The organism is Weissella muntiaci (assembly GCF_008107635.1).
GTDB classification, from domain to species: domain Bacteria; phylum Bacillota; class Bacilli; order Lactobacillales; family Lactobacillaceae; genus Weissella; species Weissella muntiaci.
In genome coordinates this window covers 75,128-132,798 of record NZ_SDGZ01000010.1, presented here as the reverse complement: position 1 = coordinate 132,798, position 57,671 = coordinate 75,128, and the positions used below count along the sequence as shown (strand labels likewise).

51 protein-coding genes, 1 pseudogene and 1 riboswitch (1 of these 53 cut by a window edge) are annotated in these 57,671 nt (G+C 42.7%); of the genes and pseudogenes, 51 read left to right on the top strand and 1 reads right to left on the bottom strand.

Annotated features, from left to right (window positions below):
• Window positions 1-65 carry the 3' portion of a formate--tetrahydrofolate ligase gene (locus ESZ50_RS03565; protein ID WP_148622224.1) on the top strand. 1,600 nt of this gene lie to the left of the window's left edge, so the window shows 65 of its 1,665 coding nt (coding positions 1,601-1,665); its start codon lies off the left edge, out of view; it ends in the stop codon at window positions 63-65.
• 103 nt (window positions 66-168) lie between these two features.
• Here ESZ50_RS03565 and ESZ50_RS03560 read toward each other — a convergent pair whose 3' ends face one another.
• Complete coding sequence (locus ESZ50_RS03560) at window positions 169-816, bottom strand: hypothetical protein (protein WP_148622223.1); 648 nt, start codon at window positions 814-816, stop codon at window positions 169-171.
• A gap of 198 nt (window positions 817-1,014) precedes the next feature.
• Window positions 1,015-1,192: riboswitch (Lysine riboswitch) on the top strand.
• A 94-nt stretch (window positions 1,193-1,286) separates the two neighbouring features.
• Between ESZ50_RS03560 and ESZ50_RS03555 the strand changes: the two genes are divergently transcribed.
• The 50 genes and pseudogenes from ESZ50_RS03555 to ESZ50_RS11645 all read left to right on the top strand — a co-directional run.
• The gene (locus tag ESZ50_RS03555; RefSeq protein WP_148622222.1) at window positions 1,287-2,759 is read left to right on the top strand and encodes an amino acid permease; all 1,473 of its coding nucleotides are present in this window, start codon (window positions 1,287-1,289) and stop codon (window positions 2,757-2,759) included.
• 212 nt (window positions 2,760-2,971) lie between these two features.
• Entirely contained in the window at window positions 2,972-4,399 is a 1,428-nt protein-coding gene (pyk, locus tag ESZ50_RS03550; RefSeq protein WP_148622221.1) for a pyruvate kinase, read from the top strand.
• 114 nt (window positions 4,400-4,513) lie between these two features.
• Window positions 4,514-5,473 (top strand): 50S ribosomal protein L11 methyltransferase, encoded by a 960-nt coding sequence (prmA, locus tag ESZ50_RS03545; RefSeq protein ID WP_148622220.1) that lies wholly within the window; start codon window positions 4,514-4,516, stop codon window positions 5,471-5,473.
• On the top strand, window positions 5,473-6,219 hold the full coding sequence (locus tag ESZ50_RS03540; RefSeq protein ID WP_148622219.1) for an RsmE family RNA methyltransferase: 747 nt from the start codon (window positions 5,473-5,475) through the stop codon (window positions 6,217-6,219). The genes prmA and ESZ50_RS03540 overlap by 1 nt, the downstream gene beginning before the upstream one ends.
• Before the next feature lie 17 nt (window positions 6,220-6,236).
• Window positions 6,237-6,623, top strand: a complete 387-nt coding sequence (locus ESZ50_RS03535) for a hypothetical protein (RefSeq protein ID WP_148622218.1) — start codon at window positions 6,237-6,239, stop codon at window positions 6,621-6,623.
• Window positions 6,624-7,039: 416 nt separating this feature from the next.
• Window positions 7,040-7,474 (top strand): division/cell wall cluster transcriptional repressor MraZ, encoded by a 435-nt coding sequence (gene mraZ, locus ESZ50_RS03530; RefSeq protein ID WP_148622217.1) that lies wholly within the window; start codon window positions 7,040-7,042, stop codon window positions 7,472-7,474.
• Between the two features lie 20 nt (window positions 7,475-7,494).
• Entirely contained in the window at window positions 7,495-8,439 is a 945-nt protein-coding gene (rsmH, locus tag ESZ50_RS03525) for a 16S rRNA (cytosine(1402)-N(4))-methyltransferase RsmH (RefSeq protein WP_148622216.1), read from the top strand.
• A 21-nt stretch (window positions 8,440-8,460) separates the two neighbouring features.
• Window positions 8,461-8,835, top strand: a complete 375-nt coding sequence (gene ftsL, locus ESZ50_RS03520) for a cell division protein FtsL (RefSeq protein WP_148622215.1) — start codon at window positions 8,461-8,463, stop codon at window positions 8,833-8,835.
• 3 nt (window positions 8,836-8,838) lie between these two features.
• The gene (locus ESZ50_RS03515) at window positions 8,839-11,001 is read left to right on the top strand and encodes a penicillin-binding protein (RefSeq protein WP_148622214.1); all 2,163 of its coding nucleotides are present in this window, start codon (window positions 8,839-8,841) and stop codon (window positions 10,999-11,001) included.
• A 24-nt stretch (window positions 11,002-11,025) separates the two neighbouring features.
• A complete protein-coding gene (mraY, locus tag ESZ50_RS03510) occupies window positions 11,026-12,015 on the top strand; it encodes a phospho-N-acetylmuramoyl-pentapeptide-transferase (protein ID WP_148622213.1) in 990 nt (329 codons plus the stop codon).
• Window positions 12,016-12,081: 66 nt separating this feature from the next.
• The gene (gene murD, locus ESZ50_RS03505; protein ID WP_148622212.1) at window positions 12,082-13,425 is read left to right on the top strand and encodes a UDP-N-acetylmuramoyl-L-alanine--D-glutamate ligase; all 1,344 of its coding nucleotides are present in this window, start codon (window positions 12,082-12,084) and stop codon (window positions 13,423-13,425) included.
• Window positions 13,426-13,437: 12 nt separating this feature from the next.
• Complete coding sequence (gene murG / locus ESZ50_RS03500; RefSeq protein WP_148622211.1) at window positions 13,438-14,538, top strand: undecaprenyldiphospho-muramoylpentapeptide beta-N-acetylglucosaminyltransferase; 1,101 nt, start codon at window positions 13,438-13,440, stop codon at window positions 14,536-14,538.
• A gap of 18 nt (window positions 14,539-14,556) precedes the next feature.
• The gene (locus tag ESZ50_RS03495) at window positions 14,557-15,501 is read left to right on the top strand and encodes a cell division protein FtsQ/DivIB (protein ID WP_148622210.1); all 945 of its coding nucleotides are present in this window, start codon (window positions 14,557-14,559) and stop codon (window positions 15,499-15,501) included.
• A gap of 146 nt (window positions 15,502-15,647) precedes the next feature.
• Window positions 15,648-17,003, top strand: a complete 1,356-nt coding sequence (ftsA, locus tag ESZ50_RS03490) for a cell division protein FtsA (protein ID WP_148622209.1) — start codon at window positions 15,648-15,650, stop codon at window positions 17,001-17,003.
• Window positions 17,004-17,038: 35 nt separating this feature from the next.
• Window positions 17,039-18,292: a cell division protein FtsZ gene (gene ftsZ / locus ESZ50_RS03485; protein WP_148622208.1), complete on the top strand. Its 1,254-nt coding sequence runs from the start codon at window positions 17,039-17,041 to the stop codon at window positions 18,290-18,292.
• A 14-nt stretch (window positions 18,293-18,306) separates the two neighbouring features.
• Window positions 18,307-18,762 carry a cell division protein SepF gene (locus ESZ50_RS03480; RefSeq protein WP_148622207.1) on the top strand — a complete coding sequence of 152 codons (456 nt, stop codon included), beginning with the start codon at window positions 18,307-18,309 and terminating at the stop codon, window positions 18,760-18,762.
• Window positions 18,763-18,772: 10 nt separating this feature from the next.
• The gene (locus ESZ50_RS03475) at window positions 18,773-19,033 is read left to right on the top strand and encodes a YggT family protein (RefSeq protein ID WP_148622206.1); all 261 of its coding nucleotides are present in this window, start codon (window positions 18,773-18,775) and stop codon (window positions 19,031-19,033) included.
• 2 nt (window positions 19,034-19,035) lie between these two features.
• Window positions 19,036-19,821 (top strand): YlmH family RNA-binding protein, encoded by a 786-nt coding sequence (locus ESZ50_RS03470; protein WP_148622205.1) that lies wholly within the window; start codon window positions 19,036-19,038, stop codon window positions 19,819-19,821.
• A gap of 11 nt (window positions 19,822-19,832) precedes the next feature.
• Window positions 19,833-20,441: a DivIVA domain-containing protein gene (locus ESZ50_RS03465; protein ID WP_148622204.1), complete on the top strand. Its 609-nt coding sequence runs from the start codon at window positions 19,833-19,835 to the stop codon at window positions 20,439-20,441.
• Window positions 20,442-20,728: 287 nt separating this feature from the next.
• Window positions 20,729-23,524, top strand: a complete 2,796-nt coding sequence (gene ileS, locus ESZ50_RS03460) for an isoleucine--tRNA ligase (protein WP_148622203.1) — start codon at window positions 20,729-20,731, stop codon at window positions 23,522-23,524.
• Between the two features lie 180 nt (window positions 23,525-23,704).
• The gene (locus tag ESZ50_RS03455) at window positions 23,705-24,367 is read left to right on the top strand and encodes a histidine phosphatase family protein (RefSeq protein WP_148622202.1); all 663 of its coding nucleotides are present in this window, start codon (window positions 23,705-23,707) and stop codon (window positions 24,365-24,367) included.
• Between the two features lie 12 nt (window positions 24,368-24,379).
• On the top strand, window positions 24,380-25,033 hold the full coding sequence (locus tag ESZ50_RS03450) for a tetratricopeptide repeat protein (RefSeq protein ID WP_148622201.1): 654 nt from the start codon (window positions 24,380-24,382) through the stop codon (window positions 25,031-25,033).
• Window positions 25,026-27,515: an SF1B family DNA helicase RecD2 gene (recD2, locus tag ESZ50_RS03445; RefSeq protein ID WP_148622200.1), complete on the top strand. Its 2,490-nt coding sequence runs from the start codon at window positions 25,026-25,028 to the stop codon at window positions 27,513-27,515. Before ESZ50_RS03450 ends, recD2 begins: the two co-directional genes overlap by 8 nt.
• 67 nt (window positions 27,516-27,582) lie before the next feature.
• Window positions 27,583-28,305: a YebC/PmpR family DNA-binding transcriptional regulator gene (locus ESZ50_RS03440; RefSeq protein WP_148622199.1), complete on the top strand. Its 723-nt coding sequence runs from the start codon at window positions 27,583-27,585 to the stop codon at window positions 28,303-28,305.
• A gap of 269 nt (window positions 28,306-28,574) precedes the next feature.
• On the top strand, window positions 28,575-30,035 hold the full coding sequence (locus tag ESZ50_RS03435) for an NCS2 family permease (protein WP_148622198.1): 1,461 nt from the start codon (window positions 28,575-28,577) through the stop codon (window positions 30,033-30,035).
• Between the two features lie 86 nt (window positions 30,036-30,121).
• Entirely contained in the window at window positions 30,122-31,039 is a 918-nt protein-coding gene (locus ESZ50_RS03430) for an ATPase, T2SS/T4P/T4SS family (protein WP_148622197.1), read from the top strand.
• Window positions 31,020-32,027, top strand: coding sequence for a type II secretion system F family protein (locus ESZ50_RS03425; RefSeq protein WP_148622196.1), 1,008 nt, complete (start codon window positions 31,020-31,022; stop codon window positions 32,025-32,027). The genes ESZ50_RS03430 and ESZ50_RS03425 overlap by 20 nt, the downstream gene beginning before the upstream one ends.
• The gene (locus tag ESZ50_RS03420; protein ID WP_148622195.1) at window positions 32,017-32,337 is read left to right on the top strand and encodes a competence type IV pilus major pilin ComGC; all 321 of its coding nucleotides are present in this window, start codon (window positions 32,017-32,019) and stop codon (window positions 32,335-32,337) included. The genes ESZ50_RS03425 and ESZ50_RS03420 overlap by 11 nt, the downstream gene beginning before the upstream one ends.
• Window positions 32,324-32,719 carry a prepilin-type N-terminal cleavage/methylation domain-containing protein gene (locus ESZ50_RS03415; RefSeq protein ID WP_148622194.1) on the top strand — a complete coding sequence of 132 codons (396 nt, stop codon included), beginning with the start codon at window positions 32,324-32,326 and terminating at the stop codon, window positions 32,717-32,719. The genes ESZ50_RS03420 and ESZ50_RS03415 overlap by 14 nt, the downstream gene beginning before the upstream one ends.
• A 167-nt stretch (window positions 32,720-32,886) precedes the next feature.
• The gene (locus ESZ50_RS03410; protein WP_148622193.1) at window positions 32,887-33,321 is read left to right on the top strand and encodes a type IV pilus modification PilV family protein; all 435 of its coding nucleotides are present in this window, start codon (window positions 32,887-32,889) and stop codon (window positions 33,319-33,321) included.
• Window positions 33,322-33,668: 347 nt separating this feature from the next.
• Window positions 33,669-34,658, top strand: a complete 990-nt coding sequence (locus tag ESZ50_RS03400; RefSeq protein WP_148622191.1) for a class I SAM-dependent methyltransferase — start codon at window positions 33,669-33,671, stop codon at window positions 34,656-34,658.
• 92 nt (window positions 34,659-34,750) lie between these two features.
• Complete coding sequence (locus tag ESZ50_RS03395; protein ID WP_148622190.1) at window positions 34,751-35,938, top strand: acetate/propionate family kinase; 1,188 nt, start codon at window positions 34,751-34,753, stop codon at window positions 35,936-35,938.
• 172 nt (window positions 35,939-36,110) lie between these two features.
• Window positions 36,111-38,531, top strand: coding sequence for a primosomal protein N' (priA, locus tag ESZ50_RS03390; protein WP_148622189.1), 2,421 nt, complete (start codon window positions 36,111-36,113; stop codon window positions 38,529-38,531).
• A 25-nt stretch (window positions 38,532-38,556) separates the two neighbouring features.
• Entirely contained in the window at window positions 38,557-39,510 is a 954-nt protein-coding gene (gene fmt / locus ESZ50_RS03385) for a methionyl-tRNA formyltransferase (RefSeq protein ID WP_148622188.1), read from the top strand.
• Window positions 39,503-40,876 carry a 16S rRNA (cytosine(967)-C(5))-methyltransferase RsmB gene (gene rsmB / locus ESZ50_RS03380; protein ID WP_148622187.1) on the top strand — a complete coding sequence of 458 codons (1,374 nt, stop codon included), beginning with the start codon at window positions 39,503-39,505 and terminating at the stop codon, window positions 40,874-40,876. The genes fmt and rsmB overlap by 8 nt, the downstream gene beginning before the upstream one ends.
• Window positions 40,877-40,907: 31 nt before the next feature.
• Window positions 40,908-41,651, top strand: coding sequence for a Stp1/IreP family PP2C-type Ser/Thr phosphatase (locus tag ESZ50_RS03375; protein WP_148622186.1), 744 nt, complete (start codon window positions 40,908-40,910; stop codon window positions 41,649-41,651).
• Entirely contained in the window at window positions 41,651-43,459 is a 1,809-nt protein-coding gene (pknB, locus tag ESZ50_RS03370; protein ID WP_148622185.1) for a Stk1 family PASTA domain-containing Ser/Thr kinase, read from the top strand. The genes ESZ50_RS03375 and pknB overlap by 1 nt, the downstream gene beginning before the upstream one ends.
• Before the next feature lie 26 nt (window positions 43,460-43,485).
• Window positions 43,486-44,400, top strand: coding sequence for a ribosome small subunit-dependent GTPase A (gene rsgA, locus ESZ50_RS03365; protein ID WP_148622184.1), 915 nt, complete (start codon window positions 43,486-43,488; stop codon window positions 44,398-44,400).
• A gap of 27 nt (window positions 44,401-44,427) precedes the next feature.
• Window positions 44,428-45,087 (top strand): ribulose-phosphate 3-epimerase, encoded by a 660-nt coding sequence (rpe, locus tag ESZ50_RS03360; protein WP_148622183.1) that lies wholly within the window; start codon window positions 44,428-44,430, stop codon window positions 45,085-45,087.
• The gene (locus ESZ50_RS03355; protein WP_148622182.1) at window positions 45,087-45,755 is read left to right on the top strand and encodes a thiamine diphosphokinase; all 669 of its coding nucleotides are present in this window, start codon (window positions 45,087-45,089) and stop codon (window positions 45,753-45,755) included. The genes rpe and ESZ50_RS03355 overlap by 1 nt, the downstream gene beginning before the upstream one ends.
• Before the next feature lie 125 nt (window positions 45,756-45,880).
• Window positions 45,881-46,081 carry a 50S ribosomal protein L28 gene (gene rpmB / locus ESZ50_RS03350; RefSeq protein ID WP_148622181.1) on the top strand — a complete coding sequence of 67 codons (201 nt, stop codon included), beginning with the start codon at window positions 45,881-45,883 and terminating at the stop codon, window positions 46,079-46,081.
• A gap of 184 nt (window positions 46,082-46,265) precedes the next feature.
• Window positions 46,266-46,628 carry an Asp23/Gls24 family envelope stress response protein gene (locus tag ESZ50_RS03345; RefSeq protein ID WP_148622180.1) on the top strand — a complete coding sequence of 121 codons (363 nt, stop codon included), beginning with the start codon at window positions 46,266-46,268 and terminating at the stop codon, window positions 46,626-46,628.
• Window positions 46,629-46,648: 20 nt separating this feature from the next.
• A complete protein-coding gene (locus tag ESZ50_RS03340) occupies window positions 46,649-48,331 on the top strand; it encodes a DAK2 domain-containing protein (protein ID WP_148622179.1) in 1,683 nt (560 codons plus the stop codon).
• A 189-nt stretch (window positions 48,332-48,520) separates the two neighbouring features.
• Window positions 48,521-50,557, top strand: coding sequence for an ATP-dependent DNA helicase RecG (recG, locus tag ESZ50_RS03335; protein ID WP_148622178.1), 2,037 nt, complete (start codon window positions 48,521-48,523; stop codon window positions 50,555-50,557).
• Window positions 50,558-50,621: 64 nt separating this feature from the next.
• Window positions 50,622-51,671 carry a phosphate acyltransferase PlsX gene (plsX, locus tag ESZ50_RS03330; RefSeq protein ID WP_148622177.1) on the top strand — a complete coding sequence of 350 codons (1,050 nt, stop codon included), beginning with the start codon at window positions 50,622-50,624 and terminating at the stop codon, window positions 51,669-51,671.
• A gap of 24 nt (window positions 51,672-51,695) precedes the next feature.
• Complete coding sequence (acpP, locus tag ESZ50_RS03325; RefSeq protein ID WP_148622176.1) at window positions 51,696-51,938, top strand: acyl carrier protein; 243 nt, start codon at window positions 51,696-51,698, stop codon at window positions 51,936-51,938.
• 112 nt (window positions 51,939-52,050) lie between these two features.
• Window positions 52,051-52,995: a Dyp-type peroxidase gene (locus ESZ50_RS03320; RefSeq protein WP_148622175.1), complete on the top strand. Its 945-nt coding sequence runs from the start codon at window positions 52,051-52,053 to the stop codon at window positions 52,993-52,995.
• 169 nt (window positions 52,996-53,164) lie between these two features.
• Window positions 53,165-53,866: a ribonuclease III gene (rnc, locus tag ESZ50_RS03315; protein ID WP_148622174.1), complete on the top strand. Its 702-nt coding sequence runs from the start codon at window positions 53,165-53,167 to the stop codon at window positions 53,864-53,866.
• Between the two features lie 5 nt (window positions 53,867-53,871).
• Window positions 53,872-57,426 (top strand): chromosome segregation protein SMC, encoded by a 3,555-nt coding sequence (smc, locus tag ESZ50_RS03310; protein WP_148622173.1) that lies wholly within the window; start codon window positions 53,872-53,874, stop codon window positions 57,424-57,426.
• 14 nt (window positions 57,427-57,440) lie between these two features.
• A pseudogene (locus ESZ50_RS11645) lies at window positions 57,441-57,671 on the top strand (hypothetical protein); the annotation flags it as partial.

The window sequence follows — 57,671 nt, the reverse complement described above, 5'->3', positions numbered from 1 at the left end:
CTAAGCATCCAGCGGCCCTAGATATTGATATTGACGAACATGGTGTTATTACAGGATTATCATAATTAGAAAATTAAAAGGCCCTTCAGTTTTAAACTGGAGGGTCTTTTCTATAAAAAAGGTTTGAAATGGAGAGTGCTTCATTTCAAACCTAACTAGTTTTTTGAGTTAATACCAGGAATTTCTGAAAATGACGCGTCGACGAAATTCTTTAGCATATTTAACATAGTATATTTCGGTGTAAGTCAACCAGATTAACGCTAGAATCCAGCCCCCCAATAGGTCGCTTGGAACGGCATTGTTCTTGCCAAGTTGATTGACCAAAATTAGGGCAAAGAAGATTAGGCAAACCGTCTGAAATAACAGTTGATAACGGATGCGTTTGATCTCGGGTAGGATGATGTTAAAGAGGTATGCGAGTAATAGTGTGCTGAGAAAAATTGCTTTGTTTGGGAAAACTGTCTGACCACCGGAAACCTGGTGATGTAAAAATAGACTCAAAATCGAGATTAATAGCCAGCCAGAAATATTGGTAAATAGGAGCCAGGTTGCCGGAATTTTATATTTAAACCCCCATAATAAAAAGACAAGTGCCAGGATTAATAGTGCGTTACCAAAGCCGGTTGCAAACCAGGAAAACGGTGTAGATATCAGCAACAGCCAATGTGGTAATAGCCGGCTTTGAAAACTGAAGGCCAAGTTGTCAATAATTGAGAATACTGGCATTGGAAAAATGATATTAAAGGCGACGATTAAAAAAATAATCAGCCAAAGCAGTAAAAGTGGCTTGCGCCAACGATCAGGACCGATAATCATAGTGTAATACTCTCCCAAATTTCACAAATATTGATTTTAGTTTACCATATCAACGGTTAAGTACTAGGAACGCCGGGCGAATTATAACCTTTCTTTATTAAAACCGATTTGTCCATATTTGTATTTGTTTTTGACGGTTTGCTGAAGTTTATCCTTGCCAAAACGAGTTGGACGTGTGATAATAAAACCCATAATTAAATACGACATAGAGGTCGCGATGAACATGAGTACTTATTTTGAACCGACAGGTAATGATGGTAAGGAAAGGGGCAGTCGCCGAAATCTTGATTATGGTAATAATCGAGGTTGGTCCTAACGTTAATAGCGTTAGGACTGTCGCAGCAAAATAAGTCGGCTGCGGGGAGCTATCGACACATACTAAAGACAATTTTGTCCCTAGTTTTCTCGATGGAGTGAACTAGGGATTTTTTCTTTGGTAGCTATTGACCTCTTACATTTTAGGAGAGTTTATGTCAAATGATGGAACAGAACAGACCGGTGATTTGAAAAGGACGCTGAAAACACGGCATCTTTCGATGATTGCTTTGGGTGGAACAATTGGAACTGGACTTTTCGTTGCTTCTGGAGCAACGGTTGCTGAGGCCGGTCCGATGGGTGCGCTTTTAGCCTATGCCGCGATCGGTGTAATGGTATATTTCTTGATGACTGGACTGGGTGAAATGTCAGCCTACATGCCGTTGTCGGGTTCATTTGCCGCTTTCTCGGGACACTTCGTTGATGACGCGTTCGGTTTTGCGATGGGGTGGAATTATTGGTTCAATGCCGCCATTACGGTTGCGGTTGAGGCAGCAACGGTTGGCGTCTTAATGAGCTTTTGGTTGCCCCATGTTTCGACTTGGATTTGGTCGGTGATTGTGCTGGTATTGATTCTAGCTATTAACTTAACTTCTGGAAAAGCGTACGGCGAATCAGAGTTTTGGATGGCGGCGATTAAGGTTACCGCTGTGCTTGCGTTTTTGGTCATCGGTTTGATTACAATCTTCGGGGTTCTTTCATATAAGCCGGATGTGATGCATAATCTGACAGCTGGTAATCATGGCTTTGTCGGTGGAATCACTGGCATGTTGGCTGTCTTCATGGTGGCTGGTTTCTCATTCCAAGGGACTGAAATCGTCGGAATTGCGGCGGGAGAGTCAGTTAATCCAGAAAAGGCTGTTCCAACTGCAGTAAGACAGGTCTTTTGGCGAATTTTGATTTTCTATTTCTTCTCAATCTTTGTGATTGGTGCTTTGGTTTATTATAAGGATCCAACGCTACTAAGAGCGGCCAATAATTCAGATATTACAGTTTCACCATTTACAACGGTCTTTCAAAAGGCCGGTTTGGCAGCCGCTGCTTCGATTATGAACGCTGTGATCCTAACATCGGTGATTTCGTCAGCAAACTCATGGCTCTATGCTGCCTCAAGAATGTTGTACTCACTTGCGCAAGAGAAACATGCGCCCAAGATTTTTGGACGTGCAAATATTAAAACAGGAGTACCGGTGCCGGCGGTCTTAGCAACCGTAGTAATTGGTGCGTTTGCCTTTCTAACAAGTTTTGCCGGCCCAGATATTTACTTCTACTTGGTGGCTGCTTCTGGTTTGTCAGGTTTCATTGCTTGGGTTGGAATTGCGGTCGCACATTTCCGTTTCCGTCGAGCCTTCATTGCCCAAGGTCATGATTTAAACGAGCTAAAATATCAAGCGAAGTGGTTCCCAATTGGTCCGATTATTGCCCTAGTGCTTTCGATTGTTATTATTATCGGTCAAGATTTGAGTTCGTTCTCTGGTCCAATTGCTAATTGGAATTGGTCGGGAATCGTGACGACATATTTGGCATTGCCATTGTTCTTCATTCTTTACTTCAGTTATAAAGCAGTTAAGAAAACAAAATTGATTCCGCTTAAGGAAGTCGATTTAACACCACGCAAACGTGGGTAAAATTATAAATAATAGTGCCAGATTACGTTAAATTAATCTGGCGCTATTTTTTATTAAAAAAATAGATATTTGCTATGTTTTTGATGAAAGCGTTATCAATAGCAAATGCCGGTAAAATAGTAATAATAGCTATACAATTCACAAAATGCAGTGTAGAATACTAGTCATTGATATAGATAAACTTTCTAGGAAATTAAGGAGATTTTTCAGACATGAAGAAGACCAAGATCGTTTCTACGCTTGGACCAGCGAGTTCAGACGTCGACACAATTGCTAAGTTAATCGAGGCTGGAGCGAATGTTTTCCGTTTCAACTTCTCACACGGTGATCACGAAGAGCATATGGCTCGTATGAACGCGGTTCACGAGGCGGAAAAGATTACAGGCAAGAAGGTTGGTTTCTTGTTGGATACTAAGGGTGCGGAAATCCGTACTACTAAGCAAAACACACCAACTGGTAAGATCGAATTCAACATTGGTGATGTAGTGCGTATTTCTATGGATGCTTCTCTTGAAGGTACCAAGGAAAAGATCGCTGTTACTTACCCTGGTTTGTTTGACGATGTTGTTGAGGGTGGTCACGTATTGTTCGATGATGGTAAGATCGACATGTTGATTACTGAGAAGGACGCTGCAACTAATGAACTAGTTACAGTTGTACAAAACAACAATACTTTGGGTTCACGTAAGGGTGTTAACGCACCTGGTGTGGCTATTAACTTGCCTGGTATCACTGAGAAGGATGCTGACGATATTCGTTTTGGTTTGGACCAAGACATTAACTTTATCGCCGCTTCATTCGTTCGTAAGCCTGAAGATGTTGAAGAGATTCGCGAATTGTTGGTAGAGGCTGGTAAGGAAGATGTAATGATCTTCCCAAAGATCGAATCACAAGAGGGTATCGACAACTTCCCAGCAATTTTGGAAGTTTCTGATGGTTTGATGGTTGCTCGTGGAGACATGGGTGTTGAGATTCCTGCTGAAAATGTTCCTTTGGTACAAAAGAACTTGATCCGGATGATGAATGCAGCTGGTAAGCCAGTTATCACTGCAACTGACATGTTGGACTCGATGCAAGAGAACCCACGTCCTACACGTGCCGAAGCTTCTGACGTTGCCAATGCTGTCTTTGACGGTACTGATGCAACAATGCTTTCAGGTGAGTCAGCTAATGGTGACTACCCAGTTGAAGCTGTTGCAACAATGGCACGGATCAACGAGAAGGCTGAGTCATCATTGGCACTTAACGGACGCCATGTGGATGATTTTGACGCAACTGACGTAACTGAATCAGTTGCTGCAGCTGTTGCTACAGCCGCTGAAAACTTGAACGTTAAGGCAATCGTTGCCGCAACTACTTCAGGTTACACAGCTAAGATGATCTCAAAGTATCGTCCAAACGCTGATATTTTGGCATTGACATTCGACGAGCGCGTACAACGTTCATTGATGATGTACTGGGGTGTACAACCTGTTATCGCAACAGCACCTGCAGATACAGATGCAATGATCGAAGCTGCTAAGAAGATGGCAGTTGAGCAAGGTTTGGCACAAAAGGGTGATACAATCATCGTTACTGCCGGTGTTCCTGTGACTGAGTCAGGTACAACTAACTTGATGACAATCCAAACAATCGACTAAGCTTAATTAAAATATTTGAAGAGGTGTGATCATTGCTTTGATCACACCTCTTTTTTGTTGTTGATGAGATGATTTGCTATACTTAATTTGACTATAAAAGAATGAGGGATCGATATGAGCTGGCAACAAATTATTGTTGAAACACAAAGTGAAGCTGTAGAAGCTGTGAGTAATATCTTAATGGAAGCAGGTGCACAAGGTATTCAAATTGAAGATGCAGCTGATGTTGATAATTTTGAGCCGAATGATCCGACTGTTTGGGTAGATTGGGATCAGGTCGAACACTTGGAACAAGGGGCCAAGGTTGCTGGTTTTTTTGCCAGCGATGTTAATCTAGTTGAAATAATTGCTGAGATTAAGCAACGGGTTCAACAATTGGAGACATTTGGTTTAAATGCCTTTCCAGGTCTTGTAACGGTAGCGGGGGTAGAGGATGCTGATTGGGCAACTGAGTGGCAGAAATACTATCATCCAGTTCGGATTACGCGTTATTTGACAGTTGTCCCTGATTGGGAGGAATATCAGCCCACGGATGTACGTGAACACCAGATTATCTTGGATCCGGGGATGGCTTTTGGAACTGGTACACACCCAACAACTCGACTAATGTTACAAGCGCTTGAAATGACAGTGCGAGGTTCTGAGAAGGTTTTGGACATCGGGACTGGATCGGGTGTATTAGCAATTGCTGCTAAGTTATTAGGGGCCAAGGAAGTTCTAGCGACTGATATTGATGAAGTCGCTGTGAAATCTGCCCAGAGTAATGTCGATTTGAATCCAAAGGCGGCCGAAGGGATTACGATTATTGCATCTGACCTGCTTGAGGCTGTTCCTGAGCAACCGGTGGATATCTTTGTGGCGAATATGTTATCAGAGGTTTTGGAATTATTAATTCCAAAGATGGATCAGTATATCGCACCAGCTGGAAAGATTTTGTTATCCGGAATTTATTATGATAAAGCTACTAAGATTACAGAACTTCTAGCAGAACACGGCTACTTACTTGATGAAAAAATGCAACTTGGTGATTGGTATGGTCTAATCGCGCATAAGGCAAGTGCTGAGGATAAGTAATGCAAAGATATTTTTTAACTGAGAATATCCGTATTGGTGCAACCTTTATGTTGCCAGATGATATTGCACATCATTTTATGACGGTTTTACGCTCAAAGGTTGGTAGCGAAGCTGAATTTGTTTTGGCTGATCGCGAAGAGGTCGTCTTAGCGAAGGTTCAACAGAGTGATGTAAATGGAACTGAGATGGTGGTGCTTAGCAGTAGTCGACCCCAGGTTGAATTGCCGGTTGAGACAACTTTGATTATTGCGCTGACGAAAGGGGACAAGCCCGAATTAGTTACGCAAAAGGCGACTGAATTGGGTGTGCATCGTTTGATCTTTGTTGAAACGGCGTGGTCAGTGGTTCATTGGGGGAGCAAAGCCGAGAAAAAGCTGGCACGCCTGCTGAAGATTGCCCAAGGCGCCGCGGAACAAAGCCATCGCTTGGTCGTTCCATCGGTACAATACGTGAATAATATACGTGATTTGGATCTACCTGTTGATATGGTTAAATTAGTTGCCTGGGAAGAAAGTGCTAAGAACGGTGAAACTGGTCAACTAGCACAGAGTTTTGCGGGGCTCACAGCAGGGCAGTCAATTGCTTTTATGATTGGCCCTGAAGGTGGATTAAAGGAAAGTGAGTTAGACTTTCTAAAGACTGTCGGTTTTAAAGCAGCAGGATTGGGTCCACGAATTCTAAGAGCTGAGACGGCACCGATGTATGTGCTAAGCGCCCTGAGCTTTGCTTTAGAATTGAACCGATAATTATTAGGAGAAGGAATATGTCGCGATTAAAAGAAGTTTTTGATTGGCGTTTTTGGATTTGGCAACCAATTTTGGCCTTTTTGTTGCCGTTTTTGATTGATCAAATTCACTTTCTGGGAACCAATTTCAAAATCATTGGTCTGTTGTTTATTCTTAACAGTGCTTTTAGTGTTTTTGTGGGATTGTACTTACGATCACACGGTTCTTTTTGGTACTTGTTAATTGTCTGGCCGTTGATTTTTGCGTTGGCGACTTGGCTTGGTTTTAATGAAAGTTTGTATGGGTACTTTTTCGCCATATTATACTTGGTCATCGGGATCTTTAGTTACACGCATGGTCAGACGGAAGAAATTGATTATAATGATCAAATTCCTGTTGATGGTGGCTTTAAGGGTGATCGTTAAGCAAAATCAAAGAAGTTTAAGGATAAGTCTGACGGGCGTACGTTTCCGTCGGGCTTTTTTTTTGCGTAATATTCCGATTTATTGGGCAGAGCATGTTCGTTTTGGGCGAAATTAGAGATGGACGCCCCACTAGGCCCCACAAAAATGTCACGAGGTCTAAACGGCGACCTAATAACACTTCAAGTGCTAGGTTAAGAAAATGTTAAGAGGTCTTAATAAATAGAAAAATAAAATATAAAAGGGTGAAATCCCTTTAAATCAAGTAATAGACCGAATCAATGAAAAAAAGTTCCAAATTAGGTGGTGGGATAGGGTGGTTGATGGTGGGGGATTGTGGTAAATTAGAGAAGTTGAAACTTCATAGGGATAACTCTATCGTTTTGCGTAAATAAACTAAGGAAAGGGGATTATTGCTAATGTTCATGGGTACATTTCAACATACGTTGGATACGAAGAATCGGTTAATAGTTCCCGCCAAATTCCGAAACCAACTTGGTGAAACATTTGTGGTCACTAAGTGGATGGAAAATTCCTTACACGCATTTACTTTAGAAGGATGGCAAGATTTCTCTGAAAAATTAAACCAATTACCAAATACAAATAAAGATGCCCGACGTTTCCGGCGGTTTATCTATGCTGGGGCAGTCGAGGCTGAATTTGATAAACAAGGGCGGATATCTTTACCCGCTGATTTGAAGGAATATGCTGGGATTTTGAAGGATGTAACACTGTTTGGAAATGGTGACGATAGCTTTGAAATCTGGTCTGCTGAGAAGTGGACTGAATACAATAGTGAAACAGCAGATGACTTTGACGATATCGCAAGTGGTTTGATGGATCTTGGTTTTTAAGATGGGGATAGGTAGAAGCAATGGCAGAATTTAACCACATAACAGTGCTTTTGAATGAAGCGATTGATTATCTAGCTGTTAAAGAAGATGGCATTTACGCAGACGGAACCTTGGGTGGCGGTGGACATTCAAAATTGTTGGCGAGCCATTTAACGACTGGTAAGCTCTATGCCTTTGACCAAGATATTCGAGCAATTGAATATAATCAAGAGAATTTGGCCCAGCAAATTGCTCAAGGACGTGTTGAATTAGTCCAAGCAAATTTTCGTGATTTGAATGAGGCGCTGGCGGAACGTGGCGTCACAGGATTAGATGGAATGGTCTATGATTTAGGCGTATCATCGCCACAATTTGATGATGGTCAACGTGGTTTCTCATATAATTATGATGCTGTGTTGGATATGCGAATGAATCAAGACCAGGCTTTGTCAGCGCATGAGGTGGTTAATGATTGGTCGTTTAACGATTTGATGCGAATTCTCTCGCGATACGGGGAAGAAAAATTTGCCAAGCAGATTGCACGGGCCATTGAACGAGAACGTGCAATTAAGCCGATTGATACAACCTTCGAGCTGGTTGAGGTCATTAAATCGGCAATCCCGATGGGGGCTCGACGGACTGGCGGGCATCCTGCTAAAAAGTCCTTTCAAGCAATTCGAATTGCTGTTAATGATGAACTTGGTGCAGTTGAAGATTCGTTAACGCAGGCCCTTGATATGTTGAAGGTTGGCGGACGAATTAGCGTCATCACTTTCCATTCTTTGGAAGATCGTTTAGTTAAGACGATGTTTAAGGAAAGGACTTCGTTACCGGAATTGCCGGCTGGATTGCCAATTATTCCAGAGGAAATGCAACAAGACTACCGGGCAATATCTCGTAAGCCGATTTTGCCAAGTGCTGATGAGATGGATAACAATCATCGGGCGCACTCAGCAAAGTTACGAGTAATCGAACGAATCAAGTAAAAAACAGGGAGTAATGAAACGATGGAAGTTCCAAACTATAATCGTGATGCAACGGCAAGACAAGTTGCTCAACCAAATATAAGACCACGCTTAAATCGACCAGCTCGGCGACAGGTATTATCGACGACTCCCTGGACTTTTCAAGATAAATTACCCTACTTTGTGGCGGTAATTGCCTTGATTGTTGTAGCGTTTTCAGTGATTACGGTCTCTAATCAGAAGGCAACCGCGCAAAAGACGCTTACAGCAACGAATAGTAAGATAACAGCAAATCGAAATAACAATAATAATTTAAAACAAGACATCGCCACATTGACAAGTACGGACCGCTTAACTCAAATTGCCCAAGAGTTTGGTCTGTCGATGAATGTAAGTAACGTGCGTAACGTTCGGTAGTCAATGTTTAATTTATTTAAAAAGAATGTGACGCCGAGACAATCAAGACAGCGGAGTTGGGTATCTGGATGGATTCTCCTAACAATTATGCTGGTCGTTATTGGTTGGCTCGGCTTCGTTTTTGCTAGAACGGCAATCACTAAGGAAGCTGACGGGCAATCACTTTCCAAGGATGCACAAAAATTATATCAGCAAGCAAATTATGTAGCTGCCAAGCGTGGTACTATTTATGATTCGGTTGGTAATGTAATCGCGGAGAACACCACCACCTACACTGTTGCTGTGGTGGTCAGCTCTAAAAGTGGTGCAAATGAATATGCTAAGCAGTCAGACTATAGTCGAATTGCGAAGGACTTTGCCACGGTGCTTGGCAAAACACCAGATTACTATGAGAATTATTTTAAGAAAGCAAATAAGAATACATATCAAGTTGAATTTGGTAATGTAGGCGCTAATTTATCTTCTGCAAAATATGAGAAACTAAAATCTTACAATTTGCCCGGAGTGACGTTCTCGACTGGGACAGATCGGTTCTATCCAAATGGTGTATTTGCTTCGCATTTGATTGGGCTTGCACAGACGAAGGTGGTCAATGGTCGGACAACACTTGCAGGGACTATGGGAATCGAAGCAGCCTATAACAGTAAGCTGAATGGAAAAGATGGTTCGACAATTACATCAAGTGATCCGACCATGAAAGCAGCCAATAAGGCGGTTAAGAATGGGGACGATATTTATACGACGTTGAACTCAACCTTACAAATTGCGTTAGAGACGAAGATGGATGAGTTGGTGAAGGCCGAAAATCCTAAATCGGCGATTGCGGTAGTGATGGACACTAAGACCGGTAATTTAGTCGCTGTCAGTCAGCGACCTAGTTTTAACGCAACAACCGGAAGTGATTTGGGATCATATTGGACGAATTTGTTAACCGAGGATCAGTATGAGCCGGGTTCTGTTATGAAGGGAATCACGTTAGCCTCAGCAATCGCAACTAATAATTGGAACGCTAACGCAACTTACAAGTCTGGTACGTTGGAAATTGATGATCAAAAGATTACCGACTGGAACAACGGTAAAGGTTGGGGGACGATTTCCTATGCTGATGGGCTTGCCCTGTCATCAAATGTGGCATTCTCCTTAACAGAACAGAAGATGGGCGCAACAACCTGGGGCAAGTATATTAAGGCTTTTAATTTCCTGAAGTCAACAAATTCAGGACTTTCCGGTGAACAGGCTGGGACGTATCAATTTAAGTATCCAATTGAACAAGCTAATACGGCATTTGGTCAGGGAATTTCTGTAACGCCGATTCAGATGATCCAAGCGTATTCAGCAATTGCTGGAAATGGTGATTTGTTGAAACCAAACCTGATCGAGAAAATTGTTGATCCAAATACACACAAAGTAGTTTATCAATCAAAGCGAACAAAGGTTGGTAAGCCAATCTCGAATGCCGTGGCGAAGGAAACGCGGGTGCAATTGGAAAATGTATTGTATTCGGATCGTTCGATTAACAAGTCATTCGCATTGACTGATACGGTGACTGCAGGAAAGTCTGGAACGGCCCAAATTGCTACAAGTAGTGGATATAGCCAACCAGGTGATACAGCTAATGAGATTTTCTCATGGATGGGGATGGCACCAGCCGACAATCCGCGTTATCTAATGTATATCGTAACGAAGCAGCCACAGACTAATGCAGATAAAATTAATGATTATCAATCAGACATGTTTAAGTCCATTATGGAACAGGCATTAGCCATGTCAGATAATGACAATAAGATTACAATTAGCGCAGATCAAGAGCGTAAGGTCCCAACGACCGTTGGTGAAGATCAAGCCCAAGCTCAGAAAGATGTTACAGCTGCTGGACTAAAGCCGATTTTGATGGGGAGTGGTTCAACGATTAAGTCACAATCACCGATTGGCGACACTGAGGTTCTATCAGGACAACGAGTCTTCTTGAACACTGGTAGTGGCGTTGAAGTACCAAATATGCAAGGGTGGACTAAAAACGATGCCATGGCATGGGGAAAGTTAGCCGGAGTCGATATTGTGATTCATGGTGATGGTTTTGTGGCTACACAATCGGTCAATGTTGGGACTAAGTTAAGTAGTGGCGTGAATAGTATTTCTTTGGAATTAAAGAAGCCTACTGATTAAAGTAGACGTGGAGGAAGTAAAAGAATGATCTGGCTCATAGGTTTAGCAGTTGGGTTTGGGGCAACTGTTTTAGTTACACCAGCATTAAGAAACTGGTTTAAAAAGATTAAGGTAGCACAATTAGTTATGCGCACTAATGGTCGTGGACCGGATCATGCTGCAAAGGCTGGTACACCAACAATGGGTGGTGCTGGTTTTGTGTTGGTCGTTGTGATTGCGTACATCATTCTAGCGTTTATCTTAGGATTGCATAGTGCAACTGGCTGGGCAGTTTTGATTGCGGTTGTGGTTTATGCAATTGTCGGCGGTTTTGACGACAGTATTAAAATTTGGAACCATCGTGATGAAGGATTTCGCTTTTTACCAAAACTGACAGCGCAAATTGTTGCCGCAATTTTAGCAATCATTGTGCTTGCATTGGGGCATTTCGATTTCGTATTGGCATTACCATTTGGCTGGGGTAGCTTACATGGTCTTGCAATTTATACGATCTTTACAATTTTCTGGTTAGTTGGTTGGTCGAATGCGACTAATTTGACTGATGGGTTAGACGGGCTTGCTTCGGGAACAGCTGTAATTGCTTATATTGCTTATACGTTGATTGCCTTACAACAGGCTAATCAGGCGTTGGTATTACTTAATACATTAATGGTTGGAGCCTTACTAGGCTTCCTGGTCTTTAATCGCTATCCAGCATCAATCTTCATGGGAGATACAGGGTCGCTTGCATTGGGAGCTGGATTAGCAATGAATTCATTGGTGCTGCATGTTGAGTGGTCATTAATTCTGATCGGATTTGTGTTTATGATTGAAACACTGACGGTGATGATCCAGATCACTAGCTTCCGATTGACTGGGCGACGTGTGTTCTTAATGACACCAATTCACCATAGCTTTGAAAAGGGTGGCCTCTTGGGCAATCCGAAACATCCATGGTCAGAATGGAGAGTTGATACGCTATTTTGGTCAGTTGGATTGATTGCAGCGGGGCTGTACTTCTTGATCCAAAAATAAAAGTTTGTTCTAAACTGGAGTGCAAACGCACTCCGGATACATATAAATTATTAAAGGAGTAGAAACATGACAAAGCGTGTATTGATAGTAGGATTTGCTAGATCAGGGGCGGCTGCGGCCTCGCTGCTTGTTGCAGAGGGTGCTAACGTCATTGTTTCTGATCCAAAGCTTGATTGGCAAGATGAGCGCGTTATTAATCTAAAAGATAAAGGCGTTAGCTTTACAGATCAACAGACGGAGGATTTGTTGGTGGGGGTTGACTTAATTGTTAAAAACCCGGGAATCCCTTATCAAATTCCGATTTTGCGAGCCGCATTGACTGAGCAAATTCCGATTTATACGGAAGTCGCGTTGGCACAACGATATATTCAAGGCGAATGGATCGCGTTAACTGGTTCAAACGGTAAGACAACATCGGTCGAAATGATTAACGCTGTGTTAAGCCAAGCGGCGACTGATCAGCATCGTGTTCTAGTGGCAGGTAATATTGGAACACCGGTCAGTGAAATTGCAAAACAAGTCCGTCCCTCAGATACGTTGATTACTGAATTATCGTCATTTCAGTTGATGGGAATGCCAACGGCTAGGCCACATATTGCCATTATCACAAATATTTTTGCGTCGCATCTTGATTATCACGGAACCCGCGAAAATTATATTCACGCTAAGATGGGAATTACGCGAAATCAGACGTCCGAGGATTATTTGGTGTTGAATGTAGATCGTCCTGAATGGGTTGAACTGGAAAAGCAAACAGTTGCTCAAATTGTACCGTTCTCACGACTAGGCTTAGATCAACGTGGTGCATATCAAATGAATGGTGAACTATATTTCCGTGGTGAGTATATTATGGATGCCAATCAACTGTTAGTGCCAGGTGAGCATAATATTGAGAATGCGTTAGTGGCAATTGCAGTTGGCCGATTAGAAGGTATTTCAGCAGAGCAAATTAAGCAGGCGCTTCAAGCTTTTACTGGCGTTGAACATCGACTTCAGCTAGTTGGAAATTTTGCAGGACGAATTGTCTACAATGATTCTAAGGCGACCGATATTGAAGCGACTGAAATGGCCTTGAGTGGATTTGATCAACCAGTTGTGTTGTTGGCAGGTGGTCTTGATCGTGGTGATGATCAGGGTCGATTATTGGCGGCAATTAAAAAGCATGTCAAGGCATTGATTGTCTTCGGGCAGACTGGTCCGAAATTAGCCACAGTTGGAAAAGCTGCAGGGATTCAAGTTATTGAAGTGGATAATGTCGAGGCAGCCGTCAAACCAGCCTTTGAATTGGCGCAACCTGACGAGGTGATTCTGTTATCGCCGGCGGCGGCGTCTTGGGACCAATATCCAAACTTTGAGACGCGTGGAGCATTATTTATGGAAGCGGTCCGCGACCGGCAGGCTTTGAATTAAAAGGGGATTGAAATGCGAATTATTATTTCGGGTGGCGGAACTGGTGGACATATTTATCCAGCGCTAGCAGTATTGAATAAATTAAAAGAACAAGATCCTGATGTCGAAATTTTATATGTCGGCGGTGAACGCGGGTTGGAAGGTAAAATTGTGCCGGATGCAGGGTACAAATTTGCCAGTGTTGAGGTACAAGGTTTTAAGCGCTCATTGTCAGCAGATAATTTTAAAACAATTTATCTTTTTTTGAAGGCAGTTCGAGCTGCTCAGAAAATTGTACGCGAATTTAAACCCGATGTGGTCGTCGGAACTGGTGGCTATGTAAGTGGGCCGGTTGTTTACGCTGCACAACGTTTAGGTGTTCCAACGGTAATTCATGAGCAAAATTCAGTCATTGGTGTCACTAATAAATTCTTAGCACGTAAAATCACTAAAGTCGGGGTTGCCTTTGCGGAAGCATTGAAAGCCTTTAAGCCAGGAAGTGCAGAAGTTGTTGGTAATCCACGTGCCCAAGAGGTTGTTGAAGCTCAGGGAGCTTTTGATTGGAATGGAATTGGTCTGGACGAAACGCAACCGACAGTGCTCGTTTTTGGTGGATCTCAAGGTGCATTGAAGTTGAATCGTGCAATGATTGATGCAACAGAATCATTTAGTAAAAAAGATTACCAGGTGATTTTTGTAACTGGTGGGAAACGCTACGATGATGTAGTTAATACGATGGCGACTGAGAAGATTAGTCCCGCCAAAAATATGGCAGTTGTGCCATACATTAGCAATATGCCCCAACTGATGCCTAAAGTAGATCTGATTGTTGGACGAGCTGGGGCAACCAGTATTGCAGAACAGACCGCTCTTGGAAAGCCAATGGTTTTGATTCCAAGTCCATATGTGACTAACGATCATCAAACCAAAAATGCACAGGCATTGGTTGATGCGGGTGCTGCCGCGCTTATTACAGAGCCAAACTTAACCGGTCGGTATCTCTTCGATGTTGTAAATAATTTGATGCAAGATCGTAATAAGCGGGTGACGATGGCAGCGGCCGCAAAAAAGATTGGTGTGCCTGACGCGGCTGATCGTTTTGTTGAGTTAATTAAGAGTGTTATCAAGAAGTAAGATTGGAGCTAGGTAGGCATGGTCGAAAAAGATAAACATACAAATCAAACCAAACCTAGCTCGGCAGAACTGGCGGCTAGGCTGGCGAAGTTGACTGAGAGTGAAAGTTCAAGCGCAGGAAAGTCAGTCAGCAAGGCTACCAGAAAAAAAGTTCAAGCAAAACAACAACCTAAAACAAATATAAAACCAAAAGTTGCCAAGGATGATCCAACCCCTGTCACGGCAGAGCGACAGGCAGTGAATGTGAGAACACCAAAAAAGCGCGTGCTATTCAAACATGAACGTCGTGCGTTAGTTTGGGTTTTGATATTAGGTGCTTTGGCGATTATCTTAGGTTATTTTCTATCGCCCGCTAGTAAGGTACATAGCTACACGGTTAATGGACTGGAAGATATGTCGAAAAGTGAGGTGCTCAAGGCGGCTGGGCTAGAAAAAAATCAATCAAGTTGGTTACTGCTTGTGGAACGCGGTTATCTGGAAAAGCAAGCCGAAAAAAATAACGCTCAAGTTAAGTCCTTGAAGATTGATTTTGTTAGTCCGACCAAGGCAAAGGTTACCGTGGTGGAAAATGTTAAAGTAGGCTATGTTCAAGATGGAACTAAGTATTTCGGCTTATTATCGGATGGAACTAAGTTAACAAATGGCACAACTAAATTGCCTAATACCGCTTTGCCGGTATTTGAGAATTTTAAGAGTGAGAGCGAACTAAAGCTTGTTTTAAAACAATTTGGTAAACTAAAACCTGCGATTCGTCATTCAGTATCTGAAGTCATCTGGTCACCGAATGATCAAAATTCTCAGAGATTGATGATTTTCATGCAAGATGGTAATGAAGTGCTTGCAAATGCAGATGATTTGGCTAGCAAATTAAAGTATTATCCAGCAATGGCAGCTCAATTATCAACGAACGGTACCGTTGATTTGCAACAAGGGGCGTTTGCAATTCCGTATGGATCACAGTAAATTCTGGAAAGCCTTGTTAAAACTGGAATTAATACATTAGATTATGGTATGATTTTAACAAATTGTTGATTCAATTTTGTTAAAATAGGAAAAGACTAGCCGTGCTGGCAAACTTATAAAAAATATAGTAAAAGGGAAGGGAAAATATGGCCAATCATGGTTTAATTGTTGGATTAGATGTTGGAACTAATACCATTAAAGCGCTTGCCGCCGATGTTCGTGATCAGCAGGTAAATGTCTTAGCTGTTGGGCGATCAGTGGCGCATGGCGTTAAAAAGGGTGTCGTTGTTGACATTGAATCAACTGCTAAAGATATTCAGCTTGCGATGGCGCAGGTAAACGAACAAAGTGGTCGATCGGTAGTTGATGTTATTGCAAGTATTCCAGCAAATAACATTCAAATTCAAAATGTTAGTGGTTTGGTAACGGTCCAAGATAGTCAACATATCACATACGATGATGTTGCAAAGGTCATCCATGATGCGATTGCGGTCAGCTTACCGGCAGATCGGCAAGTGGTCGATATTATTCCAAATGAATTCTCGGTTGATGATTTTGATGGAATTCAAGATCCTAATGACATGGTTGGAATGCGACTTGCAGTGAAGGCAACAATTTATACTGCACCGCGGCAGGTTTTGGGGAACTTACAAAAAGCAATTGAACATGCTGGGTTGCGCGTGCGGGACTTCGTTCTAGCACCGTTGGCCGATATGACAACAATCTTAAGTGATGCTGAACAAGAGTTTGGTACAGTTATGCTTGATATGGGCGCTGGTCACACGACGGCGACCGTCGTACAAGATCGTCAATTGCGTTTTGTAACAGTCTTTCCAGCCGGAGGAGAGCACATCTCAAAGGATATTAGCGCCGTTTTGAATATTCCTTTGCATGAAGCTGAAATGTTAAAGCTTGATGCAGGAAATGCGCAACCTAATACGGTTGGAAATAATCCGTTAGTTATTACACCATTAGGTGCGGATGCACCACAAGAGATCAGTGAACAATACTTGGCCCAAATCATTGCGGCGCGTGTTGAACAAATTATTGCCAAGTTAGGTGAGAAGTTGAACATGGTTTCAGCATTTAAGTTAACTGGTGGAGTGGTCTTGGTTGGTGGGACGGCTGCGTTGCCAGGTTTGTCAGAAACGGTTCGGGCAATGTATGGCACAAAGGTGCGTGTCTTTGTACCAGATGACCTCGGTCTTCGACATCCTGGTTTTGCGCGAAGTTGGGCTTTGATCCAGCATGCGGCGCAACAATCAACTGTGCAGTTGGCGACGAAGCAGGCTTTGTATAATTTGCCAATTCAGACATTACGTGCGAATGCAATTGTGAAGGTTCCAAATATGAATCAACCAGAGGCAAATGCAATTAAGCCAGCTCCAGCTGAGGAACAAATGTATGATGCTCGTAAAAATGACCAAACTGACAAGAATGTACAAGCTGATACCAATACAACTGGTCGAGTTGCTAATTGGTTTGGCAAGTTTTTCGACTAATAATCTAAGAAAAAAGAAATTAAGAGGAGCTCGTTATGGATTTCCAAATCGACAATAACCAACAATATGGTGCGACTATCAAAGTTATCGGTGTCGGTGGCGGTGGCGGTAATGCCGTCAATGAAATGGTCAATGAAGGTGTTGGCGGTGTTGAATTTATCGTTGCAAATACTGATGCACAGGCACTAGAACGCTCACAAGCAGAGCACAAGATTCAGATCGGGGCAAAAGCAACTCGTGGTCTTGGTGCTGGGGCACGACCTGAAGTTGGTGAGACAGCTGCAACAGAGAGTGAACAAGAAATTGCTGAAGCACTTAAAGGTGCTGATATGGTCTTTGTGACTGCTGGTATGGGTGGCGGAACTGGAACTGGTGCTGCTCCAGTAGTTGCTCGAATTGCCAAAGATTTGGGTGCATTGACAATTGGTGTTGTTACACGGCCATTCTCATTCGAGGGGCCTCGTCGTGGGACAGCCGCTGCTGAAGGTTTGGCAAAGTTAAAGGATAATGTTGATACATTGATCGTGATTGCCAATAACAACTTACTACAGGTTGTTGATAAGAAAGCTCCTATTCTAGAAGCATTTAAGATGGTTGATAATGTTTTGAAGAATGGTGTCGCTGGTATTTCAGATTTGATTACAAACCCTGGTCTAATCAATTTGGACTTTGCGGATGTTAAGACAGTCATGGAAGACCAAGGAACTGCCTTGATGGGAATTGGGGCCGCTGAAGGTGAAAACCGGGCGGCTGAAGCTACTCGTAAGGCAATTGCTTCACCATTGTTGGAAGCTAAGATTGAAGGCGCTCAGAACGTATTGCTATCAATCAAGGGTGGCATGGATATGTCTTTGTTTGAAGCACAAGAAGCAGCTGATGCTGTAACAGCTGCTGCTGGAAATGACGTAAATATTATTTTCGGTACAACGATGGATATGGACATGCAAGGATTACAGGTAACTGTAATTGCAACCGGAATTGATCGTCCTGTAACTTCACGTCCTGAACTACAAGTTGGTAACCAAAGTACTGTGAGCCCTTTTGAGCAAGCAGCGCCTCAGGTTGAACAACCTGTAGCTCAACCTAAGTCGACGGATCCATTTGCGGACTGGAATGTTGTTAACACTCCAGCAGTTGATAATATGCCACTTGCTGGTAATGAAGCATTTGGTTCAAGTCAACCTGCACCGCAGGCGATGCCACAGACTGATGTGAATGCTGATGCAGCAGTTGATGCGGAAATCGAGCGTCCTGCTTTCTTTTCATGGAAAAACCGTGGCGATAAGTAAGGAGAGGTTCTAAGATGGCATTTAGTTTTAAAAATTTGTTTGGTGTAGATGAATACTACGAAGAAGATGATAATCAAGCTGAGACTTACATTGATGAAAGCGAAGCATTGGATGAAACGGCAACTGCAGCAAATGCAAGTTCTGCCCGTCCAGCTGCTAGTCGACGACCAAATGTGTTAAATATGGACGGACAACGTGACGCTTCTTCAAAGATCTCGTTGTATGAGCCACGCATTTTCTCAGATGCCAAGGCGATTGTGCAACAAGTGCTATCTGGCGAGGCTGTAATTGTAAACTTTGGTTCGATTGATGAGACCCAAGCTCGTCGTATTATTGACTTTATGTCGGGAGCGGCTGAAGCCATCGAAGGTGATGTCACAAGAATCGGTGAGCGAATCTTCTTATTTACACCTAAGAGCTTCAAAATCTCTGGGGCGGTTTCACAAAATTTGACCCAACAGTTTAGTTAGGACAGCAACTATGATTTATATTCTATTGGCAATATCGCTAATTTTGCGAGCCTTTGAATTTATTATTTTGATTTGGGCATTGATGAGCTGGTTACCAGGCGCTAGTCAATCTAGTTTTGGTCGTTTACTCGGCCGGGTAGCTGGAATCGTCGTTGACCCGATTCGGCGGATTATGCCAAGAACGGGAATGCTTGATTTCTCGCCATTGTTGGCAATTATTTTACTTCAATTGGCGCAGATGGGCGTTCAGATGATTAGTCGAGGGTTTTAGGAATGAATGAAAATGTTTTTCAACATTTTCGCCCTAGTGAAAAGACATTTATTGAAATTGCGCAGGGACAGATTCGACAGGTGCTCGATGAATATCGACCGGTGTTGACAAAATTTTTAAATCCCCGCGAAAGATTTATATTGGAAACTTTAGTTAATTCATATGATGAACTAAAGTTATTACATAATGGCGGAAATGCAAGCGCTGAAATGGCGCGAGGATTAATCTATCCTAGTTATTATGAGCCAACCGTGGCCGATTTCGAATTGGCCGCAATTGAGATCAGTTATCCAGCAAAATTTGCAGAGTTACATCATAGTACGATTATGGGCGCCTTAATCCATAATGGATTAGAGCGTGATGCATTTGGGGATGTAATTGGCACAGATGATGGACATTGGCAATTTGTAAGCACGACTGCAATGGTTTCCTATATTGAAACGACCATGGATCATATTGGTAAAACCAAGGTGAGGTTTATCCCGATTGACTTGTCCGATTTACAGACCGCACAAGACGATTGGGAAACGCTGGAAATGACAGTTTCATCCTTGCGATTGGATAACATTGTAGCAAATGGGTATAATGTTTCTAGGGCTCATGCGAAAGAGTTAGTTGAGCGTGGGCAAGTTCGGGTAAATTGGACGACTGTTGATCGACCTGATTATAGCTTGGCGATTAATGATATGATATCAGTACGGAAGTTTGGCCGAATTAAGATTGTTGCAGAAAATGGATTAACTAAAAAAGAAAAGTGGCGGGTAACCTTATCCGTCATTAAGAAATGAGGAGTAGTATTATGGCATTAACACCACAAGAGATTCACGCTAAGGAATTTACAACCCGCTCTAGTAAATGGTATGACCGGACAGAAGTTAATGAATTTTTGGATCAGGTTGTAACAGATTATGATGCATTGATGCAAGAGAACGCAATGTTGAAGACTAAGTTGGCAGATGCCGATGCAGCTTCATCACAGGTTGAAGAGATGAAGCAATCTGTTAATTCATCAATTTTGATTGCCCAAGAGGCTGCCGATCGTTTGAAGAAGCAAACAGAAGCTGAATCAGAAGCAACCTTGCAACAAGCACAAGCTGAAGCCCAACGGATCGTAATGGAAGCCAACACTAAGGCCAATGCATTGATCAGTGATAGTCAACGTAAGAACGAAGGCTTGGTTGTACAGCATGAAGCCTTGGAGAAGGACATGACTACTTTCAAGTCAAAGCTTGAAGGTATGCTACAAGCTCAGATTGATCTATTAAAGACTGACGAATGGGCTAGTTTTACAGCACCAGCAAAGTCAATGTCACAACAAAGCACACCTGTTCAACCAGTTGCCTCTGCAGCACCAGTTGAGCCAGCAGTTGAAACTGTTGTAGTTTTCCCAGCCGACGAGCAAAAGTAATTTTTTACTTGAACTTGTGGGGGGACTTGAGTATGATTGGTATTAATCTCTTAATTAAACGGTTATTTGTATTCTTTAAAGCGAGCTGGGGATGGTGTGAGTCCGGCAAAGTTACGCAAATTACTTATCGGTAAGAGAACATTTAAATACACAATGAGGTGGCAGAAGACTGTCATGAACTCGGGTGGTACCACGTTACAAGTGACGTCCCGCGCTAGCATTGCTGGCGCGGGACTTTTTTATTTAATGGCATTTTAATCTATAAATTTGACGAAGAGGTAAAACGTATGAAACTCAAAGATACTTTGAATCTGGGTAAGACCAAATTTCCCATGCGGGGAAACTTACCTCAAACTGAAGCTCAACGAGAGAATGTTTGGTTTGAAAATAAAGTTTATGAAGCTCGCCAAAAGTTGAATGAAGGTAAGCCATCGTTCATGTTACACGATGGACCTCCATACGCGAATGGAAACATTCATTTGGGGCATGCACTAAACAAGATTTCGAAGGACATCATTGTTCGATATAAGTCGATGAATGGCTTTTATGCGCCTTATGTACCAGGTTGGGATACCCATGGTTTGCCAATCGAGCAACAATTGACAAAGGCTGGAAAAGACCGTAAAAAGGTTGGCCCCGTAATCTGGCGGAAGATGGCAGAAGAGTTTGCTCGTAAGCAAGTTAAAATTCAGATGACAGATTTTAAGCGTTTAGGTGTTTCGGCAGACTGGGATCATCCCTACATGACATTGTTACCAGAGTTCGAAGCTGAGCAACTACGTGTCTTTGGGAAAATGGCCGGTAAGGGCTTGATCTACCGAGGTAAGAAGCCGGTCTTCTGGTCATGGTCATCGGAATCAGCCTTAGCAATGGCTGAAATTGAGTATCATGATGTTACAGCCCAAACAGCCTTTTACGCAGAACAGGTCAAGGATGGTAAAGGCATTCTTGATAATGACACGTATTTTGTGGTTTGGACAACGACACCCTGGACGATTCCAGCTTCACGAGGAATTTCAGTTAATGCTGATTTCGACTATGTCGTTGTACAGCCCGAAGCTGATCAAAAGAAATATGTGATTGCTAAGGAATTGTTAGAGCAGGTAGCTGACAAATTTGAGTGGGCTAACTACGAAATTGTTAAAACACTTAAAGGGCATGAGCTTGAGTATATGACGGCGCAACACCCATTTATGGATGTTGAGTTGCTGGTTATGAACGGTGATCATGTTACATTAGAAGCTGGAACTGGATTGGTGCATACGGCGCCTGGTTTTGGTGAAGATGATTATTTGATTGGACAACGTTATAACTTGGAAATTGCTGTGCCAGTTGACGATCAAGGACGGATGACCGCGGAAGCTGGAGCTGATTTTGCTGGGTTGCTATATTCAGATGCCGATGCAGTTTCATTGCAGAAATTAGCTGATGCAGGCGTACTTTTGAAACAGGAAGAACTTTTGCATTCATATCCATTTGATTGGCGGACTAAAAAGCCTGTTATTTTCCGTGCTGTGCCACAATGGTTTGCTTCAATTGATTCGTTCCGACAAGATATCCTGGATCAACTTGATACAGTAGCTTTCCAACCCGAATGGGGGAAGAAGCGTCTGTATAACATGATCCGTGATCGTGGCGACTGGGTTATTTCACGCCAACGTGTATGGGGTGTACCGCTACCAATCTTTTATGCTGAAGACGGAACTGCAATTGTTGATGAAACAATCATCAATCACGTCGCAGAATTGGTAGCAGAGCATGGTTCAAATATTTGGTTTGAAAAAGAGGCTAGTGAACTTTTGCCGGCTGGTTATCAAAATGAGCATTCACCAAATGGGATCTTTACCAAAGAAATGGATATCATGGATGTTTGGTTTGATTCAGGTACATCACATCAAGGAGTCATGAACGCTCGTGATTATCTCAAGTTCCCTGCCGATTTGGTCTTGGAAGGATCTGATCAATATCGTGGTTGGTTTAATTCATCATTGATCACATCGGTAGCGGTAACTGGTCAAGCGCCATACCGGAAGGTTTTGTCACAAGGCTTCACCCTTGATGGAAACGGCGATAAGATGTCTAAGTCATTGGGTAACACAATCTCACCGAATGAAGTTGTGAAAACAATGGGAGCTGAGATTATCCGTTTGTGGGTAACTACGGTTGATTCATCAGCTGATATGAAGGTGTCGATGGAGATCTTAAAGACTGTTTCGGAGTCTTATCGTAAGATTCGTAACACAATGCGGTTCTTGTTGGCCAACACAGCTGACTTTACGCCGAGCGAAGACGCGGTAGCATATGCTGATTTGACGCCGGTGGACCAATATTTCTATGCCCGTTTTAATGAGTTTGTCGCTAGTTTGAAGACTGCGTACGATAATTTTGATTTCCAAGATATCTACAAGCAATTGATCAACTTTATTAATGTTGACTTATCTGCATTTTATTTGGACTTCACAAAGGATATTCTTTACGTTGAAGCAGCCGATAGCCATGTTCGTCGTTCAGTTCAGACAGTTATGTATAAGGTATTGGCTGATTTGAAACAATTAATCTTGCCGGTTTTGCCACATACGGCTGAAGAGATTCATGAGTACATGGAGTTCGAGACGAGTGATTTTGCTTACTTGGCAGAGATGCCAGTGGTGGAAAACTTGGGTGATGTGTCAAAGCTATTGGCTAACTGGAGCGAATTCATGGTTTTGCGAGATGCCGCGAATAAGGCTTTGGAGGTTGCTCGAGATGCTAAGTTGATTGGTAAGCCAGCTGAGGCCGCTTTGACACTTTATCTAACTGATGCCCAAAATGACTTATTAGAAAGTTTAGGACAGGACGTACGGGTTGTCTTGATGGTGTCACAATTGCACTACGCCAAGGCTGTTGATGCGCCAGCTGATGTCGCAGAATATGACGGTTATCAGTTAAGCGTTGCCAAGGCTGCTGGGGCGATGTCACCGCGTGATCGGATGTATCACACTGACTTGGGAATGGATCCAGATTTTCCAATGTTGTCAGCACACGAGGCAAGTATTATTCGTGAGAATTATCCATTAGCCTTAGAAGAAGGCTTTGAAGATTAATTCTTAGATAGTATCTAAAATAAAACCTAATTGAGTATAGGGTGATTGGAATGTTTGGGCCAATTACCATATTCAATTAGGTTTTTTATTTCAACGTGAATTTTGAGGAAGGATGTTGCTTTTTTTACGGGCCAATAAATTGTTATAATAGAGACTAGTTAATTAGAAATGGAGTACAGGATGACAACGTTATATTTTATTCGGCATGGTAAAACAGAGTGGAACGAAGAGGGCCGCTTTCAAGGGGCGAGTGGTGATTCGCCTTTATTAGCCGAGTCATTACAACAGATTTCCGTGCTCGGCCAATATTTAGCAGACATAAATTTTGATCATGCATTTTCTAGTCCGATTAAAAGAGCAAAAACGACAGCCGAATTAACGCTTAAAAACTTGAAGCATATTCCTGAACTTACAGAATTAACCGGTTTAAAAGAATTTACAATGGGTGTTTGGGAAGGGATGACCTTTGACGATGTTAAGGCCAAATGGCCACGGATGTATGATGCTTATCGCCATCATCCGGAACGTTTTGAGGCTACTCAGGTTATAGGATCTGAGACCTTTGAACAGGTGCAAGCACGCTTTACGGCAGCAATTCAGATGGCAATTGAGCAATATGGTGGTCCTGACCGAACCCTGATTTTTTTCAGCCATGGGATGGCATTGACTGCAGGAATGGGTGCGTTATTAGGTATTCCATTGGATCAAATTAGAGCACGGGGTGGCTTAGGCAACACAAGTACCTCAATTTTAACAACAGATGATGGAATTAATTTCAAAGAAGTTATTCGCAATGATACTTCGTATCTAGGTGTTGAATCGGATGCATCCAACACAATTTAAGGAGGTTGTCAGATGACGCCAGCAGAAGCAGCACAATTGGATATTAAAAATTTAGTGGCAAAGATTGATCAAGAACCAAACAATTGGGAGGCTTATATTGATCTAATCAATGTGTTAATGATTACCGAGAATTATCCAGAAGCAGAAGAGTTGGCGTTGAAGACCCTTGGCTTGTTCGAACAGGATAAACTGGCCCGGCCACATATTTTCTATGCTTTGGGAAATGTGTACTATTCGGCTGGGGAATATGCGCAGGCAAATCAATTTTTCAATCAGATTGACGATGCTAAATTGACGCATGACGCAACGATGATGCAGGCTCAAGGGTGGTATGCGCAGAATAAGTTCCAGCAAGCCCTTGTTTTTGCATTGACGGGGGTTGAACAAGATGCAACCGATCTAGATGCACAGATCCTGTTGGGCAATATCTGGCTGGCTCTACAAAATAGTTGGGAAGCACAAGAAGCCTTTGATGCAGCGTTGGTAATCGAACCAGAGAATTTTGACGCCAATTTTGCACGGGGAATTGTCGCTGTTGTGAAGGGTGACGTAGATAATCACTGGCTAATTAAAGCTAAAGAGCTTGACGCTTCGAAATTTCAAGTGCAGGCAGAACGGCTTGACGAGATCACCCAATTATTAGCGGGGCAATCGGATAATGAATGATGATGAAGTCTTTTTGTTTGATGAAGATGTGAATCAGGTAACTGAAAATCAAACAGAACCCTTTGTGGCAGGACAAGTGCAGGCAATTATGTTTGCAGCACAAGATAGTTTTTATAAGGTTTTAAGGATTCAGGTCGTTGAACAGAATATTGATTTTGATGAGGAAGAATTGGTTGTAACAGGTTCATTTGGCGATATTCAGCTTGGCGCGGGGTATGAGTTCAAAGGGCGTGTAACTAACCATGCTCGATATGGAATCCAGTTTGCTGCCAGTAACTATACAAAGCAGGCCCCATCGACATCATCAGGTTTAGTTAATTACTTATCATCTGAGCAATTCAAGGGCGTCGGTAAGGCAACTGCTAAGAAAATTGTTGATGCATTAGGAATTGAAGCGATTGATAAAATCTTAGCTGATGAACAAGTTTTGGATGATTTAGAGCTATCAAGTAAATTAAAAGAGACGTTGTTAACTCAATTGCGGCAATCTGATGGTATGGAGCGTGCAATTATCGCTTTAAATGACTACGGATTTGGCGCGGCACTAGCAACTCAGATTTACCAAAGATATCAATTAGAAACCTTACCGACTTTAAAAGAAAATCCTTATCAGTTGATCTTAGACATAGAAGGGGTATCTTTTAATCGAGTTGATCAGCTTGCACAGCAACAGGGCATGGACCCCTTAGATGCACGGCGAATTCAGGCCGGAACGGTTGCCGCACTCAATGCAGTGACCTTCGGGGCGGGAGATACATTTGTTGAACTTGATCCTTTGATTGTGGCTGTACAGCGTCTTTTGGAGCAAAGTCAAAATGTCGCAATTAGTTCGGCGTTGATTGAACGTGCGCTAGTAACCTTAACAGCTGCCGGAATCATTGTTGCCGATGGCTCACGCCTCTATATGCGGCCAGTTTTTGAAGCAGAGCAAGTCATTGCGGAGAAGATGGTGACCTTAACAAAGCGGACAACCGGCACCTTTAAACGAGCGGATGTGGTGACAGAACTCAAAGTTGTGGAGCAAACACAAAGTTTTGCTTATGACGAGGCCCAAGAGGATGCGATGGTTGCAGCTTTGACCTCGAACCTGTTTATTTTAACTGGTGGACCAGGAACTGGTAAGACCACGATTGTTAATGGAATTGTAGCAACATATCGACGATTGCTAAGGCGTGATGGGCTGAAGCCGGACGAAATTGATCAAGCAATTTTGCTGGCTGCACCGACTGGGCGCGCTGCTAAAAGGCTAGCAGAAGCAACGAGTCTACCTGCTTCGACCATTCATCGGTTACTTGGAATCACAGGCAGAGAGAGTGGTGAAGCCTTAGATATTGAAGAATTGACCGGACGGCTACTTGTAATTGACGAGATGTCGATGGTTGATACACAATTATTTGCTTTGTTGCTGGAAGCAATTCCCGCTGGAATGCAAATTATTCTCGTTGGCGATAAGGATCAGCTTCCTTCGGTCGGTCCTGGCCGAGTATTTTTTGATTTATTAGCAACGGGTCTCTTAAATTATCGTGAACTAGAATTAATTCATCGACAAGGGCAGGGGTCAACGATTGTTGAACTCGCTTCAGCTGTTAAGCACGGTGAGTTGCCAGCCGATTTTGCCGTGCGTCAAACTGATCGTTCGTTTTTTCCAGCAGCCTTGAAAACTGTTCCTAAATTGGTGGGAAAGATTGCGGAATCTTGGCGTGATAAAGGTAATTCGGTTGCCGATATGCAGATTTTGGCACCGATGTATAAATCAGCGGCCGGTGTGCATAATTTGAATCAGATTGCACAGGAGATTTTCAACCCTCTGACACCCAAGAAACGAGAAATCAACATTAAATATGGCGATTTAAACTTTTCATTTCGGGTAGGCGACAAGGTGATGCAGACAAGTAATGATCCCGAGCATAATGTATTTAACGGTGACATTGGCTACATTACCAGTATTTTATATGCTAAGGATGAGGTTAACCCGGAAAAAGTTGATGTGATAACCGCAACCTTTGATGCGGGTGAGGTAACCTATGTGCGTCAGGATTTCAATCAGCTAACCTTGGCATACGCAACAACGATTCATAAAGCGCAGGGAGCCGAATTTAAGTTGGTAATCATGCCTTTGGTCAATTATTTTAGTCGGATGTTACAGCGAAACCTGTTATATACGGGTTTGACCAGGGCGGCTGAATCGCTTGTATTAATTGGTGAGGAAAGTGCCTTTCAACGGGCAACGGCTACTGAGGGCATAAATCGTCAAACAACCCTTCAAGAGCGAATCAAACAGGCGCAAACAGGTGAAACGGTCGTACTAGAAGTTGAGCAAACGGACGACCATGTGACAACGGATGAGGTATCGCTGGTGGCTCCGGTGGTTACGGCTCCAGAGGTGGTTGATTATAATTTAACCTTGGCTAAAATTGATGGAGCTGAAATTGATCCAAATATTGGGATGGATCAATTGTCACCGTATAGTTTTATGAATTAATTTGCAAAAAATAAAATAAATATGATAAAATAAAGCGTTATAATTCGATTGAAAAGGGGTTTCTGACATGTCAGGACACAGTAAGTGGCACAACATACAAGGGCGTAAAAATGCCCAAGATGCAAAGCGTGGAAAGATTTTCCAAAAGCTTTCACGTGATTTGTATACAGTAGCAAAGTCTGGTGGAGCTGATCCTGATTCAAACGCAGCCTTGCGTTTGGTAATGGACAAGGCTAAAGCTGCCAACATGCCAAAGGATAACATTCAACGTGCTTTGGATAAGGCAACTGGTCTTGGTGGTGCGAACTATCAAGAGTTGACTTATGAAGGCTATGGACCAGCTGGTGTCGGTGTCGTGGTTGAGGTTTTGACCGATAACACAAACCGTACTGCAGCAGCTGTACGTTCAGCATTTAAGCACTTCGGTGGTGAGCTTGGAACGAGTGGTTCGGTTGCTTTCCAGTTTGACCGTAAGGGTTACATGGAAATTGAGCGACCAGAGGATTCTGATTTTGATGAAGATGAAGTCATGATGGCAGCATTAGAGGCTGGTGCTGATGATGTGAAGACTTTTGATGATCAATTTGAAGTTTATACTGATCCTAAGGCTTTCCCAGAAGTTCGTAAGGCTTTGGAAGAAGCTGGTTACGTTTTGCAAAACGACGAAGTAACTTTGGTTGCGCAAAATCCAATGGATGTTCCTGAGGACAAGCAAGAATCATTGGCTCGTTTGGTTGATGAACTTGAAGAGCACGACGACGTGCAAGCAGTTTTCACTACAGCTGAGTAAATAAGCTAATGGAAGAATTCGATGTGGTTTGGCTACATCGAATTTTTTTGTGAGCAGAATTTGTAAAGGTAATTGACAGATCAAAGTAATCGCGTTAATGTTATAAGAACAAATTCATATAGAGTCGTTAACGTGTTTTGCCACAGACTCCTTAAAAGGGAATCCGCTTTGGATTAACGGCGCTGTGCATTTTTGGATGCTTTGCGCCGTTTTTTCTTTTTTTCAGTCGTGGCAAAAGATGGATGGCTGATATTTTAGGAGACCGAATCGTGTTAGAGCAATTTTTTAAGTTATCTGAGAATAAAACAACCGTGCGGACCGAAGTGGTTGCAGGTATTACAACCTTCGTCGCAATGGCATACATTATTTTCTTGAATCCGGCAGTGTTGGCTTTAACCGGAATGCCTAGTCAAGGGGTTTTCTTGGCAACAATTCTAACGGCCGTGACTGGTACATTGATTACTGGGCTATTTGCCAATCTACCTTATGCTTTGGCACCCTCTCTCGGGATGCAGGCGATGTTTACCTATACCATCGTATTTGGTCTCGGGTTCACTTGGCAACAAGCATTGGGAATGGTTTTCTTGGTTGGTTTAGTTGATGTTATTATCACTTTGACTAAAGTACGTTCGATGATTGTTAAAGGGATTCCTGATCAATTAAAGCATGGAATTGCAGCCGGAATTGGGCTATTCATCGCTTATATCGGTTTGAATAATGCTGGCTTTTTAAATTTCAATATCAGTAGCTCAAGTATTTTGAAGGTAAATGATGTTGCTTATCATGGACAAAAGGTTCATGACAGTGTCACAAGTGTTGTATCAGGTTCCGGTACGACACCAATGATTACATTATTTAATACACCAGCAGTCCTACTGGCCTTGATTGGCTTAATCGTTTTAATTTTGTTAGTAATTAAGAAGGTCCCTGGAGCCTTCATTATTTCGGTAATCATTACAACGATTATTGGAATTCCAATGGGTGTTACAAACACACATATTGGTGGCTTTGCAGCTTTCGGAACAACTTTCAAAGATTTCGGAATGATCTTCGGTCAAGCGCTTGGTAGTCAAGGCTTGTGGTCAATGTTTGATACACCAGCACATATTTTGATTGTTATCTTAACTGTATTTTCAATGGGACTATCTGGTTTGTTTGATGCAATCGGAACGTTTATCGGAACTGGAATATCAACGGGGATTTTCTCAGAGGCCGATCAAAAAGAATTCTATGAAGGTAAAGGCTTTAAATCAAAGATGGATCGTGGTTTAGTTGCTGATACTTTCGCAACAATGTTTGCTGGAATCTTTGGTACTTCAAATACGACAACCTTTATTGAAGCATCAGCGGGAATTAAGGCTGGTGGTCGCACAGGTTTGACTTCGGTTGTGATTTCGATTGGCTTTTTGATTTCGATTGTCTTTGCGCCATTTGTAAACGTAATTCCAAGTGCTGCAACAGCACCAATTCTCGTGATGGTTGGAATTATGATGATGAATGAGTTTACACAAATTGATTGGAATGATATCGAAATTGCAATTCCAGCATTTTTCACAGCAGCTTTCATGGCATTCTCTTATTCAATCTCTTACGGGATCGCTGCTGGTTTCATCTTCTACATTTTGGTGAAATCACTTCGACGTAAATATCACGAAATTAGTCCGGTGTTGTGGGTCATTACGGCACTCTTCTTAATTAACTTCGTTGTACTAGCGTTAAATAGTAAATAAAGTTCAAGACGTCGACCAAAATTTGGTCGGCGTTTTTTTGATATATGCTCGTATACTGGTGTCATTTTAAAGTGAGGAGGTAGGATATGGAGTGGAGTGAGAGGTTTTCTGGCTATATGGACACTGCCATTCAGCAACGGGCGAGTGATCTTTATTTGATTCCGGGTGTGGCTGGATATCGACTCATGCTGGCGAATGGTATGCGTTTTGAACAACTAGCAACTTTGTTACAAAGCGAGGGTCAACAATTAATTCAATATATCAAATACCAGGCACAGATGGATATCGGTGAGTGTCGCCGGCCACAGGTTGGTGGTTGGGCTTTTACCAGTGAACGTTATATGATCCGGTTACGGGTTGCTGCTGTTGCAACGGTAAGTGGGTTAGAAAGTTTAGTTGTCCGGCTTTTGTTTCCATTAGCGATGACTGAGTTGAATTGGCAGAGGCGAGCGGATTTTAGAAGACTTTGCCAAACCTTGTCGAGTCAACAAGGACTGGTATTGCTGGCCGGTCAGATGGGGAGCGGTAAAACTACAACTCTACATGCGGCGCTTAATGAATTGGCGGAAGAACGACTAATATTAACGATTGAAGAACCAGTTGAATTATTCAATAGCAACTATATTCAATTGGAGGTTAACCATGCGGCTGATCTAACCTATCATGCACTTTTAAGGATTGCATTACGTCAAAGAGCTAATGTCATCATGATCGGAGAGATTCGTGATCAAGATACCGCCAAGTTAGCAATAGAGGCGGCCCTATCAGGACACCTAGTTGTTAGCACAATCCATGCTCGATCCACTCGCGGAATTTGGCTTAGACTACTGGATTTAGGAGTTCAAGAACAACAGTTAACGGAAGTTATTGTTGGCATGGGCTATCAACGGTTGATATTCCAGGAGGGACGAGCGGTAGTTGATCTTGATTTTGCTGGATTTCAAATGACGCGACAACTGCTAAAACAGAAAAAGGATTTCGCCTATGAAATACACCAGACATAACCGGTGGCCATTACAAAGACAGGCGTTCTTTCTCACGGAATTAGGTCAATTAGTGGTAGTTGGGTATTCACTTAAGCAGGCACTTGATTTGATGATGGTCATCTTACCAAAGCAGAAAAAAGCTCTTATCGACATGCAAAAAGCCCTGCAAGCTGGTGATTCTTTTGCGTTAGTGCTTAGACCATATCTAAGTACGACCATAACTGTTGAATTGGAATTTGCACAACTCCATGGCGACTTGGTTAGTCTATTGAGAACTTTGGGCGGACGGATTACGACGAACGTCGCACAGTGGCAAAGATTAAAACAAACCATGTGTTATCCGATTTGTTTGCTGTCAGTTACAGGTTGTCTGATGCTGATTTTTGTAACATACATTTTCCCATTGAATAAAGGAGCAGGTGTGGATTACTTGGATATGAAGACGCTCTTATTTTCTTTTGGGATTATGTTGTTGTTGGCGGTGCCAGTAACGTGGTTTACTTGGTGGACCTTTCATAAGGTGTCCGCAATTGACCAGATGCACCGTTTGATCAAGTTACCAATATTCGGCACCTGCTACCGGATGTGGCTAACAGCACGATTCGGTCTTCACTTAGGTCTGCTTTTGCAGAATGGTGTAGGGCTAGCCCAGATTATTGAATATGGGGCTGGAACAGCAAAAAATAGTCTCTTTCGCGAATTAGCACGACTAGCAAAGAATGAGTTGTTATTAGGGGGCAGCTCGATGAGTTTAATTCAACATAATGATTTGCTGCCGGCTGGGATGGCTAATTTGTTTCAAAGTGGTCGAAAGCCTGCGGCGATCGGTGCGGATCTACAACGGCTTGCAGAGTATGAATTTGACGCACTCAATCAACGAATTAATCGATTAATTAATGTCGTGCAACCAGTCTTTTTTGTTGTGATCGCACTGATTGTGATTTGCTTATATGCAATGCTATTAATTCCGATGTACGCCAAAATGGAGGGGATTCTTGAAGCCTAAAAAATATTCTCGGAAGGCATTTACCTTAATCGAAGTACTAACAACGATGTTTATTATTAGTCTTTTGCTGTTATTAGTAATGCCGAATCTGGCGCGGGTTAAACAACAAGCCGAAGCTAAACAAGCTCGGGCAATGGTTCAGACATTGCAAACGCAGATCGAGCTGTATCAAGACGAATATGGTGAGCAAGTGGTCACGATTGATAAATTACTAGCCGGAAATCGGTATTTGACGAGTGCACAGGGCCAGCGACTTCGCCAGTTGAATATTGGTATTGAGAACAACCTTGCTAAGTATGCTGAAAAATAGGCGTGGATTTACTTTGTTTGAGTCTTTGCTGGCCTTGATGATTGTATGCAGCATTACATTGTTCGGATGTTATCAATTAGAAGCAAAGCGATCGGGTAACTGGAGGAATTTTGAACGCGAATTTCATTATAATTTCATTCAGTTACTTGCACGACAAGCACAATTTAGCGTTAGGACTAATGGTAACCATAAATTATGGTTAGCTGAGACATCAATCTGCTTGCCGGTAAACTGGCAGATTGTTAATGAAGGTTTCTTCACGGTAATCAGGCGTGAGGGGCTTGGAACACGACCGGCAACGCTAAAATTTAAAGAGAGGCTGTCCGGACGGACAAAAAAACTGGTTTTTCAGCTTGGAGGTGGGACCTATGATTTTAGGTAAGCACAAAGCTAGTGCAATTTTTGAGGGATTGGTTGGTCTATGTTTATTTACGTTGGTTGTGGGCTCGGTCTTACAATTTGTACAGCAGACACTCAGATATCAAAATATACTGAAAACTGAAACAGCGACTTCGCGCGACCAGGCTCAGACAATGCGTAGGAGATGGGATGAAGAACAGACGAGACGGGTTTTGCCTAATTGAAGCGATGGTAGCCTTGGCCATCTTTGCAACCGTGATGATTTCGTTTAACGAATTGATGATTTTTACGCATAAATTAATTGTGCGACAAGATCGAAAACGAACCGGTGTGCAAATGGAACAAGTATGTCAAAGAATCAATGCAATTTTAAAGGTGAGTAAATTAGAACAACTGGCAAAAGAATATCTAGTATTTACCAATCGACAATATGGTTGTTGCACATTAATAGTGGTTAGAAATAATTTGGTTTTGAAAACACAGGCGGGTGGACAGCTATTTATTGCCAAAACCGTTCGAAATTTAGTTTTTGAAAAGGATTTGAAAAACCATCGAATTTTATTTCGAATCACCATTGATCAAAGTCATTGCCGAGGATATTTGTATTATGGTCAGAAAAGCTAGTGTGTTGCTTGCATTCGTTACATTGATGACAGTGCTGTTGGCGGTTTTAATGTTTTATTGTCAACTGGCTACTATGCTTAATCAAAGCATGCTCAATCAAAGAAATTATTATCTTTGTGAGCGCGATCTATATAAATATTTGTGTGTAAAAAAGATGCGACCGCCGGTTGGGATAGTTTTCGGTGAAGCAGGACGCAGCATATCTTATGTAGGTGGAGAAACTTTTCGATTTAAAGGGCGGAGCTTTGATTATTTTTATTCTTTACCGAAGTAATGGAGGTAACACTTGTTATTTATACAGTTTAGGGCTTAAACTTGAATATATTATTCGAGTTTAGGAGATCAGTATGTACGAAGCAATTGAGAATACGATTGTCAACTTGAAACAGGCTCAAACAGAGATAGCTTCAGCGCTTGACTTATCAGCAATTGAGGCAGTTTTGATTCTGTTTGAATTGATGTTAGGGCAAGAAGACGAGCAATTAGCCCTGCTTGATCGGGAAAAGATTGATCGTATCAAAGATACAGTGGAGCAAGCTAAATTTTCTGAACTAGCAGGGGATGGTCGACGCCAGGTTTTGCAGTTATTATTAGTCGCTACTCAACGCCAAGATCAGTTACAGGCTAATTATCAAGTGACTCCAGATGCAATTGGAATGTGGTTTGCGTACTTAGTGAATCATCTAATAGGCGATAAGCAAAATGCAAAAATTCTGGATTTGGGCGTAGGTTCGGGGAACTTGCTTGCGACAGTTTCTCAGAGCCTGACAAACGTTAATGAGTACGTTGCTGTTGAAAATGATGATACGTTGATTACGTTGGCTAGCGGAGTTGCAGGCTTGCTAGAACAATCATGGGAATTGATCCATGAAGATGCAATGCAACTGGATCAGGCTGATACATTCGATATCGTAATTGGTGATTTGCCAGTTGGATATTATCCTAAAACGGCACCAGCTAATTTTGTTACGGCAAACCAAGCTGATGAATTATCGTACGTGCATCATTTGCTAATCGAAAAAGCAGTTGAGTTGCTTAAAGCAGGTGGAACGGCTTTACTCTTGGTGCCAGCAAGAATTTTTGAAAATGAGGCAACTGATTTGCTGCAATTGATCCAAGCAGATCATGTTTATATGCAGGCATTTATGCGCTTCCCAGGTAAAATGTTTGCCAATGCTGCAAATGCAAAAGCATTATTAGTCTTGCAAAAGCAAGGGTCAAGTGTGAAGCAAGCAAGTCCAGTGCTACTGGCTGATATTCCATCTTATATTGATCAAGAAGCAACACAGCGTTTCTTGTCCGAATTAACGGAATGGTTGACTGATAATCAGTTGTAAAAGATATTCAGGTAAGAATTTACCGCCTTGGCGGTTTATTTATGCTAAAATGGTATAGATATTTTGAACAAGTTACAGAGGAGACAACAAACATGGCAAAGATTATGGCAGTTAATGCCGGTTCTTCATCATTGAAATTTCAATTGATTGAGATGCCTGCTGAAACAGTAATTGCAAAAGGGCAAGTTGAACGGATCGGATTGAATGATTCAATCTTCACATTGAAGTTCAATGGAGAAAAAGTAGAGCTAACGCAAGATATTAATGATCATGCAGGAGCAATCAATTTGCTTTTGAGCCAATTACAAGAGCATGGTATCATCGAACAATTCAATGAAATTGTGGGTGTAGGACACCGTGTTGTTGCCGGTGGTGAGTGGTTTAATAAGTCACACATCATTGATGAAGATGCTTTGAATAAGATTGAGCGTTTGGCATCATACGCACCATTGCACAACCCAGCCAATGCCATGGGAATCCGTGTGTTCCAAGAATTGCTACCTGATGCAGTTGCGGTTGCGGTTTTCGATACAGCCTTCCATCAGACATTGCCACGTGAGCATTATCTATATGCCTTGCCATACGAGTATTACACAAAGTATGGAGCACGTAAGTATGGTGCGCATGGTACATCACACCGTTACGTTGCTCATCGTGGTGCTGAAGTAATGGGTCGTGACCTAAAGGATCTTAAGATGATTACCTTACATTTGGGAGCTGGTGCATCTGTAACAGCAATCAAGGATGGGGTTTCATTTGATACTTCAATGGGCTTCACTCCGTTAGCCGGTGTAATGATGGCTACTCGTACTGGAGACGTTGATCCATCTTTGGTATATTATATCCAAGAGCGTGAGGGTTTGACTAACGAACAGATGTTGAATGTTTTGAACAAAAAGTCTGGTTTGTTGGGAATTTCAACGATTTCTTCTGACATGCGTGATTTGGAAGAAGTTGAGGAAACTAACGAACATGCTGCCTTGGCCATCGAGATGTTTATTAACCGCGTAGTTCGTTATGTTGGTGAATATACTGCTGAAATGGGTGGTTTGGATGCGATTGTCTTCACTGCTGGAATTGGTGAAAACGGTGCGGAGATTCGTGAGAAAATCATGGAGCGTTTGGCTTACATGGGCATTACGATTAACCTTGAGGAAAACAAGAAGCGTGATGATGAGATGATCATTTCTGGTGCAGATTCAAAGGTAACTGTAATGAAGATTGCTACGGATGAAGAATTGATGATTGCACGTGATGTGCAAGAATTGATGAAAAAGTAGTCTTGATAAAATTGATTTAACGAAGGACGAATGATACCGAAGTTAGCTTTGGTATCATTCGTCCTTTATTGTAGTGGGGCAGTTGACCGGTAAAATTAGGGAACTTTTGACTTGTTTGTTAAAATGATTAGAAAGTGAATTATTTGATAGTTAGATTTCAGAGGAGGCAGATATGAAGCATGCATCAATAATTGTAGATGTACCAACAATGCAGACAAATCAGCCATATACTTATCTGATTCCGGCACAATTGGAAATGCTAATTGAGACAGGAATGCGTGTTCGAGTTCCCTTTGGACGCGGAAATCGTTTGGTTCAGGGTTTTGTAGTTGAAATTGTTGAAGATGTAGTCGAGGACGAAAAGTTGAAGACAGTGGTCGACTTGATCGAACCAACATCAGTCTTGAATGATGAACTATTGGCTTTGGGAGCGTGGCTGGCTGAACGGAACTTTGCTTTCAAAATTAGCGTGCTACAAATGATGCTACCGAATGTTATGCGCGCAAAGTACTCGAAAGTATTGCAAGTAATTGATTTGAACTTAATTGAAGATCCGTTGGTCAAACAGTTATTTGTCGATCGAAATGCAATTCCATATGATGCCGACAACGTTCCGGATATCTTGTTAACAAACATTCAACATGAACTTCGTCTGAACCATATTCAGATTGGATATGTCGTTGATAATCAAGCGAAAGAAAAGACAGTTCTTGCAGTGAAGCCGTTGCTCGCTACGCAAGCCTATGATGATCTACGGAAGGCCCTACGTCCAAATGCCAAAAAGCAGGCCCGACTACTGAGCTACTTGAAAGACATGCCCAACGATTATCAGCCACAAAGTGAAGTGTTAAAGATGATTAAGGGGGATGCTAGTGTAATCACCCATGCAGTTGAGGCTGGTTGGCTTGAAAGAACCAAGATAGAGGTGTATCGCTTACCTAAATTGACGAGTCCAATTGTGCCAACGCAACCCTTAACGTTGAATTCGGAACAAATGGACGCCTTTCAAAAGATTGCTAAGGCGACCGATTTACGCCAAACAAAAACTTTCTTACTAGAAGGAATCACGGGCTCGGGAAAGACTGAAGTCTATCTGCAGGCAATTGCTGCAACCCTTAAACAAGGGCGAACTGCGATGATGTTGGTGCCCGAAATAACCCTAACACCTCAGATGATGCGACGAGTTCAAGGCCGTTTTGGCGACCAAGTTGCCGTGATGCATAGCGGTCTCTCCGATGGTGAACGGTATGATGAATGGCGTAGAATCAAACGTGGTGAAGTCAGCGTCGTTGTCGGAGCACGTTCGGCAATCTTTGCACCGCTAGAGAATATTGGCTTAATTATCATTGATGAAGAACATGAAGGTTCATACAAACAAGATGAGAATCCCCGGTACCATGCTCGTGATGTGGCAATGTGGCGGGCCGAATATCATCAGGCTGTTGTCGTTTTAGGTTCGGCAACGCCATCGCTAGAAACGCGTGCGCGTGCACAAAAGCACCGCTATGAGCTATTACAATTAACGAAGCGTGCCAAGCAAGGTGTCTTGCCGAATGCGACAATTGTTGACATGCGCGAGGCTCTGCAGAATGGTTCGGATGAATTATTTTCACCAATCTTGGCTGAAAAATTAGTTGATCGCTTAAATAAGGGTGAGCAAAGCGTGTTACTCTTGAATCGGCGAGGGTATGCTAATTACCTAATGTGCCGCGATTGCGGATATGTGCCACGATGCAAGAACTGTGATCTAGCATTGACGATGCACAGTGACACTGGGAAACTCGAGTGTCATTATTGTGGATATTCTGAGCCAATTCCACACGAATGCCCAGTTTGTGGCTCAAAGCGGATTCGTCCTTATGGAGCAGGAACCCAAAAAGTGGAAGCGGCTTTACAAGCGTACTTACCACAAGCACGAATTATTCGGATGGACGTGGATACAACGAGAAAAAAAGGCGCAATTGATCAAATGCTAGCTGATTTTGGTAATAAAAAGGCTGATATTTTACTTGGAACGCAAATGATTGCCAAAGGTTTGGATTTTCCAGATATTACCTTGGTAGGAGTCTTAAATGCCGATACGTCTCTAAGTGTGCCAGATTATAGAGCGGCTGAACGGACTTTTCAGTTATTGACCCAGGTGGCCGGTCGAGCTGGACGGGCGGAAAAGCAAGGCGAGGTTGTAATTCAAACCTTTAACCCAGACCATTATGCCATCCAGCTAGCAAGTCAGCAGGATTTTGAGGCCTTTTATAAGTATGAGATGCAATTGCGGCATACTTGGCAATATGCGCCTTATTTCTACACCGTTCAGATTAAAATTGCACATGAGGATCAGGCAACGGCTGCCAAAGTGGCCTATCAGACCGCTAATTGGTTAAAACAAAAGCTTGCTAGCGAATCCACGATGCTTGGCCCGGCTGCTGGTGCAATTACAAGGCTTAAGAATAAATATTATTATCGAATTTTAATTAAATTTAAAACCGACCCAGGTTTAAATGATGCACTTAGTGAATTAATGGTGGCAGCGCAACGGCTACAAAAGCAGGGCGTCATTTTAAACATTGATCGCGATCCAAATAATTTCATCTAATTAATCAACATGAAGGAAAATAACTATGACAACAAGAATTGTATTTATGGGAACGCCAGACTTTTCAGTACCGATTTTGAAAGCCTTGATTGATAATTCAGCTTATGATGTGATCGCTGTTTTGACACAACCGGATCGCCCAGTCGGCCGTAAACATGTTTTGACTGCCACACCCGTTAAGCAGGCGGCGGTTGAGGCCGGCATTCCAGTCTTTCAACCAGCAAAGTTGTCTGGAAGTACCGAATTAACGGAGATTATTGACTTGGAGGCGGATTTGTTGATTACGGCGGCATATGGTCAGTTCCTGCCAACGAAATTATTGAAATCAGCGAAAGTTGGGGCAATCAATGTGCATGCATCTTTGCTGCCTAAGTATCGTGGAGGCGCACCGATTCATTATGCAGTGATGAATGGCGACCAGGAAACTGGGGTTTCAATCATGTATATGATTAAGGAGATGGACGCAGGAGCGGTACTGTCACAGGCAAAGATTGCTATCGAGGCAGATGATAATACTGGTACAATGTTTGAAAAGCTAAGCATTCTCGGTCGTGATCTATTACTGGAGACCTTGCCAGAATTAATTGCGGGTACCAATGTGGCAATCGAACAAGATCCAGCGCTGGTAACCTTCTCGCCAAATATTTCACCGGAGCAAGAAGTGCTTGATTTTACCAAGGATGCAATGACAATTAACAATCATGTTCGCGGACTATATCCGTTTCCAATTGCACATACGATCATTAATGGCGTTAGAACCAAAATTCAAAAGACGCATTTAGTTGATTTGGAGACAGTGGCTCTTCCTGGAACGGTGGTACGCAAAACTAAGCACGAATTATATTTGGCAGCAGGATCTGGAAGTGTGCTTGCAATCGACGAACTACAACCAGCTGGAAAGCCTAAGATGGACGTTACAGCCTACTTAAATGGGCGTGCAAAGTTTGACCAAGGAGATATGGTGATTTCAAATGACTAAGGGAAATAATGACACAATTGCATCGTGGGAACTATCAAACACACGGGCACTGGCGATTCGAACTTTAGAACGTGTCCAAAATGGAGCATATTCAAACTTGCAATTGAATCAGATGATTAAGCAATCGAAACTTGAGGGTCGTGACGTAACTTTGTTAACAACAATTGTTTATGGTGTTATTCAAAGGCGTATGACGTTAGAGTTTTGGTTGAAGCCATTTGTGAAAGATCCAAATAAACTTGATCCATGGGTGCGGGAATTACTGTATACGGCGATCTTCCAACTTGCCTTTTTGGATAAAGTTCCAAAACATGCAATTTTTGATGAAACTATTACGATTGCAAAGCGCCGAGGCCACGACGGAGTTCGTAAATTTGTAACTGGCGTGCTACATGCGATTGATCGGCAGGGACTGGCAGAATTTGAGACAATTGCTGATCCAATTGAACGACTATCAATTGAAACTTCATTACCGCAATGGCTAATTAAGCAATTAGAGCAAGAACTTGGTTTTGAAAAGATGGAGAAAATTGCCCGTTCAGTCAATGATGCGCCGGCTCAATCAGCGCGCGTTAACTTGGCAGTCACGACGGTTTCAGCGGCAATTGAGCGACTCATCGAAGAAGGCTTTACCGTTGAACGTTCAAAGGTCGCGCCTGAGGCCCTAATTTTACATGGCGGTCACGTTGCAAGCTCGGAATCATTCCAAGATGGTTGGGTAACATTACAAGATGAATCGGCAATGTTGATGGCGCCAAGCTTACAGATCCAGCCCGCTGATCAAGTTTTGGACGCGGCAGCGGCTCCTGGTGGTAAGACAACCCAAATTGCAACATATCTAGATACCACGCTTGGCGGAAAAGTTACAGCGTTGGATATTCATGATCACAAAGTTGCATTGATCAATCAAAATGCAGAAAGGCTTCATGTTGCCGATCGTATTGAGGCTTTGAAATTGGATGCTCGGAAGGTCGATGAGCAATTTGCTGACCAAACTTTTGATCGCGTACTAGTTGACGCTCCTTGCTCAGGCTTCGGTCTATTGCGTCGTAAGCCGGAAATCCGTTATGGTAAAACGATGGCGGATAGCATGAGCTTACAAAAGGTTCAAACAGCCATTTTGGACGCAGTTGCCGATAAACTGAAGGTCGGTGGCCGACTTGTATATGGGACTTGTACGATTTTACGGATCGAGAACGAAGATGTGATTGATCAATTCTTAGCTAAACACACAGAGTTTAAATTAGTGCCAACATATACAGAATTTGGTTTGAATGCAAGTGATGACCGTGGTATGGTACATATGTTCCCTGACGATTTTGCATCAGACGGGTTCTTTATTGCGACCTTGGAGAAGCAAGCATAATTTGTAGGAAAACAGAGAGGCCAATAACAACATGAAAATCACATATGCGTCTGATCGCGGACGGGTAAGAGCTGATAATCAAGACTATGTTGATGTATTCGTTAATACTAGTGGCAGTCAACTGGCAATCGTCGCTGACGGTGTTGGTGGCGAGTTTGGTGGTGATGTCGCTTCAACGATGGCAGTTTTACATCTAGGTAATGAATGGCGTATTACAGATGTTGCCGACGCGGCGGCAGGGCGTGCCTGGTTAGAAACGATGGCAGCGCAAGAAAATGAAACAATCTTAAATGCAGGTAGAAGATATAAGACCTTGAAGGGAATGGCAACAACCCTAGTAGTGGCTATTATTTTGGCCGACCAAGTTATTATTGCTAATTTGGGTGATTCGAGGGCGTATTTATTACGGAATCGAGAATTGCGTCAAATTACAGAGGATCATAACTTGGCGGGAGAGTTATTACGCCAAGGAGCAATTACAGCTGATCAGGCAGCTGAACATCCGGGACGCCATATTATTACGCGTTCTTTAGGTGTTGGTGAAGATGTTATGCTTGATATTTATGAATTTGCCTTACAGGCTGATGACCTATTGATGTTAACGACTGATGGACTACCAAAGATTCTGTCTGATCGAGAAATCATTACGGAAATTGAACATGCACCGTCCCAAAAAGCGGCGGTTGAGAATCTAATAACGAATGTTAACGCAGGTGGTGGACCTGATAATGTAACAGTGCTTTTGGGTTATCAGGAGAGCGAGGATCAAGTCTGATGAAATTAAACCAGTTAATTGGTGATCGATATCGAATCACTGCGCCGATTGGCGAAGGTGGGATGGCAAATGTTTACCGGGCCTTTGATACGATATTGCAACGTGATGTGACGGTAAAAATTTTACGCTTTGATCTGCGAGACAAGGATGTTGTAAGGAAGCGTTTTGAAAATGAAATTGCCGCAACTGCGGAAGTTAACCATCCTAATATTGTTCAAATATATGATTTCGGCGACGAGGATGATGACCAATATCTCGTCTCTGAGTTTGTTGATGGAACGGATTTAAAACATTATATTCAGGATGAATATCCAATTTCCTTTTCTAAGATTGTTGACATTATGAGTCAAATTTTGGCAGGTGTGGCTGAGGCACATGAACATGGAATTATTCATCGTGACTTGAAGCCCCAGAATGTTTTAATTGCTAGTAATGGTCAGGTAAAAATAACTGATTTTGGGATTGCGCAAGTTGAAACCTCGTTAGGATTGACTCAGACTAATTCAGCAATTGGCTCAGTTCATTACATGTCACCTGAGCAAGTTAAGGGGCGACCGGCAACGGTCCGTTCAGACATTTACGCGCTAGGAATTATGCTGTATGAGATGTTGGCTGGACATGTGCCTTTTGACGGTGAAACACCAGTCGCAGTGGCTGTTAAACATACGCAAGAGCCGATTCCATCAGTTCGTGAGATTGATGCACGAATCCCTCAAGCAATGGAAAACGTGATCATTCGTGCGACCGCTAAAAATCCATTACAACGCTATGTATCAGCTAATGAAATGAATGAGGATCTGGTGACAGTACTTTCACCAACCCGAGTTAATGAGAGCCGGTTGTTGCTTCCTGGTGAGGAAATGGCCGAGGCTGCTACAAAGGTGTTGCCCTTGCATGAAGTGCAGCAATTAACCAGTGCAACTCCAGAAGTTGTCAAAGCAGCAACAAATGAGGATGCACCAAAGACATCAAAGGCAGAGAATGGTAAGAAAGCCAAAATAGATCCTAAGAAAAAGAAGAAGAAGAGGCGGCGCATCATTCTGGCGATTATCGTGGCAATCTTAGTTTTGCTGGGTGGTCTGTGGGCAATTGGTGCAATGAGTCCAGATCGGGTGACAATCTCGAATTTGAATGGACAGACACAAAGCGCTGCTGAGAAAACTTTGAAACAAGACGGTTTAAAAGTTGGAAAAATTTCGACAACTGCTTCAAATGTGACAACTGGATCGGTTGTTAGATCCAACCCAGGTGCCAATAAAGTTGTTGATAAAGGAAGTAGCGTTGACCTAGTTGTCTCAAGTGGTCCCAAGAAAGAACGATTTGGCGATTATGTTAATGAACGCTATACAACGGTAGCTAGTCAGCTACGTGCCAAGGGCTATACCGTGCATAAAGAAGAGGCTGCTAGTGATATATATCCTGCCGGATATATTGTTTCACAAAGCGTCAAGGCAGAGAAGCAAGTAGTTCCAGGCGATACAAGTGTGACTTTCGTTGTCTCAACAGGGGAAGCTAAATTGACTGTGCCAGATTTTAGTAATAAATCACAAAGTTATGTGTCAAATTGGGCAAGTCAAAATGGTGTAATTGTCAACTATACACAAGCGTATTCTGACACTGTGCAAAGTGGCAATATTATGAATCAAAGTATTGCAGCTGGCACAACCATTACAAAAAATCAGGCGCTTTATGTGACGGTATCAAAGGGTGCCAATGAACAAAGTAGTTCGAGTTCGTCGGAGTCGTCATCAACGTCAACATCGTCAGGAAGTAGTTCGTCAAACACAACTAGTTCAAGTGCAAGTTAACTAATTAAGTAAATATGGGAGTAAATATGGCACAATATCATGGCCAAATTCATTTAGCTTTGGCAGGATTCTACGATGTCTTGTCCGATGAAGGCGTAATGTATCGTACACGGGCACGAGGTAACTTTCGCAAACGTGACTTGAAACCACTAGTTGGTGATTGGGTGACTTTTTCAGCCGAAACGCAAAAAGAGGGTTATATCCTAGAGATTGATGACCGTGAGAATGCGCTAGTTCGGCCACCGGTTGCAAATGTCGATCAGGCAATCGTGGTCACGGCCGTTCGAATGCCTGACTGGTCAAGCAATTTACTTGATCGCCAACTGGTCGCACTCGATGAGAAGCACATTGAGCCAATTATTTACTTTACAAAGACGGATTTGTTAAACGCGACTGAATTGTCGGAGCTTGAAGAAGTTGCGCAAGGGTATCGTGAAGCTGGTTTCCAAGTGATCCTACCTAAAGCAGCCTTTGATCCGGCAAGTTTGGAGGAAGTCGCTAATTCATTAGCAAACCAATTATCAGTCGTGATGGGGCAGACTGGGGCTGGAAAAAGTACTTTGTTAAATCATTTGGCACCAGAACTTGAATTGGCAACCGGCGAGGTTTCCAAGGCACTAAGTCGTGGAAAGCACACTACACGGCAGGTTGGTCTTGTAACCATTTTTGGTGGATTAGTGGCAGACACGCCGGGATTTTCATCATTTGAAGTCTTTGATATGCCTGCAAATGAGCTGACACATCATTTCCGTGAATTTAATCAATTAAGTGCGAATTGTCGTTTCCGTGGTTGTGTACATTTGAATGAACCAGGGTGTGCCGTAAAGGCTGCTCTTGAGGATGGCACAATTATGCGTTCACGATATGAGAACTATCAATTATTTTATGATTTGATTGAAGGTCGTCGTCCAGTTTATAATAAGCATGATAAGAAACATTAAGTTATCTAAAGAGGAGTATGTATTAATATGACAATTAAAGTAGCGCCTTCAATTTTAGCGGCCGATTATTTGAACCTTGAACGTGACGTAAAGTTGGTTGAGGATGCTGGTGCAGAAATGCTACACATCGACGTGATGGATGGTATGTTTGTGCCATCAATCTCATATGGTCCAGGCTGGGTAAAAGCTCTACGCCCAGTTACAAAGATGATCTTGGATGTGCATTTGATGGTTGAACAACCAGAACGTTACATCGATACATTTGCTGAAGCCGGAGCCGACATCATCGGGGTCCACGTTGAAGCAACTCAACACATTCATCGTGCACTACAACAAATCAAGGGACACGGTAAGAAGGCTGAGGTCGTAATTAATCCTGGTACGCCGGTTTCAGCGATTGAGTCAGTTTTGAATATGGTTGATCAAGTTTTGGTAATGACAGTAAATCCTGGTTTCGGTGGTCAAAAGTTCTTGCCAGAGACTCTACAAAAGATCGAACGTCTAGCAAGCTTAAAGAAGAGCCTTGGTTATGACTTTGACATTCAAATTGACGGTGGCGCAAATGATGAAACCAGTGCGATGGCATATAAAGCAGGGGCTACGGTTGCAGTTGCAGGATCTTATGTTTATGACAAAGTTGATCCAGCTGCTAAGATCGCCCGTTTGAAGGAAGTAACGACAGATTAATGAAACGAGTCAGGGTTTTGATTGGCGGTCCGGTCAGCGAGTGGCCAGCAGCATTACAGGCTGGTGAACTGACTGGCCCTTGGGTGGCGGCTGATCGGGGTGCATTACGCTTATTGCAATTGGGCGTGGTTCCTGAATTGGTAGCCGGTGATTTTGACTCGCTGGCACCCGCCGAGCGTAATCTAGTTGAGCAGCAAGTTCATAAAATTGTGGCTGTTCGACCAGAAAAGGATGAAACTGACACCGAGTTGTTATTACGACTGCTTGGTGAAGATGAAACAATTGATGAAATTGAGATTTACGGTGCAACTGGTGGTCGTCTAGATCAATTATTGTCAAATATCTGGATATTTACTCAACTGCGCTTTCGAGACCTTGTGGCGAAGATTAAACTGATTGACCGATCAAATGTTGTTAGTTTTTATTTGCCGGGTATACATGCAATTGAGCGTTTACCTGAGATGACCTATCTGGGTTTTATTAATTTAACAGCAGTTGAAAACTTAACATTACTCGATGAAAAATACGCACTACAATCGTGGTCGTCGACGACACCTTTTTCATGGTCGTCGAATGAATTCACCGCTAAAATCAATCATTTTTCCTTTGATAGTGGAATTGTGGCAGTTATTCAAAGCCGCGATTTACATGGTCAACAAGGTGATTGAGTAAAAAAAGGTGTAAAGTAAAAATACTTTACACAAATCCCTTGCATAACAGTTGAGGGTTTGGTAAGATAATTCAAGTAAATAAAAGCACTGAAAAAAGAGCTTAGGATTGGAGGGTCAATCATATGGCAGTTGATGCAATCACTGGAAAGCATACGCGTTTCGGTAACCAACGTTCACACGCCCTTAACTCAAGCCGTCGTAGCTGGAAGCCAAACTTGCAAAAGGTAACGGTTAAGATCAATGGATCAGCACCTAAAAAGGTGTACTTGTCAGCACGTACTTTAAAGGCTGGTTTGAAGAACGGTTCAATTGAGCGTGTTTAATAGATAAGAAGCTACCCTTGTGGTGGCTTTTTTCTTTATTATGAATCGTTTTAATTCATAGAGTGTGAGAAGTTTACAATATAGCGTATAAAGTGGTATCTTGAAATGCCGCTATAACCAAATATGCGGTTTTTAACATAAATGTGATAAAATGTTAGAAAGTATACTAACGGAGGCGGAACAGATGGCAGTTAAAATTCAAACTCCAAGCGGGATTATCGAAATTGAAAATGAAGTTATTGCGACAATCGTGGGTGGTGCAGCCACCGATAACTACGGTGTTGTAGGAATGGCTAGCCAAAACCCTTTGCGTGATGGTGTAAATCAAATTTTAAATAAAGATAACTTTTCAAAGGGTGTAATTGTACGCCAACAAGATAATGGTGTCGCAGTGGATGTGCACGTTGTTGTCGGTTATGGCATGAAAATCTCAGAAATTTCAAAGAGCGTGCAAGCACGTGTGAAAAATGATTTAAATGTGATGCTGGGAATTATTGCAACCGAGGTTAATGTGACGGTGCAAGGTGTGCGTGTGCTGGGGGATTAACCGGCTGAAGGAGATTTAACGTGGAAGTTGTTACAAGTATTACCAACGTTGAGTTTGGTAAAATGATCAATGCGGCAGCCAATGCGCTTCAAAATAACGCCGATAAGATCAATAAATTAAATGTATTTCCAGTACCCGATGGTGATACTGGAACAAATATGACATTGTCAATGGCCTCAGGTGCTGAATATGAGCGTAAAGAGGAAGACATTACAATTGGCGCACTTGCAAAAGCAACCTCAAAAGGTTTGTTGATGGGAGCTCGTGGTAATTCTGGTGTTATTCTTTCGCAGATTTTCCGTGGTTTCGCCAGTGTTGTTGAAGGTAAGACAACTTTGACGGCTCGTGATTTTGCTGATGCATTGATGGGTGGAGCTGAGACAGCGTATAAAGCAGTTATGAAGCCCACTGAGGGTACAATCCTAACCGTTATTCGTGAAGCAGCGGCAGCGGCCAATCAAGCCGCTAAAGAGCATGATGATGTCGTTATAGTTGCCAAGGCAGCTTTTGATGCATCTGAAAAAGCATTAGCCTCAACCCCTGATTTGCTACCAGTTTTGAAAGAAGTCGGTGTCGTTGACTCCGGTGGGCAAGGGCTCGTGATTGTCTTAGAGGCATTCTATGCTGTTTTGTCAGGTCAAGAAGTTGGCGAGACTGAAGTTGATAATGCCGGTCTTGAGGCGATGATTAAGGAGTTGCATAATGCTGGTGTGCAGGGTGCAATTAATCCAGCCGATATCGAGTACGGATATTGCACGGAGATCATGGTTGATATCGCTCAAGGAACAACTTATGATCATCCATTCGTTTATGATGAATTCTATGATCACTTGGCAGGCTTAGGTGACTCGCTTCTAGTAATTAACGATGATGAAGTGGTTAAAGTCCATGTGCATACAGAAAACCCAGGCGAGGTAATCAATTGGGGAACGCACTTTGGTTCATTGCGTAAGGTCAAAGTTGATAATATGCGTGACCAGCAAGCTGAGGCGGCAGCTGCTGCACAAGCTACTGCGACGCCGGTTAAGAAGGCCAAGCCAGCTGTTGACTTGGCGGTGATCACAATCGCTAGTGGACAAGGGGTTAAGGACTTATTCGAATCAGCTGGAGCGACAATTGTTCTTGATGGTGTGCAAGCACCTTCAACCCAAGATCTAGTTGAAGCGGTAAAAGAGTCTGGTGCCAAGGCAGCAATTATTCTGCCAAATGATAGCAATATCTTTATGGCAGCTGATCAGGCCGTTGACGTTTTGGATATTCCAACCATGGTGGTACGTACACGAACGATCCAACAAGGGTTAACTTCGCTTGTTCTTGGATATGAGCCAAGTGGGGAATTGACTGAAATCAGTGCAGCGATGACCGCGGCACTTGGTGATGTTGTATCGGGAGCTTTAACTACATCAGTTCGTGATACAACACTGAGTGGTTTAGAGATTCATGATGGTGATGCAATCGGACTGCTTGATGGTAAAATTACTGTGGCAGTTAAGGATAACGATATTCAGCAAGCTGCAAAAGATCTTTTGCAACAAATGTTGGATGAAGATTCAGAAATTGTAACAATTATTTTTGGTGAACAAATGGATGAAAAGGGTGCACAAGCATTAGCGGATGCAGTCTTGGAAATCAATGAAGATGTAGAAATTGAAATTCATGATGGTGGTCAACCACTTTATCCATATTTGATCTCAGTTGAATAAGCAATTGTTGAACATTTTAAAAAAATTAAGTAAAAACAAATTTAATAAAAGCGGGCTAAGAATTATTAGCTCGCTTTTTTTGAGGTTCTAATATATGAGATACTGGACTCCTTGGTAAATATGTTACGGATTTGATATTTGAAAATATTTGTTATAATAGTTTTAACTTATTGAAAGAGGGAGCAGGTGATGACATCATTATTAGATTCTGTTGGTCAATTGGCCGGAGTTGGGCCTAAGCGTGAAGAAGCGTTAAATCATCTTGGAATTTTTAACATCAACGACCTGCTCAGTTATTTTCCAACGCGTTATAACGACCTGGAACAGAAATTACCATCGGTAGCTCTTGATGGCGAGAAAGTAACTTTTAAAGGGGTTGTATCCTCGGAGCCAGTACTTGCAAGATTTGGCTTTAAGAAGACGCGAGTTAATTTCCGACTCTTAGTGGAACATGATAATGTGATGGTAACTTTCTTTAATCAGCCTTGGATTCAGGGACGGATTAATTTGGGTGACGAAGTTGCTGTTTATGGAACATATGAGAAAGCCCGTCAAGGATTGAGTGGAATTAAGTTGCTCCCAAAGAACAGCGAGGACGAATTGGAGGCGATTTATCCCTCGTCAAAGGAAATCCAACAAAAGACAATTAAGGGGCTAGTAGAACAGGCTTTGGGCAAGTATCAAGACTTGCTTGACCTGAATTTGATTCCTGATGACATTCGGAGCCGTTATAAGATATTAAATCGACGCGAGATCATCTTTGGGATGCATGTACCTAAAACGCCGTTTGAGTCTCAGCAAGCACGTCGTTCGGCGTCATTTGAAGAATTTTTTCTTTTTCAAACACGCTTGCAACTGATTAAAACGATGGATCGTTCTAATCATGGGCGGGCAATCAATTTTGATAATGAGCGATTAAAGCAATTTATTCAAACTTTACCGTACGAACTAACGAGCGCGCAAAAAAAAGTTGCCAATGAGATTGTTTTTGACATGCGGCGACCTATTCACATGAATCGGTTGTTACAGGGCGATGTAGGGTCTGGTAAGACGGTGGTAGCTGCTTTAGCAATGTATGCGGCAATCACTGCTGGGATGCAGGCAACGATGATGGCACCGACAGAAATCTTAGCGCAGCAACATGCTCGTTCGATCGGCAGTCTCTTTAATCCTGATGAGGTAAGGGTTGAGTTATTAACTGGGTCAACTAAAGCCGCGCAACGACGACAAATCTTGGAAGACCTGATGAGTGGTGACGTTGATATTTTAATTGGAACACATGCACTAATTCAGCCGGATGTAGCCTTTCATCAATTAGGGTTAGCAGTTATTGATGAACAGCATCGCTTTGGTGTTGATCAACGTGGAATGTTACGTGATATTGGGATGAATCCGGATATCTTAGCCATGACGGCTACTCCGATTCCACGAACACTAGCAATTACTGCCTATGGTGAAATGGATGTGTCAATTATTGATGAACTGCCGGCCGGTCGCAAAGCTATTAAGACATCGTGGGTGCGGCATAACGAGCTTGATCGAGCAATTGATTTGATCAAAGCACAGTTGAAGGATGGAGCGCAGGCTTACGTTGTAACGCCTTTGATTGAGGAGTCAGAGGTTTTGGATGTTCAGAATGCCGAACAGGTTTTTGCTGATATGCAGGCGGCTTTTGCACCTGACTATGAGGTGGCGTTGTTACACGGTCGAATGAATAATCAAGCTAAAGATAGCATTATGGCAGCTTTTAAGGCGAATGAAATTCAGATCTTGGTTGCAACGACAGTTATCGAAGTTGGGGTCGATGTACCGAATGCATCTGTCATGTTAATTCTAGACGCTGATCGTTTTGGGTTAGCGCAACTCCATCAATTACGTGGGCGGGTTGGTCGAGGTGAACGACAATCATATACCATCCTAGTTTCGGATCCTAAAACACAGTACGGGATTGATCGAATGGAAGCGATGGTCGCAACGACTGATGGCTTTGTACTGGCGCAGAAAGATTTGGAATTACGTGGTTCGGGGGATGTTCTAGGCGTGCGACAATCAGGACTTCCGGCTTTCCAAGTTGGCGATCCAATTCATGATATGAAGATGATGGAAATTGCACAACAAGAGGCCATCGAACTAATTTCGGAAGCCGATTGGGATAAAAAGCCAGCGAACGAGGCCTTGGCAGCTTACATGTCAGAAACAATGGTTCAATACCGTTACTTTGACTAAGTGGCAAATCCATTTGAAGTGTGGTAAAGTAGTCGGAGTTTACAAAAGACTAGAGGAAATTAATATGTTTAAGATTGCAGTTGATGCAATGGGGGGCGACAACGCTCCGCAAGAAGTCGTTGCGGGAATTGAACAAGCGCGTGATCGAATGCAGGATGTTGAATTCGTCCTTTTTGGGCAATTGGATAAGGTAGCGCCTCTGGTGAAAGACCAGACACGGATTACCTTGGTTCAGGCCGATGAAGTGATCGAAATGGCGGAGGAACCTGTAAAATCAGTTCGACGTAAGAAGCAGAGTTCATTAGTGCTAGCGGCAAATGCTGTTAAAGCTGGTGAAGCAGATGCATTATTCTCGGCTGGTAACACAGGAGCGCTTTTGGCGGCAGGAATCTTCATCGTTGGTCGGATCAAAGGAATTGATCGGCCGGCACTGATGACAGTGATGCCAGCTTTTGGTGGACCTCGAGATAATTTTGTCATGATGGACATGGGGGCGAATGCAGAGAATCGTCCAACACATCTTTATCAGTATGGAATCCTAGGATCTTTCTATGCCAACAATATTTTGGGTTATGATCAACCACGAGTAGGCTTGTTGAATAATGGTACGGAAGCGGATAAAGGGGACCAAGTTCATAAGGAAGCGCATGAACTGCTACAAGCTGGTTCTGATAAAGAACTGTTAAACTTTATTGGGAACGTGGAAGCGCGGGATATTTTACAAGGGCCAGCTGATGTAGTGATTGCTGATGGTTTCTCTGGAAATGCTGCGTTGAAGGCAATCGAAGGAACCGCATTAACTTTGTTGAAGTTAATGAAGGAGAGCATTATGAGTGCAGGTCCTTTGGCAAAGCTTGGCGGTGCATTAGTGAAGCCTGCTTTAAAGAATATGCAAGAACGCTTGGATTATTCAAAGGCTGGTGGAGCAGTTGTGATTGGGGTTAAGGCACCAGTCGTTAAGGCGCATGGTTCTTCTGAGGCAGAGACGATCGCAAATGCAATGGGGCAAATTGAAGCAATGTTGCATGCCGATTTGATTACCAAGGTGCAGGCTTTCGTTAATGAACATGCTGATGATTTAGTAGCTCGTTCGGATGAAAAAAACGCAGATTAATTAGATAAAAAGTTAGGTGAGATAATGGAACGTCAAGTAGTTTTGGATAAGGTAATTTCAGTTGTAGCAAGTCATTTTGAATTGGATCCAGCTAAAGTAACTGGGACATTGAGTTTTTTGAATGATATTGATGCTGATTCGATCGATTTCGTTGAATTGGTTTTGGAGATGGAAGATGAATTTGACATCGAAATCTCTGACGAAGATGCTGAAGGTCTTGTAACGGTGAATGACACCGTGGACTACATCATGAATCATAGCAAATAATAAATATTTACAATGAAGGGTATGTGTTGTTTAACGCATGCCTTTTTTATTTGTTCGCCTAGAATTAGCTAGGTGGATATTATAAAATATATATATAGAAAGTAGAGGTGGCATCATGATCAATGCAAATAAAGCGCAAGATGTCTGGAAAGACGCCGGTTTGAACGTATCGTTTATTGTCTTGCAACTTACGCGAAAAAATCAAGTAAGCACGCAGGAACAAATCGCCGAATTTACTGATCGGTCACAAGCAATCATTCGATCGATGCGCATTCGTAACCCCCAAGCAAATCTACAAGTTGCAATCGGTTTTAGTGCGAAAGCATGGGAATATCTTTTTCCGAATGTCGAAATGCCAAAGGAGTTAGAGACTTATACAACGCTCAGTGGTCCTGAGTATACGATGCCAGCAAGTGATGGCGATATCTTCTTACATGTCCGAGCGGGTGAAGAGGCGGTTGTTTATGAGATCGTACGGCAATTGATGGTCTTTTTAAGTCCGGTTACTCAATTACTTGACGAGACTAAAGGCTTTAGATATTTAGAAGGACGATCAATTATTGGGTTCATCGATGGGACTGAGGCACCAGCATTGGAAGATGCCGCTGATTATGCCATCATTGGTGCGGAAGACTCTAATTATGAGAACGGTTCATATGCTTTTGCGCAGAAGTGGTTACACGACATGCAGAACTGGGACCATCATTCAGTTGAAGTACAGGAAAAAGCCGTTGGCCGTCATAAATTTGATGATCTAGAGTTGGAAGATGGCGATAAATTTAAGAATGCACATAATGTGGCTTCAAAGCTTGAGGTTGACGGAGTTGAGCAAAAGATCATTCGGATGAATGTGCCCTTTTCGAATCCAGCTGCTAATCAAACAGGCACATATTTTATTGGCTACGCGCGTCACTGGCAGGTTACGAAGCAGATGCTTGAACAAATGTTGGCGCAATCTGATTTCTTATTAAGCTTTTCAACAATCTTATCGGGACAACTGTTCTTTATTCCGTCGCGAGATACGTTAGCAGATATTGCGGATGGCAAATTCTTTTAATTGAGAGTGGATTTCTCAGACTGAGGAATCCATTTTTTAGTTGTTTAGGTAGTTGCAGATCAATTTAATTTCTAAGGGGAGTTTATATCAGCAAATATCGATAGCTTTCCCGTTAATGCTGGAATCTTCTGGTATAATTACTATTATCTAACGAAAAATGGAGTGACTTATGTTCGATAAATTAGAAAAACAATTATCGGAAAAATATCAGATAGAATTTAATGATTTAACCTTGTTGCGAGAAGCATTAACACAGGCTAATTACGTTAATGAGCATACCAATTTTACAGGACGTGATTATCAACGGCTTGAATTTTTGGGTGACGCCGTCATGCAACAATCAACTGCCCTATACTTGTTTAAACGATATCCAGATTGGGATGAAGGTCGATTGACAGAGTTGCGGATTTCGATGGTTCAAACTCGCGCTTTTGCAGCTTTGTCACGTGAGTTACATCTTGATCGGTACATCCTATTGGGACGAGGCGAAGAGAAGTCAGGCGCTCGTAACCGTGATTCTTTGTTAGAAGACATTTGGGAAGCCTTTATTGGCGCTTTATTCCTAGACCAAGGTGCGGATAAAGTGATGGACTTTTTAAAGCAAGTTATGTTCGTTAAAATTGACAATGGCTTTTATGACCAATTCGTTGACTATAAGTCAAAATTGCAAGAGTATTTGCAGCGAAATGGTTCTGTAACAATTGTCTACACTAAGGTTGCTGAACGCCCAGTAGAAAATAACGAACAAATTTTTACAGTCGACGTTACATTAGATGGGAAGGTCTTGGGTAGTGGTGAAGGCAAGTCAACTAAGGACGCTGAAAAAGCAGCCGCACGAGTAGCCTTTCAAACCTTAACCAAGGGAAATTAAGAACTATGAAGTTGAAATCACTTGAGATCAGTGGCTTTAAATCGTTTGCTAATAAAACCAAAATTGATTTTATGCCAGGGATCACTGGGGTTGTCGGACCAAATGGGTCAGGTAAATCAAATATTATTGAATCGGTTCGATGGGTCCTTGGTGAGCAATCTGCGAAGGGCTTGCGTGGAGATCGGATGGCGGATGTGATCTTTGGTGGTACCGCAACCCGCGCGCCACTTAATCGCGCTGAAGTTGTGATCACGTTTGACAATAGCGATCATTATCTTAATTCGTCTTACTCAGAGATCGCTATCACGCGAACTTTGTATCGTAACGGTGACTCTAAATATCTGCTAAACGGCACTGCGGTTCGTTTAAAGGATATTCAAGAACTTTTCATGGACTCCGGTTTAGGTCGTGAGAGTTTCTCGATTATCTCGCAGGGACGTGTTGAAAGTATTTTCTCAGCAAAGGCGGAAGAACGCCGAACGATTATTGAAGAGGTCGCCGGTGTTTATAAATATAAGCAGAATAAAAATCGGGCCGAAAAAGAATTGTCGGGTACACATGAAAATCTAAATCGTGTTCGCGATATATTGCATGAGCTAGAACAACGGCTCGAGCCTTTGGCTGAACAAAGCGCTCGGGCGCAAGATTATGTGAATCAAAAAGAACAATTTGATGCGCTTGATCAAGCTCGTCTAGTGCTTGAATTGACTGATTGGTATGAAGAGCAAGGCGATAATAATGATCAAGTGCAAGTCGCCAATATTAGGAACCTACAGAGCCAACAGCTCGTCGAAGAACAGTCAACAGCATTAAGCAAATTGCATGATCAACGATCAAGTGCGGAAAGCGAGCAACAGCAGGTTCAAAATGAACTTGTCGAGTTGACTGGCCGTCATCAGCAATTACTTGGTAAGCGTAATTTACAAATTGAACGACATACGAACCGTTCGGCTGCCAAGGAAGATTTAACGAGGCAACAAATACAAGTTCAAGAATTAGTTGAGCAATTACAAGCAAAGCGAGCTACACAAACGGCCGATTTACTGCAGTTGGAGCAGGCAACTCGCGAACTTGCAACGAAGTTAGAACGGTTAATTGAACGTCACCCTCAAAAGCAGGCCAAAGAGCTTACGGCGAAGATTGAGGCTCATCGTAATGAGCTGGTTGCGGCGATGCAGGATTTGGCAGACGTGAAGAACGAGCAAAAGTATCTCGAGCGAGAAGACGCCCAATCGGATGTTGTCAGTCTACGCCTGCAGGAGCGTGGCCAACAGTTGGCCGGTCAGTTGACTGCTTTGACGGGAGAATTAGCCGAGAGCAAAGAACGGCTTGATCAAGCCCAAAATAACAAGGAAAAGTTGACTGATGAAGTTCAAGTTGCCCAGACGAAGGGAAAAGAACTGGAGGAACGGCATCAGGCAGCTCGGCAAACATGGTTTGCTGCACTTGAGGAACAACAACGCCAAAGCGTGAAGTTGGACTCAATGAATCGGGTTGTTGAAAATTATGACGGATATAATCAAGGCGTAAAGAATTTGATGAGTGCACGGGCACAGTTTCCCGGCTTACAAGGCGTGGTTGCCGAGTTATTAAACGTGCCAGCTGAATATCAAGTCGCTTTGGAAACCGCATTAGGTGGTGCATTACAATATGTCGTTGTTGATAATGAACAGGTTGCTAAGGCTGCCATTCAGTATTTGACGCAACATCGACTGGGCCGCGTAACCTTTTTACCATTGACTACGATCAAGGGCCGTTCAATTCAAGCTGATCTTTGGCAAACTGCCCAAAAGCAGCCAGGTGTACTTGGGATTGCGGCTACTTTGGTTAGAGTGGCGCCGAATTACCAAGCGGTGCTGGATAATTTATTGGGGACTACGATTGTTGTAGATACATTAGATCATGCGATTACAGTTGGTAAGCAGTTACATCACCGGGCTCGTCTAGTGACGCTGGACGGTCAATTAATGAATGCTGGTGGATCCTTGACGGGTGGAGCAAATCGCAATCACCGCAATGGCTTGTTAGTTCAACAAGGTGAGGTTGAACAGCTGGAACTGACGGTTGCTCAAACTGAGCAGGCGGTTCAGGCGGCAGAGAAGCTAGTAAAGGATCTTGCACAGCAGATCGAACCATTAGCTGCCGAGTTTCGTGAACTACAAACGGCTTTGATGAATAGTAATGAAGAAGAACAAGCGGCCAAAGCGCAATTACAGATATTGGTTGAACGTGAAAATCAATTGAAGCGCGAACAAGCAGCCTTGGCGTTTGAATTACATCAGTCTGACGATGCAACTGCTGGCAATGCCTTGCAGCGCCAAGATAATTCAAGTCAATTATTAACTTATCAAGAACGGGTAACGGATTTACAAAATAAACTGACTGCGATGACTGACGAACAGCAGGTATTACAGGTACAAATTGCAGATGCAGATGCGGATGTGGCAACGACACGTTCGGCCTATAGTGCCTCGAAGGCGCGAGTTGAGGCAGAGCGAGTTCGGATTGAGGAGCTTGAGAGTCAATGTAAACGAGAAGAAACACGTCTCGCTGAGTTGAACGGTCAGTTAGCTGATTTAGAGCGAGATGATCAGGATGTAATTGCTGATTTGGATCAGTTAATTGAGCAAGTCAGTCAGGAAAAGATGCAAGCAGAGCATCATTTGGTAGAATTAGAACAAACGATTGCCGATACCGGTAAAGCGGTTGATAATTTAGATCGTGAATTAGCGCTGGCACGTGATGAGCAAATGCAAATTATGAGTTTGCTAAATCGGTTAACTGGACGACAGGCTGAGTTGAAAACACAAATTCAACATGCGGAACAAGCGTTAGTAGACACGTATGATACATCGTTCTCTTATGTTAAGAGTCAGATGACAGAATTATCGTTAGCTGAGATCAGAACACAGTTAAAGCTGTTGCGACGTGGACTTGATGATTTGGGAAATGTTAATTTACATGCGATTGATGAATACGCTGAGGTCAAGACGCGCTTTGACTTCCTGCATCAACAAAAGACTGATCTTGAAACCGCACAGGCAAATCTTTTAGAGACGATGTCTGAAATGGATACAGAAGTGGAGAGTCGTTTTAAAGAGACTTTCGACGCAATTGCCAGTCATTTTAGCGAGATTTTTGTTAAGATGTTTGGGGGTGGCCAAGCGCAGCTAATCTTGTCAGATCCGGAGCACTTGTTAACAACTGGAATTGACATCAAGGCTCAGCCACCGGGCAAGAAGTTCCAACAAATGAGCTTACTTTCAGGTGGTGAAAAAGCATTGACAGCAATCTCGTTGTTATTTGCCATTTTGGAGGTTCGTCCGGTACCATTTGCAGTTCTTGATGAGACAGAGGCAGCCCTTGATGAGGCGAATGTCGATCGTTTTGCTCGGTATTTGCATGAAGTGAACGCACGGACGCAGTTTATCGTGATCACACACCGTAAAGGAACCATGACGCAGTCAGATGTTTTGTATGGTGTTACAATGCAGGAACCAGGAATATCAACGATGGTCTCAGTCAATTTGACAGATTTGCCAGCTGAGGTTACTAATTAAGAAAGAGGCTTGAAATGGGATTATTTGACTTTTTAAAGCGAAAAGAACCAGAGCAAGAAAAGGTAGCATCGATTAAGGTTGAGGTTTTGCAACCAACGCCCGGGATGCAATATGTTGCACCAGTTGTCAAAGAAGATTCAAATGCAACAACGGTGAATGTGGAGATATCAGATGAATTAAAGGATGTCACAACGATTGACACTCCTTCGGAAACGGCTATCATTACAGAGCCAGAGCCAGAGCCA

Excerpts from the sequence above, each read along its gene's own strand:
- ESZ50_RS03560 (WP_148622223.1), bottom strand. The coding sequence starts at position 816 with ATGATTATCGGTCCTGATCGTTGGCGCAAGCCACTTTTACTGCTTTGG.
- ESZ50_RS03555 (WP_148622222.1), top strand. The coding sequence starts at position 1,287 with ATGTCAAATGATGGAACAGAACAGACCGGTGATTTGAAAAGGACGCTG.
- pyk (WP_148622221.1), top strand. The coding sequence starts at position 2,972 with ATGAAGAAGACCAAGATCGTTTCTACGCTTGGACCAGCGAGTTCAGAC.
- prmA (WP_148622220.1), top strand. The coding sequence starts at position 4,514 with ATGAGCTGGCAACAAATTATTGTTGAAACACAAAGTGAAGCTGTAGAA.
- ESZ50_RS03540 (WP_148622219.1), top strand. The coding sequence starts at position 5,473 with ATGCAAAGATATTTTTTAACTGAGAATATCCGTATTGGTGCAACCTTT.
- ESZ50_RS03535 (WP_148622218.1), top strand. The coding sequence starts at position 6,237 with ATGTCGCGATTAAAAGAAGTTTTTGATTGGCGTTTTTGGATTTGGCAA.
- mraZ (WP_148622217.1), top strand. The coding sequence starts at position 7,040 with ATGTTCATGGGTACATTTCAACATACGTTGGATACGAAGAATCGGTTA.
- rsmH (WP_148622216.1), top strand. The coding sequence starts at position 7,495 with ATGGCAGAATTTAACCACATAACAGTGCTTTTGAATGAAGCGATTGAT.
- ftsL (WP_148622215.1), top strand. The coding sequence starts at position 8,461 with ATGGAAGTTCCAAACTATAATCGTGATGCAACGGCAAGACAAGTTGCT.
- ESZ50_RS03515 (WP_148622214.1), top strand. The coding sequence starts at position 8,839 with ATGTTTAATTTATTTAAAAAGAATGTGACGCCGAGACAATCAAGACAG.
- mraY (WP_148622213.1), top strand. The coding sequence starts at position 11,026 with ATGATCTGGCTCATAGGTTTAGCAGTTGGGTTTGGGGCAACTGTTTTA.
- murD (WP_148622212.1), top strand. The coding sequence starts at position 12,082 with ATGACAAAGCGTGTATTGATAGTAGGATTTGCTAGATCAGGGGCGGCT.
- murG (WP_148622211.1), top strand. The coding sequence starts at position 13,438 with ATGCGAATTATTATTTCGGGTGGCGGAACTGGTGGACATATTTATCCA.
- ESZ50_RS03495 (WP_148622210.1), top strand. The coding sequence starts at position 14,557 with ATGGTCGAAAAAGATAAACATACAAATCAAACCAAACCTAGCTCGGCA.
- ftsA (WP_148622209.1), top strand. The coding sequence starts at position 15,648 with ATGGCCAATCATGGTTTAATTGTTGGATTAGATGTTGGAACTAATACC.
- ftsZ (WP_148622208.1), top strand. The coding sequence starts at position 17,039 with ATGGATTTCCAAATCGACAATAACCAACAATATGGTGCGACTATCAAA.
- ESZ50_RS03480 (WP_148622207.1), top strand. The coding sequence starts at position 18,307 with ATGGCATTTAGTTTTAAAAATTTGTTTGGTGTAGATGAATACTACGAA.
- ESZ50_RS03475 (WP_148622206.1), top strand. The coding sequence starts at position 18,773 with ATGATTTATATTCTATTGGCAATATCGCTAATTTTGCGAGCCTTTGAA.
- ESZ50_RS03470 (WP_148622205.1), top strand. The coding sequence starts at position 19,036 with ATGAATGAAAATGTTTTTCAACATTTTCGCCCTAGTGAAAAGACATTT.
- ESZ50_RS03465 (WP_148622204.1), top strand. The coding sequence starts at position 19,833 with ATGGCATTAACACCACAAGAGATTCACGCTAAGGAATTTACAACCCGC.
- ileS (WP_148622203.1), top strand. The coding sequence starts at position 20,729 with ATGAAACTCAAAGATACTTTGAATCTGGGTAAGACCAAATTTCCCATG.
- ESZ50_RS03455 (WP_148622202.1), top strand. The coding sequence starts at position 23,705 with ATGACAACGTTATATTTTATTCGGCATGGTAAAACAGAGTGGAACGAA.
- ESZ50_RS03450 (WP_148622201.1), top strand. The coding sequence starts at position 24,380 with ATGACGCCAGCAGAAGCAGCACAATTGGATATTAAAAATTTAGTGGCA.
- recD2 (WP_148622200.1), top strand. The coding sequence starts at position 25,026 with ATGAATGATGATGAAGTCTTTTTGTTTGATGAAGATGTGAATCAGGTA.
- ESZ50_RS03440 (WP_148622199.1), top strand. The coding sequence starts at position 27,583 with ATGTCAGGACACAGTAAGTGGCACAACATACAAGGGCGTAAAAATGCC.
- ESZ50_RS03430 (WP_148622197.1), top strand. The coding sequence starts at position 30,122 with ATGGAGTGGAGTGAGAGGTTTTCTGGCTATATGGACACTGCCATTCAG.
- ESZ50_RS03425 (WP_148622196.1), top strand. The coding sequence starts at position 31,020 with ATGAAATACACCAGACATAACCGGTGGCCATTACAAAGACAGGCGTTC.
- ESZ50_RS03415 (WP_148622194.1), top strand. The coding sequence starts at position 32,324 with ATGCTGAAAAATAGGCGTGGATTTACTTTGTTTGAGTCTTTGCTGGCC.
- ESZ50_RS03410 (WP_148622193.1), top strand. The coding sequence starts at position 32,887 with ATGAAGAACAGACGAGACGGGTTTTGCCTAATTGAAGCGATGGTAGCC.
- ESZ50_RS03400 (WP_148622191.1), top strand. The coding sequence starts at position 33,669 with ATGTACGAAGCAATTGAGAATACGATTGTCAACTTGAAACAGGCTCAA.
- ESZ50_RS03395 (WP_148622190.1), top strand. The coding sequence starts at position 34,751 with ATGGCAAAGATTATGGCAGTTAATGCCGGTTCTTCATCATTGAAATTT.
- priA (WP_148622189.1), top strand. The coding sequence starts at position 36,111 with ATGAAGCATGCATCAATAATTGTAGATGTACCAACAATGCAGACAAAT.
- fmt (WP_148622188.1), top strand. The coding sequence starts at position 38,557 with ATGACAACAAGAATTGTATTTATGGGAACGCCAGACTTTTCAGTACCG.
- rsmB (WP_148622187.1), top strand. The coding sequence starts at position 39,503 with ATGACTAAGGGAAATAATGACACAATTGCATCGTGGGAACTATCAAAC.
- ESZ50_RS03375 (WP_148622186.1), top strand. The coding sequence starts at position 40,908 with ATGAAAATCACATATGCGTCTGATCGCGGACGGGTAAGAGCTGATAAT.
- pknB (WP_148622185.1), top strand. The coding sequence starts at position 41,651 with ATGAAATTAAACCAGTTAATTGGTGATCGATATCGAATCACTGCGCCG.
- rsgA (WP_148622184.1), top strand. The coding sequence starts at position 43,486 with ATGGCACAATATCATGGCCAAATTCATTTAGCTTTGGCAGGATTCTAC.
- rpe (WP_148622183.1), top strand. The coding sequence starts at position 44,428 with ATGACAATTAAAGTAGCGCCTTCAATTTTAGCGGCCGATTATTTGAAC.
- ESZ50_RS03355 (WP_148622182.1), top strand. The coding sequence starts at position 45,087 with ATGAAACGAGTCAGGGTTTTGATTGGCGGTCCGGTCAGCGAGTGGCCA.
- rpmB (WP_148622181.1), top strand. The coding sequence starts at position 45,881 with ATGGCAGTTGATGCAATCACTGGAAAGCATACGCGTTTCGGTAACCAA.
- ESZ50_RS03345 (WP_148622180.1), top strand. The coding sequence starts at position 46,266 with ATGGCAGTTAAAATTCAAACTCCAAGCGGGATTATCGAAATTGAAAAT.
- recG (WP_148622178.1), top strand. The coding sequence starts at position 48,521 with ATGACATCATTATTAGATTCTGTTGGTCAATTGGCCGGAGTTGGGCCT.
- plsX (WP_148622177.1), top strand. The coding sequence starts at position 50,622 with ATGTTTAAGATTGCAGTTGATGCAATGGGGGGCGACAACGCTCCGCAA.
- acpP (WP_148622176.1), top strand. The coding sequence starts at position 51,696 with ATGGAACGTCAAGTAGTTTTGGATAAGGTAATTTCAGTTGTAGCAAGT.
- rnc (WP_148622174.1), top strand. The coding sequence starts at position 53,165 with ATGTTCGATAAATTAGAAAAACAATTATCGGAAAAATATCAGATAGAA.
- smc (WP_148622173.1), top strand. The coding sequence starts at position 53,872 with ATGAAGTTGAAATCACTTGAGATCAGTGGCTTTAAATCGTTTGCTAAT.